The organism is Pseudomonas sp. MF08875, from assembly GCF_059862525.1.
Genome location: NZ_JCBCUW010000022.1, coordinates 1 through 57671, shown reverse-complemented (window position 1 = coordinate 57671; position 57671 = coordinate 1). Strand labels below are relative to the sequence as shown.

The following is a 57671-nucleotide window of genomic DNA, read 5'->3' as shown; positions in this document are numbered from 1 at the left end:
CGCTTGTTCTCTTCGGCCTGCACCCGGGCGGTCACGTCGCGGGACACGCTGACCACCTCGACCACCGCTCCGGTGTAGGTTTCACGGATCGCCCGGCAAGCGGTCTCGAACCACAGGTAATGCCCCTGCCGATGGCGGATGCGGTACGTCATCGTGTGGTAACCCTCCTGCTCCAACGCATCGCGGGCGCTGTGGACCAGGCTGGCCAGGTCCTGGCCATGGAACAAGCCCTGGGCCATTTGCCCGCGCAACTCTTCGGGCCAGTAGCCGAGCAACGTCCAGGAGGCCGGCGAAGCATCGAGAAAGCAGCCTTGGGGGGTGTGCCGGGAAATCAGGTCGGTGGTGTTCTCAATGATGAGCCGGTACAGCCGCCGCGCCTTGGCGGCTTCGCGTTCGGCCAACACTTGCGTGGTGGCGTCGCGGCAACGGGCAAGCACGCGGTTGTCTTGAGGGGCGGGGATGAACGTCCAGATCAGGATGCGGCCGTGGAACGGGGCTTCGACCTCTTCGATGGCCCGCTGCTGGTCCAGGCACGCATGCACCAGCATCCGATGGTTGATCGGTAGAAAGTCCAGCGCCTCGCTCAGCGGTTGCTCCGCCAGTAGCGCCAACAAGGCCGCATTGAACTCCTGGGGCCGACCTTGCGCGTCGAGCAGCAGGCTCGGCTGCGGGTCGTGCCCCAGCAGCGGCGACCCGCGCAGCATGTCGTTGACGCTGTGGAGCAAGGTCGCCAGCCAGTCCTGCACCCCGCCCAGCCAGGCGCCATCGACGCCTTCGCGCAAGTGCACCAGCAGCAACCCGTCCTGGCCCGGTTGCAAGGCCAAGTCCATGACCTGGCCATGGCTGATGGCGGCGCGGCGCAAGCGGCCGGCCAACCAGCAATCGAGTTGCCGGACTTGGTCCAGGTCCAAACGCCCGGCCTCAAGCAAGCGCTCGAACAACACGTGGTCGCTGGCCTGCGAGGGATCACCCTGGCCCGGCGGAAAATGCTGGGCGGCGCCTTCATGGCTGTAGATCCCGGCCTGGGGTTGCCAGCTCAAATACACCGCGCGGCGCACTTGCGGGCAATCCTGCAACGCACGGCACAAGGCATCGGCCCGCGCAGCCAACGGCACGCCCTCACGCTGCAGGCGCAACCAGCTGTGCAATCGAACGGGGGTCAGGGTCATTACGGGTCCGCTTCGTGGGGGGCGCCAAGGATATATCGGCCCTGGCGCGCTGGCTGCAAGCATTTGGCCTCAGACGAGCCGCATATAGCACATATACTATACGCCATAGGTTGTACTTCCATATCAAGAGGCGCTTGTTATATAAAGCACCCCGGATATCAACGGTGGCCACGGCAACGATGCTCAAGCGCCACCGAATAGAGCTAACAATCAGCCATCGAGTACCCGCATATGTCCATCTATGAACAAGGGCTAAGCCCTTCGGTTGTCAATCATATCGCCTTGTCTCCGCTCAGCTTCCTGGAGCGTACCGCCAGCGTTTATCCCAACTACCCCGCCGTGATCCACGGTTCGATCCGCCGCTCCTGGGCACAAACCTACGAGCGCTGCCGCCGCCTCGCATCGGCGTTGGCCGGGCGCGGCATCGGCAAGAACGACACCGTGGCCTTGATGCTGCCCAACATTCCCGAAATGCTTGAAGCTCATTTTGGCGTGCCGATGATCGGTGCCGTGCTCAACCCACTCAACGTGCGCCTGGATGCCGAAGCCATCGCCTTCATGCTGCAGCACGGCGAAGCCAAGGTGCTTATCACCGACCGGGAATTCCACGACGTGATCCACGCCGCCATTGGCATGCTCGATCACCCGCCGCTGGTCATCGACGTCAACGACCCGGAGTACGGTGAGGGCCAGGCTGTCAGTGACCTGGACTACGAAGCGCTGCTGGCAGAAGGCGACCCGGCGTTCGCCTGGCAATGGCCACTCGACGAGTGGCAAGCCATCTCGCTGAACTACACCTCGGGCACCACCGGCAACCCCAAAGGCGTGGTCTATCACCACCGCGGCGCCTACCTCAATGCCCTGGGCAACCAGATGACCTGGGCCATGGGTAATCACCCGGTGTACCTCTGGACCCTGCCGATGTTCCACTGCAACGGCTGGTGCTACCCCTGGACAATCACCGCTCTGGCCGGGGTGCATGTGTTCCTGCGGCGGGTCGACCCGCAAAAAATTCTTACCCTGATCCGCGAACACCAGGTCACGCACCTGTGTGGTGCCCCGATCGTGCTCAATGCCCTGGTGAACATGCCGGAATCGGCAAAAGCGGCCATCGACCACCCAGTCAGCGCCATGGTGGCCGGCGCGGCGCCACCAGCCAAGGTCATTGGCGCCGTGGAAGAGATGGGCATCAAGGTCACCCACGTCTATGGCCTGACCGAGACGTATGGCCCCGTGACCCTCTGTGCCTGGCATGCCGAATGGGATGCGCTGCCGCTGCACGAGCGCGCCCAGATCAAATCCCGCCAGGGGGTGCGCTACCCCACGCTGGAAGGCGTGATGGTCGGCGACTCCAAGACCCTGGAGCCAACCCCTCGCGACGGCCAGACCATCGGCGAAGTGTTCATGCGCGGCAATACGGTGATGAAGGGCTACCTCAAGAACCCCACGGCCACCGCCGAGGCTTTCGAGGGTGGCTGGTTCCACACCGGCGACCTGGCGGTGTGCCACCCCGATGGCTATGTCGAGATCAAGGATCGCCTCAAAGACATCATCATTTCCGGTGGCGAGAACATTTCCACCATCGAGCTCGAAGGCGTGCTTTACCGCCACCCCGGCGTGATGGAAGCCGCCGTGGTCGCCCGCCCTGATGAAAAGTGGGGCGAAACGCCGTGCGCCTTCATCACCCTCAAGGCCGATCATCAGGATGTTCGCGAAGCCGACATCCTCCATTTCTGCCGCGAGCACCTGGCGGGTTTCAAAGTCCCGCGCACGGTGGTGTTCACCCAGTTGCCCAAAACCTCCACCGGCAAGATCCAGAAGTACATGCTGCGCGACTGGGCCAAGGCCCTGTAACCCGCCCCCTCTGTCAACTGGCCGGCGGCGGCATCTGCCCCGCCGCTGCCACCGCACAACCGTTCTGTCGAGGTTCACCTATGCCCCCGTTCAACGCCCCTCTGCGCGACCTGCGCTTCGTCCTCCATGAAGTCTTCGACGCCCCGGCCCTGTGGGCGCGCCTGCCGGCCCTGGCCGAGAACATCGATGCGGGTATCGCCGACGCCATCCTGGAAGAGGCGGGTAAAGTCACTTCGCACCTGATCGCGCCCCTGAACCGTAGCGGCGACGAAGAAGGCGCCCAATGGCAGGAAGGCCAAGTCACCACCCCCATCGGTTTCAAGCAAGCCTATGCCACGTACATCGAAGGTGGCTGGGTGGGCCTGTCGGGGAACACCCAATACGGCGGCATGGGCATGCCCAAGATGCTTGCCGTGCAGTTTGAAGAAATGCTCTACGCCGCCAACTCCAGCTTCGCGCTGTACTCGGCCTTGAGCTCAGGTGCCTGCCTGGCCCTGGACGCCCACGCCAGCGAGACGTTGAAAAACCTCTACCTGCCGCCCATGTACGAAGGCCGCTGGGCCGGTTCCATGTGCCTGACCGAAGCCCATGCCGGCACCGACCTGGGGCTTATCCGCAGCCGCGCCGAGCCCCGCGCCGACGGCAGTTTCAGCATCACCGGCAGCAAGATCTTCATCACCGGCGGCGATCATGACCTGACGGAAAACATCGTGCACCTGGTGCTGGCCAAGCTGCCCGACGCCCCGCCCGGGCCCAAAGGCATCTCGCTGTTCGTGGTGCCCAAGGTTCTGGTCAATACCGACGGAACCCTGGGCCAGCCCAACGCGGTGAGCTGCGGTTCCATCGAGCACAAGATGGGTATCAAGGCGTCCGCCACCTGTGTGATGAACTTCGACGGCGCCAGTGGCTGGCTGGTGGGCGAAGCCAACAAAGGCTTGGCGGCGATGTTCACCATGATGAACTACGAACGCCTGTCCATCGGCATTCAAGGCATTGGCTGCGCCGAAGCCTCCTATCAAAGCGCCGTGGCCTACGCCCGCGAGCGCCTGCAAAGCCGCGCGCCGAGCGGCGCCGTCGCGGCCGATAAGGTGGCCGACCCGATCATCGTGCACCCCGATGTTCGGCGCATGTTGCTCACCATGAAGGCCATGACCGAGGGCGGGCGCGCCTTCGCCAGCTATGTCGGGCAACAACTGGACCTGGCGAAATTCTCCGACGATGCCCAGGAGCGCGATATCGCCCAGGGCCAGGTCGCGCTGCTGACACCCATCGCCAAGGCGTTTTTCACCGACACCGGCCTGGACAGCTGCATCCACGGCCAGCAAGTGTTCGGTGGCCATGGCTACATCCGCGAATGGGGCCAGGAACAATTGGTGCGCGACGTGCGCATCGCGCAAATCTACGAAGGCACCAACGGCATCCAGGCGCTGGACCTGCTGGGGCGCAAGGTGCTGCCTGACAACGGCGCCGCGTTGCGCCAGTTCACCGCGCAAATCCGTCAGTTCGCCCAGCAACCCAACGCCCCCTATGCCGCGCAGTTGCTCGACGCGGTACAGCGCCTGGAGGACCTGAGCGACTGGTTGCACACCCAGGCCGCGAGCAACCGCAACGAAGTCGGCGCGGCGTCGGTGGAGTACCTGCACCTGTTCGGGTATGTCGCTTACGCCTGGCTGTGGGCGCGCATGGCGCAGGTCGCCGAGCAGAAGCTGGCCCAAGACCCAGGCTTTTATGGCGCCAAAGTCGCCACCGCGAACTTCTACATCCAGCGCCTGCTGCCGCGCATCTTGAGCCTGGAGCAATCCATTCGTGCCGGCAGCGCCTCACTGTTCGGCCTGGACGCCGCGCAGTTTTGAGAGCGCAGCCGCAGGCGGGCTACGTCAATCGTAGCCCTAGGCCGCGTGATGACCGCGCAAAAATAGGCGTCAAAGCGCGGATCACAATCGTTCAGTGTCGTTACATCCGGTAGTGACACTGGCCTAAGCCAGGCTTTTGGCTGTGCTAGCGTGCCCGCGTTATCACTCAGACAGAGGCCCGACCATGCCCCATTCCACTGAAAAAGGCGCCGCCGTTTATTCCCCTTTGATGCTCAAACTCTATGACGCATGGGTACTGGGCCTGTCCAACCGGTTTGCCTGGCGCTGCCCTACACCCACGGTGCTCCTACCTTTCTTCAGGCAGCACATGGGCCCGCGGCATCTGGACGTGGGCGTCGGCACCGGTTACTACCTGCGCCACGCCGCATCCAGCGCGCAGGGGCCTCTCACTTTGCTGGACCTGAACGCCAACAGCCTGCACGCCGCCAGTCATCGACTGGGGCGCGCAGACACGCGGTTGATTCAGCACGATGTAATGACGCCATTGCCTCCCCAGCCCGAGGGGGCCTTCGATTCGATTTCCCTCTTTTACCTGCTGCATTGCTTGCCCGGCACCCTGATGGACAAGGGGGTGGTGTTCCAACACCTCAAGACGCACCTTGCGCCTGACGGCGTGATCTATGGTGCGACCATCTTGGGCGACAGCACGAACCATAACGCCCTGGGCCGAAAACTGATGGCGCTGTACAACCGCAAGGGCATCTTCGGCAATCGCAATGACACCCAGCAGGCGCTTGAGCAGCAACTGTGCTTGCACTTTCGTGAGGTGCAGGTCGTGCTTTGCGGCAAGGTGGCGTTGTTTCAGGCGCGCGGTGCGCAGGGGGGAGCAGCCCTACCCCAACAACTGGCTGAGCACCGCGCGTAATTTGCCGGGCTTGACCGGTTTGTTGAGCAGCGGCGCACCAAGTTTTTTCAGGGCGCGGCGGCACGGGTCGCTGCGGTCGGCGGTGACGATGACCGCCGGGATGCGCAGGCCAAAGTGCTCGCGCAGGTGGCGCACCACGTCACAGCCGACGATGCCGTGGTCCAGGTGGAAATCGGCAAGGATCAGTTCCGGCGCCCGTTCGTTCAGGGCCAGCAGCGCCGCCACTTCATCGGTGGCGGTCACTACCTCGCAGCCCCATTGCTCCAGCAGCGCGCTCATGCTCTGCAGGATGCTGACTTCATTGTCCAACACCAGCAAACGCCGCCCCGGCAGTGGGTTGCCGGTGCCTGCCTGGGGCGTTGCCAGGTTTAGGGCCATGGGTACTTCGCGGGAGATGGGCACATCGATGCTGAACATCGAGCCGCGCCCCGGCCAGGAGCGCACCCGCACCCGGTAGTCGAGGATCTTGGCGATACGCTCGACGATGGCCAGGCCCAGGCCCACGCCCTTGCGGTCGGCGGCGCGGCCGACGTCGAGTTGGTTGAACTCCAGGAAGATCGACTGCAAACGCTCGGCCTCGATGCCGCGCCCGGTGTCCCAGACCTCCACCCGCAACACATCGCCCCGGCGCCGGGCGCCCAATAGGATGGTGCCGTGTTCGGTGTAACGGCAGGCATTGCTGAGAAAGTTGCGCAGGATGCGGGTCATCAGGCGCAGGTCGGTAAGGATGGCGAAGTCGCCGACCCGGCCACGCAGCTCCAGGCCCGAGGCCTGGGCCACGGACTGGAACTCCGAGAGCAGCGGCGCGAGCAGTTCATCGAGGCGATACAGGGCGATATCCGGCTTGACCGCCGCTTGATCGAGTTTGGAGATGTCCAGCAGATCGGTGAGCAGGTCTTCGGCACCTTCCAACGCCTGATGGGTGCGCTCCACCAGTGTGTGTTCCGCCTCCGGCAGCGCCCGTTCGCGCAAAGTGGCAATCAGCAAACGCGCGGCGTTGAGGGGTTGCAGCAGGTCGTGGCTGGCAGCGGCGAGGTATTTGTCCTTGCTGCGGTTGGCCGCTTGGGCGGCGTCGCGGGCATCGCGCAGGGCCCGTTCGATCTGCTCGCGGCGTTCGATCTGCTGTTGCAGGTTGCGGTTGGCTTCGAGCAACTCATCGGTGCGCGCCGTGACCCGTTGCTCCAGCTCATCGTTGAGCTGCTGCAAACGCTGCTGGGCCAGTTTGCGCTCGGTGATGTCGGTGACGAAGCCTTCCACCAGGCCATCCTGGTCGGGCTTGAGCAACAGGTTCATCAGCACGTCGAGCTGGCTACCGTCCTTGCGCCGCAACTGGGTTTCGTAGCCCAGCAGGCTGCGTTGCAGTTGCAGACGCGCGCCGATGGCCTGCAACTCCTCGGCACCGCCGACAAACAGGTGGCTAGCCAGGTCGGTCAGGGAAAACAGCACGTCCTGGGGCGTCTCGTAGCCGAGCATCCAGGCCAGGGCTGGGTTGGCGGCGCGCATGCCGTCTTGCAGGCTGGCCTGGAAGATCCCATGTACCGCATGCTCGAACAGCCATTTATAGCGGTTGCGTTCGGTTTCCAGGTCATCGAGGCGTGCCGCCAGTTCCGGGTAGTGGCTCTTGCGCGCCGAATGGCTGCCCAGGCCCAGCAGCCCGGCCAGGGCCCGTTGCTGTTCCTCAGAGGGCTTCGCCATAGACGACCTCGACGTCACGCTGGCTCGATTCGCGCGGGTTGGTGAGGATGCACGGGTCGTGCATGGCGTGCTGGGACAGGAACGGAATGTCAGCGGTGCGCACGCCATGCAGGCCGAGGGTTTCGTGAAAGCCAATGGAATGCTTGAGGGCAATCAGGTGCTCCACCAGGCGCGCGCAGACCTGCCGGTGGTTGAGGCCACGGCAGTCGATGCCGAAGGTCTGGGCAATGACCTTGAAACGATCCGGCGCCGAGTTGTAATTGAACGCCACCACATGCTCCACCAGCACCGCATTGCACAAGCCATGGGGCAGGTCCAGAAAGCCCCCCAGGCTATGGGACATGGCGTGCACTGCGCCAAGGATCGCATTGGAAAACGCCAACCCGGCCTGCATGCTGCCGAGCATGATCTTCTCGCGCAGTTCGATATCCGTGGGGTTGGCGATCATCTGCACCAAATTGCCGTTAATCAGGCGCATGGCCTCCAGCGCATGGGGGTCGGTGAGCGGGCCGTGGCCGGTGGAGACGAACGCCTCGATGGCGTGCACCAACGCATCGATGCCGGTACAGGCGGCCAGGAACGGGTCCATGCTCAGGGTGGTTTGCGGGTCGATCAGCGACACATCGGGCACCACGGCCTTGCTGACGATGGAGAACTTCATGCGTTCTTGCTGGTTGGAGATGATGACGAACTGCGAGACGTCCGCCGACGTGCCAGCGGTGGTCGGGATCAGGATCAGCGGCGGGCTCGGCACGCGGATGGTGTCCACGCCTTCGAACTCAAGGATGCTGCGCCCGTGGGCGACCACAATGCCGATGGCCTTGCCGCAATCCATCGGGCTGCCTCCGCCCACGGCGACGATCACGTCGCAATGGTTCTCGCGGTAGGTTTCGGCGCCCAGCATCACCTCCTCCACCCGTGGGTTGGGCGATACCGCGCTGTACAGGCAATAGTCGATGCCCTGGGCTTGCAGGCTGGCCTCGACATCCGCGACCCAGCCGGCGGCGATCACGCCCGGGTCGCTGACCACCAGCACCTTGCGTGCGCCGAAGGTTTTCGCGTAGTTGCCTACGTTATGCCGGCAACCGGCGCCGAAGATGATTTCAGGGGAAACGAACTTACGCAGTTGGCTGAGGTGCTGGCTCATGGAAAGCCTTTTTATTGTTTTGAAGATACCGGCCAGCCTAAAGCATCTTGTTACGAATGCAATCAGACCAAAGGGTTGGGCTGCGCGGCCCCGTGTGGCCGGTGTGGCTGCTCTGTGGGGGGGCCTGCTCACGATAGCTACATTGCAACCGCCATAGATGCGGTGGCTGTACCGGCCTCATCGCGGGCAAAGCCCGCGCCCACACAGGTTCGCCTCCACAGCCCTCTCCCGCCCACTACGGGGCTACAGGTGAATATCCATCCCATCGAACGCCACTTCGATACCGCGCTGGGTCAGCAGGGCGCGTTCGCTGGAGTCTTCGTCCAGGATCGGGTTGGTGTTGTTGATGTGGATCAGCACCTTGCGCTGCGCGCCGAAGCCTTCCAGCACCTCAAGCATGCCGCCGGGGCCGCTTTGCGGCAGGTGGCCCATGTCGCTGCCCAGTTTGTCGCCCACCCCGCAGCGGCGCATTTCGTCGTCGCGCCACAGGGTGCCGTCCAGCAGCAGGCAATCGGCCCGGCCCATCCAGCCCAGCAAGGCTTCATCCACCTGGCCCAGGCCCGGGGCGTAGAACAGGCTAGCGCCGCTGCGCAAGTCTTCGATAAACAGGCCGATGTTGTCACCCGGGTGCGGGTTGCCGCGATGGGGCGAGTACGGCGGCGCACTGCTGCGCAAGGGAATGGCGCGCAACTGCAGATGAACGCATGCGGGAACAGTGAACGGCGCGCCGTCCAAGGCGATAGGCTGCCACTGCAGGCCGCCGTTCCAGTGGCTGAGCATGGGGAACAGCGGGAAACCGCGGGTCAAGTCCTGATGCACCATCTCGGTACACCACACCGTGTGCGGGCAGCCCTCGCGCAGGCTCAGCAGGCCGGTGCAGTGATCGATCTGGCTGTCCAGCAGGATGATGCCGGCAATCGCGCTGTCGCGCAGGCGGCGGGCCGGTTGCAGGGCCGGGAACGAGGCCAGTTGCACACGAATGTCCGGCGAGGCGTTGCACAAAATCCAATCGACGCCGTTGTCGCTCAGGGCAATCGAGGACTGGGTGCGCGGCTGCGCGCGCAGGCTGCCATTGCGTACCCCGGCGCAGTTGCGGCAATTGCAGTTCCACTGCGGAAAACCGCCACCGGCGGCAGAACCGAGAATCCTGATATGCATGGTTGCAGGCTCCGCGAAACAAGCCCGACCAAGCCCACGGCTGGCCGGGCGGTCCCTTAGCGATTGGCGAAATACATGGTTACTTCAAAGCCAATGCGCAGGTCGGTAAACGCGGGTTTAGTCCACATGGGGCAGTCCTCTTCTTGTGCCGGGCGATTCCGGTAGAGGCATTAACACACGGGCCGCGGCGGGGCCGAATGCTACTTTGGAAGGAGCTTGGGCGGTGCGTTGGTAGGAGATACCAAAAGGCGGGGCTAACAGGGTACGGCGTAGCAAGCGGGCTCGCCCGCGCGGGGGCGCGCAGCGGCCCTGGTCGGTGGCAAGGCAGGCCCACCCCAGGGGAGCGCTTCGCACTCCAGCGCGGGCGAGCCCGCTGCTACACCCGTTGGCACCCCGAGGTGGGGTGACTCAGAAGAACCCCAGCGGGTTGATGTCGTAGCTCACCAGCAGGTTTTTGGTCTGCTGATAGTGGTCGAGCATCATCTTGTGGTTTTCCCGGCCGACGCCAGACTTCTTGTAGCCACCGAACGCGGCGTGGGCCGGGTACAGGTGGTAGCAGTTGGTCCACACGCGCCCGGCCTTGATCGCCCGGCCCATGCGGTAGGCGCGGTTGATGTCGCGGGTCCACAGGCCGGCGCCCAGGCCGAACTCACTGTCGTTGGCAATGGCCAGGGCTTCGGCTTCGTCCTTGAACGTGGTGACACCCACCACCGGGCCGAAGATTTCTTCCTGGAACACGCGCATTTTGTTGTGGCCCTTGAGCAGCGTGGGCTGGATGTAGTAACCGCTGGCCAGGTCGCCTTCCAGGCGTTCCGCCGCGCCGCCGGTGAGCAGTTCGGCGCCCTCTTCCTGGGCGATTTTCAGGTACGAGAGGATCTTGTCGTACTGCTGCTCAGAGGCTTGGGCGCCGACCATGGTGTCGGTGTCCAGCGGGTTGCCACGCTTGATCTTGACGATCTTCTTCATCACCTCGGCCATGAACGGCTCGTAGATGGATTCCTGCACCAGGGCGCGGGACGGGCAGGTGCACACTTCACCCTGGTTGAAGAACGCCAGCACCAGGCCTTCGGCGGCTTTTTCGATGAACGCGGGCTCAGCGTTCATGATGTCTTCGAAGAAGATGTTCGGCGATTTGCCGCCCAGCTCCACGGTGCTGGGAATGATGTTCTCGGCGGCGCAATGCATGATGTGCGCGCCCACTGGGGTGGAACCGGTGAAGGCGATCTTGGCGATGCGTTTGCTGGTGGCCAGGGCCTCGCCCGCCTCGCGGCCAAAGCCCTGGACGATGTTGAGCACGCCCGGTGGCAGCAGGTCGGCGATCAATTCGGCGAACACCATGATCGACAGCGGCGTCTGTTCGGCGGGTTTGAGCACGATGCAGTTACCCGCGGCCAGGGCCGGGGCGAGTTTCCATGCGGCCATCAGCAGCGGGAAGTTCCACGGGATGATCTGCCCCACCACGCCCAGCGGCTCGTGGAAGTGGTAGGCGGTGGTCAGTTCGTTGATTTCGGCGGCGCCGCCCTCTTGGGCGCGGATGCACCCGGCAAAGTAGCGGAAATGGTCGGCGGCCAGGGGCACGTCGGCATTGAGGGTTTCGCGCACGGCTTTGCCGTTGTCCCAGGTTTCGCTGACGGCGAGGATTTCCAGGTTTTGCTCGATCCGGTCGGCGATTTTCAGCAGCACCAGGGAGCGGTCCTGGGCGCTGGTCTTGCCCCAGGCATCGGCGGCGGCATGGGCGGCGTCCAGGGCTTTTTCGACATCGGCGGCACTGGAACGGGGGAACTCGGCGATCACCTCGCCGTTGACCGGTGAAGTGTTGGTGAAGTATTCGCCGTTGACAGGGGCGACAAACTCACCGCCGATGAAGTTGCCGTAGCGTGGCTTGAAGGTCACAACGGCGCCAGGTGTTCCAGGTTGGGCGTAGATCATGTAGGGCCTCGGTTGGGTCGATGCCTGCCGGGTGGGCAAGCGATGAATCGATGGTAGAGAGCCCCGCCCTCCAGACGAATGCGCCGTTGGCAGGGGGGCTCCTCGTTATTTAGTAGTAAGCGGGCAAGCCCGCTTACTACAGGCGATGGCTGTGCAACATCCAACCTAAATGTCGGCCGCTCGATCGCCAGCGCCGGATCGCCACCCGGGCGAACTGCGCGGCCACCGTCCTCACGGCCGCTGGTCGTCCACCCGCTGCATTCGCTCGCGCTCGTAGCGCGGGTACAGGTGGCTGACACTGCGGATCAGTTCGTAGCGGCTCAGGCTGATGGCGGCGAAGCGTTCGGGGATGGGGCTGCGGATCATCTCGGCCATGTCGCTGCCCTGGGCGGCGCCGTCGCGCATGAGGCGGTCGAGCCAGCTCAGGTAGTCGTCCATCTGCACGAACGGCTTGGAGTCTGTGGCCAGCGGGCCGTGGCCGGGGACGATGGTTTTCCAGGGCAGTGCCTGCAAGGTGGCGATGTCCGCCCGCCACACCTCCAGGCCCGGTGTGTTGGGGGTGGTCAGGGCGCGTTCGTAGAACACCAGGTCGCCGGCGAACAGCACGCCGGTGCGCTCGTCCAGGATCGCCAGGTCCGCGCCGGTATGCCCATGCAGCCCCAGCAGGCGCAGGCGATGGCCGCCCACCGTGCGCACGCCAGGTTCCACCGAGCGGTTGGGCAGCACCACTTCGGTGCCGCGCATCCAATCGCCCACCATGCGGTACAGGTTCTCGGCCATAGCATCGCCTTGTTGCTGCAACAGCTCGGCGGTGCCCGGCAAGGCACTGATGGGCACGCCGGCGAAGGCCTGGTTGCCCAATACGTGGTCCGGGTGGTGGTGGGTCAGCAGCACTTCGACCACCGGTTTGTCGGTGACCGTCGCGATCGCCGCGCGCAGGGCTTCGCCGTAGCGCTTGGAGGGCCCGGTGTCGATCACCACCACGCCCGCCTCGGTGACGATAAACCCGGTGTTGACGATATTGCCGCCGTTGTCCTTGGCGAAGTTGGCGGTGCTGCCCTCCAGCAGCCAGGTGTGCTCGGCGATCTGCCGGGGTTTGAGGTGGTAGTCCAGGTCCGCCGTGGCCGCACAACTGACGGCCAGGCACAACAGCAGCATCCAGCGCATGGCGCGCTCCTTATATCGTCAGGGAATCGCCGCATCGAATTGATTGCCGCTGTTATCGCGCAGGACCAGCCGCGTCTGCCCGGCCCCCTCCACGTCAAAGCCCAGGCTGGGGTTTTCGCTCACCGCCGGGTACAGCGTGAGGTTGGCCAGGACCTTGCCGGCGCTGTCCTGCAACTGGGCCTGGTTGAGGAAGAATTCCGGGATGCCGCCGACCATGCCGTTGTCCATCGGGTGCGCCACTTGCAGGCGCAAGCGGCTGAACTCGCCGCGCGGATAACGCCCGCCCAGCACTTCGCCGATGTGGTCTTCCCAGCCGGGCTGGCTGCGCACCACGCTGGGCGCGGTGCAACCGCCACCGGCGGCGTCGATCAGGGTCGAACCCACGTGCCACAGGCCATCGCGGGTCAGCACGGCAGCACGCAAGGGCGTGGCCTGCTCGATGCGGATACGGATCGACAACCAGGGCAACACGCCCTCCCCGGGCTCGAAATCGACGATCCGGGGCAAAGGGTTGAGTTCGGCCCAGGCGAGGATCTTCACCACTTCCCCCTGCAAGGCCCGAGCGTCGATTTCCAGGGGCACTTGCCGCGCGTCTTCAGCGAAGGGCGGCGCCAACAACTTGACCCGCTCATCGAAAACGAAGGGCGCGTCATTGAGAATCTGCTTGTGATAGAAGGCCCACATCACCGAGGGCACCGGGTCCTTGCCCGGCGTCACGGGTTCGGCCACGGCCGCCAAAGGCAGCCAGCAGGCCAACAGGCAATACGCTCGCCAGTTCATCGACCACTCCTGTGGGTTCGTGCAGCGTTTAAGACGGCGAGCGGGTTCAGGGTTTATTCCTCGACGTGCACGCTGTCCAGGTAGGTGCGCACTGCCCACAAGGCTTCCTGGCTCAAGTAGTCGGCCATCTTGGGCATGTACACGCGGCCATCACGCACCGCGCCGTGGCGCACCCGTTCGACGAACCACTCATCCCCGACCTCGCCGGCGTCGAGCATGCGCAGGTCTGGGGCGATACCGCCGGATTTGGCTTCCAGGCCATGGCACGCGGCGCAGTTCTGGTTGTAGGCCGAGGAGCCGATTTCCACGGCTTTCTCGCGCTCGCCTGTGGTGCGGTAAGGGTTGACCGCCGCCCAACCGTCGCCATCGAGCGCCACACCGGCATCCTTGATCGGCGTAAGGCCTTTGGTTTCTACCGCCTGGGGCACCACATTGCCGTGGGCCATCACCGAACCTGCGCCCATCAGGCCGGCCAACAGGCTGGCGAGGAGCAAGGCATTACGTGGGGTTGTTGTCATTATTAGGTCCTCAAGAGTGCACGCTACCCCTGGCTACAGAGGTCGTGGCTCATCTTAGGAACCGCTTGCGCAGGCCCGTATGCTGCTTTGGTGGCCGCGTTCTACTCCCTTGGTAGCAGGCCTTGTGGCGAGGGCCTAAATCAGGTCCCGCCCGGGAAGTTTTCCCGGCAAGGGCGGGACTTTTTCCGTATCTGCCCAGGCGTTGGCGTTCCATCTTAGTCGGGCCAAAACCTCCACTGGGAACCGCAACCATGACAATAAGATCGTTACCCGCCCTCTCCCCGCTGACCCTCGCCGTGCAGGCCTTCCTGCTAGTGAGCAGTCTGTCGCTGTCGGCCGGTGCCACTGCCGCCACTACCGCTGCCCCTGCCACCAAGAACGTCACCTGGGAAGACATCGCCAACGACCACCTGACCACCAAGGATGTGCTGCAGTACGGCATGGGCACCAACGCCCAGCGCTGGAGCCCCCTGGCCCAGGTCAACGACAAGAACGTGTTCAAGCTGACCCCCGCCTGGTCGTACTCCTTCGGTGATGAAAAGCAGCGCGGCCAGGAGTCCCAGGCCATCGTCAACGACGGCGTGGTGTACGTCACCGGTTCCTACTCGCGGGTATTTGCCCTTGACGCCAAAACCGGCAAACGCCTGTGGACCTACAACCATCGCCTGCCGGACAACATTCGCCCCTGCTGTGACGTGGTCAACCGGGGCGCGGCGATCTTTGGCGACAAAATCTACTTCGGCACCCTGGATGCGCGCCTGATCGCCCTGGACAAAAACACCGGCAAAGTGGTGTGGAACAAGAAATTCGGCGACCACGCCGCCGGCTACACCATGACCGGCGCCCCGGTGCTGATTAAAGACAAGACCAGCGGCAAGGAGCTGCTGATCCACGGCAGCTCCGGCGATGAATTCGGCGTGGTCGGCCAGCTCTACGCCCGCGACCCGGACACCGGCGAAGAAGTGTGGATGCGGCCCTTCGTCGAAGGCCACATGGGCCGCCTCAACGGCAAGGACAGCACCCCCACCGGCGACGTGAAGGCGCCATCCTGGCCGAACGACCCGACCACCGAAACCGGCAAGGTCGAAGCCTGGAGCCACGGTGGCGGTGCCCCTTGGCAGAGCGCCAGCTTCGACCCCGAAACCAACACCATCATCGTTGGCGCGGGCAACCCAGGGCCGTGGAACACCTGGGCGCGCACCGCCAAGGACGGCAACCCCCACGACTACGACAGCCTCTACACCTCCGGCCAGGTCGGCGTCGACCCAAGCACCGGCGAAGTGAAGTGGTTCTACCAGCACACCCCCAACGATGCCTGGGACTTCTCCGGCAACAACGAACTGGTGCTGTTCGACTACAAGGACAAGGACGGCAAGGTCGTCAAGGCCACCGGCCACGCCGACCGCAACGGCTTCTTCTATGTGGTGGACCGCAACAACGGCAAATTGCAGAACGCCTTCCCGTTCGTGGACAACATCACCTGGGCCAGCCACATCGACCTGAAAACCGGCCGCCCCGTAGAGAACGAAGGCCAGCGCCCGGCCAAACCATTGCCTGGTGAAACCAAGGGCAAACCGGTCGAGGTCTCGCCACCGTTCCTGGGCGGCAAGAACTGGAACCCTATGGCCTACAGCCAGGACACCGGCCTGTTCTACATCCCGGGCAACCAGTGGAAAGAGGAATACTGGACCGAAGAGGTCAACTACAAAAAAGGCTCGGCCTACCTGGGCATGGGGTTCCGCATCAAACGCATGTACGACGACCACGTCGGCACCCTGCGCGCCATGAACCCCACCACCGGCAAGGTGGTCTGGGAGCATAAAGAGCAACTGCCACTGTGGGCTGGCGTACTGGCCACCAAGGGCAACCTGGTGTTCACCGGCACCGGCGACGGCTTCTTCAAGGCCTTCGACGCGAAAACCGGCAAGGAACTGTGGAAGTTCCAGACCGGCAGCGGCATCGTCTCCCCGCCGATCACCTGGGAACAGGATGGCGAGCAGTACATCGGTGTCACCGTTGGCTACGGCGGCGCGGTACCGCTGTGGGGCGGCGACATGGCCGAGCTGACCAAACCGGTGGCACAGGGTGGCTCGTTCTGGGTCTTCAAGATCCCGAGCTGGGACAGCAAGGTCGCCCAGAAGTAAGCCGATACCCACGGCCGCCACGAGGTGGCCGTGGGTCTGTTTCACTTATGGGAGCGGGCTTGCCCGCCCCCATACAGGCACAGCCCAACGGCCCCAAGCCTTCACCCCAGGAGTCCTGCGTCATGAACTACCTGCCTCTGATCCTCGCCCTCACCGCCCCCCTGGCCCTCGCCGCCACGGACGATGACGGTGGCGACAGCGCACTGACCATCAACGGTTGCGTGATCGCCGAATCCAGCCAATGCCCTGGCGCCGACCTGCGCAACGCCAAACTGAGCAACCAGGACCTGCGCAAAATGAACCTCAGCGGCGCCGACCTGCGCGGTGCCGACCTGCGCCACGCGCGCCTGGACCTGGCCAACCTGGAAAAAGCCCAATTGCAAGGCGCCAACCTGACCCGCGCCAGCCTGCAACAGACCAACCTGCGCCTGGCCGACTTCAGCGGCGCCAAGCTGCTGGCCGTGCAGGGCTGGGGCATGTTTGCCCAGGGCGCCCAATTCAAGGACGCCAACCTCACCGGCGCCTACCTGGAATTCGCCCGCCTCTCCGGGGCGAAAATGCACAACGCCAACCTGCAAGCCGCCGACCTGGAAATGACCTGGCTGAGCAAAGCCGACCTCAAAGGCGCCAACCTCAGCGACGCCAACCTGCAAGAAGCCAAGTTCGGCGAAAGCAACCTGGAACACGCCACCCTCACCGGCACCCGCCAGCACTACGCCAACTTCCAGGACAGCAACATGCAAGGCTGTACCGATTGCCCGGCCACCTGGGACAAATAATAGGCATCAGCGCCCAAGTAAGCCTGTTTGTGTAGCACGCCGATTTCGCTAGGCGCATTGTGCGATGCGAAGCAGTGCCATTAATATGGCATCACTCTTCGAATAGCCAATGGAAATGCTATGAGCATCATGCAGTTACGGTCGTCGCGGTTGCTTCGGGCCAGCGCGGCGATCACCCTGTGCAGTTTTCTCGTCGGCTGTTTGCCCGGCAACCTCAAATCCAACGACACCACACCCGGTTCCGCCAGCGACCTGAGCAATGCCTCCGGTTCGCTGTTGGCTTCGCTGTCTTCTGTCACCGGCATGGCCAACGACACCGCCGCCAGCCTGGGCCTGAGCAGCAACGGGCGCACAGGCATGGACTTTCGCAGCTGGAGCGAGCAGGACCAGCAGCGCGCCCTGGCCGCCAAGAAACTGATCGAGCACCAACCCCTGGACGACTTGCCAGTGTACGACCCGACCAAACCCGGCGAAGTGCAGCGCTACGGCGACCAGGTCAAGGCCCTGTTGGCCAAGTACGGGCAAAAGACCGAACTGAGCGCCGACGAACTGCGCGAAGTCAGCCGTACCGTGGTGCCGATGGTGCGCTACATCGCTAAAAGCCGCGCCTACCGCGAAGGCAAGCAAGCCGCGCTGAAAATGACCCGCAACAAGAACGGCATGGACAGCATCGTCATCCCGCCCGGTATGACTGTCGGCGCGGCGATCCTCACCTACTGCAACGACCACGGTTTGGCCGCCCCGTGGCGTGGCTCGAAAATGAGCCTGCGCCCGGCCGCCAACTACATGCCGCCGGCGCTGCTACCCCTGTCCCAGGACCTGCACAAGTACGCCGCGGTCAACCCGCAGGCCCACTACGCCATGCAAGGGCTGGTCTGGTGGCTGCGCGACACCCCGTGCGAGCCGGACCGCTTGAGCGACACCCAGAGAAAACTCATCGAAGCCGCCCACCCCGGTGGCCTGGCCGAGCTGTCGTCGTTCTGCGTGGGCGACAAGTTCAAGAAGCAGGCCCTGGAGCACGCCAAGAACTACCTGCCTGGCAACGCCGCCTCGATGCTGAGCAAGGCCAACAGCGTGATGGCCCAGGCCAACGGCCTGCAGCAGAAAGCCGAAGCCTTCCTTGAAGCCGACCTGAGCGACCCACGCAGCGCTCTGGAGCTGGCCCAGACCGCCGGGCTGAAGCTGGGTGGCGGCAAATCCGACCTGCTCAACAACCCGTACTTCAAGTCCGCGGTGCCGCTGCTCAAGGACTCCAACATCAGCCGTGCGCTGATTCCGGCCAGCATCGACGACAAAGCGGTGGACGCCTCCCTGGCGGCGATGAACGCCCTGGGCGAGCGCATGGCTGCCGAGGCGGGCGACAACAGCCAGAGCCTGGCCGACTACAGCCTGACCGAGAACGGTTTGGCGGTGAAAAACAATCACGACGGCGGCGCCAGCAACTCCCAGGTGGTGATCCACAACCCCACCGGCCAGCCCTTGGAGTTCGTCGGCCGCGACTACGTGCTCAGCACCGTGGACGATGGCAAATCCAGCAAAGGCTACCGGCCGAGCCAGCGCCTGAGTATCGGCCCATTGGTGCCGACCACGATTTATCCAGACCCGGACGCCAGCAAATACAGCGAGAAACTCGAAGACGCCACCAAAAAAGCCCTCGAGCCCCTGAGCACGCTGCCCGATACCGCATGGGGCCTGGCCAGCGAGGCCAAGGGCGAAAAACTGCCCTGTGAACCCAAGGGCGGTTTCGACTGGAAAGTCATTGGCCTGAGCGCTCTCAAGGACGTGGTGGAAACCATCCCGGTGATCTCCAACATCGTCAACGGCTACAGCGCCCTCACCGGCCGCGACTGGATGACCGGCAAGGAACTCGACGGCAAGGAGCGCATGCTGGCGATCCTCAGCGCGGCCCTGCCGGCCTCCGGGGCGATCGTCAACATCGTCGGCAAGCGCGGGCGCTCGATCTTCAACTTTGCGAAAAAGGGTTGGGAGTACGGCGACCGCGCGCAAAGCACCGCGAGCACGGTCAACACCTCGGGCGAATTGATCGCCGCCGCCTACGACGACAACAAGTGCAAGGTGTTCAGCAGCGCCATGAAACTGGCCGCCACCCACGTCTGCAAAGGCGCGCAGCGGGCCAGTTGCATGAAGTCCACCGCCGCCCTGTCGGTGGCGGCCAACACCGCCGACCAGACCGAAATCGGCAAGGTCAAGTACGAGGAAAACATCCTCTCCGCACCGGGCAAGGTCGGTGATGCGGTCAAAGGCATGGGCGACGCCCTGGGCAATGGCTTCAACAGCCTGACCAAGGGCATGGGCGGGTTGCTCAACTAACCCGCCCGTTCCACCCCCCATTGCTGTGGGAGCTTGCTCGCGATGGCGGTCTCAAGGCCGCCATCACCGGCAAGCCAGGCGCCCCCAGGCGTTTGTGCGCTAGCGGCTAACAGGCCACGCGCATGATCCCGGTATCGATGGCCAGGTGCACCAGCTCGGCGTGGGAGCTGACCGACAATTTGCTCTTGAGCAAGGTCAGGTGGTTGGACACCGTCTTGGCGCTAATACACAACTGCTCGGCAATCGAGCGGGTGGGCGTGCCCTTGGCCAACATCACAAAAATCTCGAATTCGCGCTGGGTCATGCTTTGCAGGCGTGGGTCCTGGGCGTTGTGGGCTTGCGGGTTACAGGCCAACTGTGTGGCCAAGGGCTGCTCGATGTACGCGTGCCCGGCGAGGATGCGCCGCACCGCCTCGATCAGCACTTCGGGGTCGGCGTTTTTCGTCAGGTAGCCCGAGGCACCGGCATCCAGGGCCTGGCGCACCAGCGGCAACTCATCGTGCAGGCTGAAAAACAGCACCCGCAATTGCGGCAAGCGCTGGCGCAGGCGCCGGGTGGTTTCCAGGCCGCTGATCCCCGGCAGGCCGAAATCCATAATCACCAGGTGCGGGATCTCCTCCTGCACCCGCGCCAGCGCCTCTTCGCCGTTGGCTGCTTCGCGCACCTGCATCGTCGGCAGCACCGCCCGCAGCAGGCTGGCGTAGCCTTGGCGCACCACCGCGTGGTCATCCACCAGCAAAATATTCATCGGCCCTCCCCCGCAATACTCAAAATCAGCGCCCAACCGCCGCCCGCGGGGCTGACAATGCGCAACCCGCCGCCGAGGCTGTGTGCCCGTTGCGCCAACGAACGCAGCCCTACGCCTGGGGATTGTGGCCGTGCCGCGCCCCGGCCGTTATCGCGGATCAACAAGCGCAACCCAGTGCCTCGGGTTTGCAGGCGTACACGCACGCCGGTGGCGCAAGCATGGCGTGCCACGTTGGTCAGGGCTTCCTGGATGAACCGGTAGAGGTGGGTTTGGCTGGCCACGGGCAACACCGGCAGCCGTGGGCTGACCTGTAGGCGGCAGTCGATGCCGTGGGTGCCTTGCCACTGGCCAACCAGCGACGCCAACGCCTGGGGCAAGGGCTGCGGCACCTCGGGATACAAGTCGCGCACCAAGGCGCGAAAGCCTTGCTGCAACTGCTGGCAATTGTGCTCCAGGGCCAGGGCCGTTTGCGTCACGGTTTCGGGCTGCCCTGCCACCACCCGCAGCAGGCACACCTGGGCGCGGATGCCCGCCAGGTATTGGCCCAGGTCGTCGTGCAGGGCCTGGCCCAGGCGCGTACGTTCTTGCTCACGGGCGGCCAGCAGGCTGTGGCGCAACTGGCGGTTTTCGGCGCGCAGTTGCTCAAGGGCCGCATCGCGGCAAACTCGGCGCCGCCACGCCGTGGCCCAGAGGTGCAGCGGCCATCCGGCAAACACGGCTCAATGCCCCGCCAGCGTAGGCAACGGCAAGCTCACCGGGGTGTGCAGCTTGTCCACACCCACCAGGCTCAGGATCAACAGCAAGGGCAACAACAAGGCTTTGAGAATACGCATGGCTGGGTTTCTCTTTTTTATAGGTAGGCCGAGCGTCCATCCTAAGACCGCTGCCCACCGCGCGGTTTACTACCTTGGTACTGGCTGATCGGTACTTTGTGCTGGGTTTACCGACCCCATTGGCCCAAGGGGGGCGGTTTGTGTGGGAACGGGCTCGCCCCATCGCGGGCAAGGCCCACACCCACCGTTGAACGGTGGCGTGGGTGGGGTTTTCATTTTCCTCTGTGGGAGCGAGCCTGCTCGCGATGGCGGTGACCAATGGCAGGGGGTAAGACCGTTGCTCCCATAGGGGGAATGGCTTTTAGCCCTTGAAACTACGACTTTAGTAGCGGTTTTGCTGTCTATCGTCGCATTCACAAAGCAGCGCCCCTGGCATGTAATGGGCTTATAACAAGAAGGATTGCCCCCTATGCCCCTTGCACCGCGCCACCTGCCGCTGCCCTTTGCTGCTGCCTTGTGCCTGAGCCTCTGGCTGGGCGCGGCGCAGGCCCAGGAGCCACTGTTCTCCGCCGAAGGCTACCGCATCAGCCTGTACCGCAGCCCGACACCGGCCCAGGTGGAGGGCGGCAGGATCGTCGATACCGCGCAATTGCAGCAGCTACTGGCCCAATCGCCCGCGCCGGTACTGGTGGACGTTTACCGCCGCCAGTGGCTGCACGGGCGTTTCATCGAAGACCAGCCCCACGCCAACCTGCCCGGCAGCTTGTGGCTGGCCAACACTGGCGATGGCGACCTGACGCCACCCTGGCAAACCTATTTCGCCCGCCACCTAAGCGCTGCCAGCGCCGGCCAAGCTGTGCGCCCACTGGTGTTCTACTGCCGTTCCGATTGCTGGTTGAGCTGGAACGCGGTAAAACGCGCCACGGCGCTAGGCTATACCCAGGTGTACTGGTATCGCGATGGCCTGGACGCCTGGGAAGCGGCGCACCTGCCCCTGGCGCCGGCACAGCCCGAACCCTTTCCCTAACCGCGACACCCTGCGTGCCACCGCCCACCCAACCCATAAAAACCGAGGTGAAAGGCCATGTACAAGATTCTGATTGCCGACGATCACCCCCTGTTTCGCGAAGCGATCTGCAACGTCATCAGCGACGGTTTTGCCGGTAGCCAAGTGCTGGAAACCGCCGACCTGGACAGCGCCATGGCCCTGACTCAGGAACACGACGACCTGGACCTGATCCTGCTGGACCTGAACATGCCCGGCATGCACGGCCTCAATGGCTTGATAAACCTGCGCAACGAGGCGCCCACCATCCCGGTGGTGATCGTCTCCGCCGAGCAGGACAAGCAGATCGTGCTGCAAGCCATCACCTATGGCGCGGTGGGCTTTATCACCAAATCCTCGCCCCGGGCACAAATGACCGAGGCCATCCAGCAGATCCTCAACGGCAACGTGTACTTGCCTTCGGACATCATCCGCACGCAAAAAACCGGCACCCGCCGAACGATGAACGACACTCCCAACTTCCCGCCCGAACTGCTCCAGGCCCTGACCCGCAAGCAATTGCTGGTGCTCGAACGCATGACCAAGGGCGAATCCAACAAGCAGATCGCCTACACCCTGGAAATCGCCGAAACCACGGTCAAGGCCCACGTTTCCGCGATCCTGCGCAAGCTCAACGTGCACAACCGGGTGCAGGCGATCCTCAGTGCCGGGGATATTGATTTCGCGGCGTACCTGCGCCGCTGACTGGCGGGCCCACTGTGGGAGCGGGCCGGGCGGCGCTCCGCTCGCCCGCCATTGCCTCTAGAGGCTGCAAGCCCGCTTACAGCGCGCGCTGCCTAACCCTGCACTTGCCCAAGCAAATGGCTGATGGCCGTCTTCAGTTTCATCGGCCGCACCGGTTTGTGCATCAGGGTGTGGCCCAGTTCGCGCATTTGCAGTTTCAGTTCATTGCTGTAGTTGGCGGTAATCATCAGCGCCGGCAAGGCACTGGCGCGGCGGGCGTTGATCTGGGCCACGGCGTCCACGCCATTCTTGCCCTGGTCCAGGTGATAGTCGGCGATCAGCAGGTCAGCCTCGCTGTGGTAGTTGTCCACCTGGCGCGCCAGGTCTTCTTCCGACAGTGCGGTGACCACTTGGCAGCCCCAACTCTCGAGCAAGGTGCGCATGCCGGCGCAGATCGCCGCGTCGTTATCGAGTACCCAGATCCGCGCCCCGCGCAAGCGTTCCACCAGCAGTTCACTCAGGGCCAGGCGCGGCGCCGGTTTCGGCGCCGTGGCCGACAGCGGCACCTCCACGGCGAACACCGAACCCTTGCCCGGCCATGAGCGCACGCTGATGCGATGGCCAAGAATGCCGGCGATTTTTTCCACGATGGCCAGGCCCAAACCCAGGCCACGGTCCTGGTTGGGCCGCTGCACGTCGCCGCGTTTGAACTCCTGGAAAATCTCTTGCAGCTTGTGGGCCTCGATGCCCATGCCGCTGTCCCAGACCTCGATGGACAAGCGCTGGCGATGGCGTCGGCAACCCAGCATCACACGGCCGCTGGGGGTGTAGCGGATGGCATTGCTGAGCAGGTTGCGCAGGATCCGCGCCAGCAGCTGCGCGTCACTGCGCACCAGCGCCGAGCAGGCGACAAAGTGCAGTTGCAGGCCTTCGCTGCGGGCCACGTGGGCGTACTCGGCGGCCAGGTTTTCCAATAATTCGCTGAGGGCGAATGGCGCGATATCGGCCTTTATCACCCCGGCATCGAGCTTGGAAATGTCCACCAGGGTGCCCAGCAGGTTTTCCACGTCTTCCAGGGAGTTGCTGACGTTGCGCACCAGCACCGCGTTGGCCAGCGGCTCGCGGCGCTCCAGCAGGGCGCTGGTGAACAGCCGCGCGGCGTTGAGCGGTTGCAGCAGGTCATGGCTGACCGCCGCGAGGAACTTGGTCTTGGACAGGTTGGCCTGTTCGGCCTCCAGCTTGGCTTCGCGCAAGCGCGATTCGACGCGGCTGCGTTCGTCGATCTCGCGCAGCAACTGGTCGTTGAGGCTGGTCAGCTCGGCCGTGCGCTCGCGCACCCGCAGTTCCAGGTTCTGGTAGGCCTGGTGCAGGGCTTCGGCGGTGCGCCGCCGTTCGGTGATGTCGCGGATCAGCACGAAAATCCCCACCACCTCGCCGCTGGCCAGGCGATTGGGCACATAGGAGCGCAGCATGTAGCGCTCCTGGCCATTGATATTGGTTTCGGGGAACTCGAACGTCACGCTCTCGCCGTCCAGCGCCCGCGCCACGTAGGCCTCCAGGCGCCGGTAGTGTTCTTCGCTGTGCACCTGGCGCAGGCTTTGGCCGAGCATCACGCCCCGGGGCCAGCAGTACCATTCTTCGTAGACCTTGTTGGTGAACTCATACACCAGGTCAGCGTTGAGGTAGGCGATCAGCGCGGGCACGTGGTCGGTAATCAGGCGGATCCAGCGTTCGCTTTCGCTCAGGGCTTCGGCGTGCTGGTAGCGCTCGGTGATGTCGGTGAAGGTGTTGACGAACCCACCCGTGGGCAACGGATGGGTGCGGATCTCCAGCACCCGGCCATCGTACAGGCGTTGCTCGCACTCACGCACCACACGGCCATTGAGGTCGCGGCTGGCCGGGGTGAGCAGGCTCAGTTCGCTGTCGCCGATGACCTCGGCGAACGGCCGGTGGGCCGCCACCGGCGCCAGGCCACTGAGTTCCAGGAAGCGCCGGTTCCACAGCTCCAGGATGCCCTCGGCGTTGACCATGGCCACGCCCTGGGACAGGTTGTCCACGGCCCGTTGCAGCAGGTGCGATTTTTGCGCCACTGCTTGTTCGCGGCGCACGGTTTCGCTGAGCTTGACCTCGGTGATGTCGGTGAACAGGATCACCCGCCCGCCCTCTTGGGTCGGCCGCTCGCTGACCTGCAACCAGCGCCCGTCCTGTAAGCGGTACAGCAGGTGTTCGTCGGCGTGGCCGCGCGGCTCTTCGCTGAACAGCCCGGTGCCGGTCATTAGGCGTTTGACTTCGCTCAGGCGCATACCGGCGATGATGCGCACCCGGCTGTTGGCCCAGAACGCCTTGAAGCGGCTGTTGAACAACACGATGCGCTGTTCTTCGTCGAACAGCACGAAGGCGTCGGAAATACTCTCGATGGCGTCGATCAGGTGCCGGTGCGCGGTTTCGGCGCGCAGCCGCGCTTCGCTAAGCAAGTGGTTGCCGGCCTTGAGTTCGGCCATTGCCTGGTTCAACGCATCGGTGCGTTCGCGCACCTGTTCGGCCAGCACCACCGAGTGCTGGAACGCCGAGTAAGGGTCGTTGCCACGGGTGCCGCCGGATTCGATGCGCTCGATCAGCGCGCCATTGATGCGTTGCAGCTTGCGGTTCTGCTCGCGCAGGGCATCGACCTGCCCTTGCAGGTCAACGGCCGTGGCGGGTGCGGTTGCGGGCAATGGCGACGCCGGTGAAGGTCTGGTTGATGTGCATGCCATTGAACTGTTCTCCGTAGGTGTTGAAACCCAGCACCCGTTGTTCGCGCAAAAAAGCGCCGATCTGCTCCAGGCTGCCGTCGTCTTCCAGTTCCAGGCGCCGCAGGAAGCAGTCGCAGCCGATGGTCAGCAGCAACTCCCCCAGGCGCGCCTGCAAACCATCGAACAAGGTATGCAGGTTGGGCAGCAGCGGCCCGGGGGTCATGGCCGTAAGGACGATGCCGTTCTCCACCGCGCAGTAGAAACTCAGGCTCAAGTCCTCGTGCACCTGTTGGATAGCGCGCACGTAGTACTGCTCATTGATGCGCACGGCCAAGGGGTGGGCGGCGAACACCCGGTGGTCCAACTGGGCCACCGGCACGCCGATATGCCGCGCGTATTCTTGGGCGGCGGGCTCGGCGTTGAGCTCGTAAACCCGGCGCTGCGGGCTGTCGGCGTGGGTCACCACCAGTTTTTCCGCCCGCGGCAGGATGTGATGGGTGGTGAACACCTCGAAATCCAGCCAGGTATTGACCAGCACCACCACCGCCGCGCCGCTGTGGAATTCACCGTTGAAGTAGACGTGGGTATGGGTCAGGTAATTGTCGTCCCCGGCCGAACCGCCAAAGTGCGGGATATCGCCCAGGGCGGCACTCAAGGCGGCGAGGACCATTTCCTCGCGGCTGGACAAACCGTCGAGCAAGGTCAGGGCAAAACTGTTGCCCTTGATCGGCGCCAGGCTGTTGCTGCGGCAATCGCCGGCCAGGCGCTCGACCATCTGCTGGGCGTCGATCAGGCTGAAGTGCTCCATCTGGTCGATCAGTTCGAGGGCGATGGAAAAATGCCGATGGTCAAACCCCACCGCCGTGATGCAGCCGCGCCCGTAGCCGTTGGGGGTGATCTCGCCGGCGCTGGTGCAACCCGCCAGGCGAATACCGCCAAAACTCTGTGCCAGGGCACGGCCCAGGGCCTGCAAGTCGTACTCGGCGGAGCAGAAAAACAACACGAAGCCCAGATGCGGGTGCAACAACTGCCGCGCCAGATCCTGGGCCGCTTGCTCCGCATCGGTCGCTTGGGACATGGCACTGACGACACCTTCGGCCTGGCCTTGCTGCATGTTCGCCTCCCGCGGGTGCGCTGTCTTGAGCGCTGAGTGTACGAAGCCCCGGGGCGGCACCCTATGCTACTTGGGTACTGGGTGAGGGGTTCGATGGGAGGACATGGGCTGGCGGTCAGTACCGCCCTTTGCAGCGGACGTGCGAGAGGCTTGAGCCAATGACACCGCGACGTGCGAGGAGCCTGCTAAGACGCAGGGGCCAGCGCAGTGGCCTTCGGCCTTGTGTTCGACTAGCAAGCGGGCGACCCCGCTTGCTATCGACGAGAGGAAGGGTTTAACGGTCAGTGAACTGTGGCGCTCGCTTGGCGATGAAGGCGGCCATGCCTTCTTTCTGGTCCTGGGTGGCGAAGGCGGCATGGAACACACGACGCTCGAAGCGCACGCCCTCGGCCAGGTTCACTTCGAAGGCGCGGTTGACGCTTTCCTTGACCATCATCGACACCGGCAGCGACTTGGCGGCGATCACCGCGGCGACTTTCAGGGCTTCTTCCACCAATTCATCGGCGGGCACGATGCGCGCCACGATGCCAGCACGCTCGGCTTCCACCGCATCGATCAAGCGCCCGGTCAGGCACATTTCCATGGCCTTGGCCTTGCCCACGGCGCGGGTCAGGCGTTGGGTGCCACCCATGCCTGGCAGCACGCCGAGGTTGACTTCCGGTTGGCCGAACTTGGCGTTGTCGCCGGCCAGGATGAAGTCGCACATCAGCGCCAGTTCACAACCGCCGCCCAAAGCGAAGCCGGCCACCGCCGCGATGATCGGCTTGCGGCGGTTGGCGATGCGGTCGCTGTCGCTGAATAGGTCGTCGAGGTAGATCTGCGGGTAGGTCAGCTCGGCCATTTCCTTGATGTCAGCACCGGCGGCGAAGGCTTTCTTCGAGCCGGTGATGACGATGCAGCCGATGCGCGGGTCGGCTTCCAGGCTGTCGAGGGCCTGGTTTACTTCGCTGACGATTTGCGCGTTCAGCGCATTGAGCGCCTGCGGGCGGTTGAGGGTGATAAGGCCGACGCGGTCGTGAATGTCCAACACAATGGTTTCGTAGCTCACAGATAAACTCCTGTTCAAAGATTGCGCGAAATGACCATGCGCTGAATGTCGCTGGTGCCTTCGTAGATCTGGCACACCCGCACATCGCGGTAGATGCGCTCCAGCGGGAAGTCGTTCAAATAGCCATAACCGCCCAGGGTTTGCAACGCTTGCGAGCAAACCTTCTCGGCCATTTCCGAGGCGAACAGCTTGGCCATCGAGGCCTCCACCAGGGCTGGTTTGCCGCTGTCGCGCAGGGCGGCGGCGTAATGCACCATCTGCCGTGCCACGGCGATCTGGGTGGCCATGTCCGCCAGGCGAAAAGCCACGGCTTGATGCTCGATGATCGCCTTGCCGAAGCTCTGCCGCTCGCGGGCGTAGTCCCGGGCAGCCTCGAATGCGGCGCGGGCCATGCCCACCGATTGCGAGGCGATGCCCACCCGCCCGCCTTCGAGGTTGGCCAGGGCGATGCGGTAGCCTTCGCCCTCCTCGCCCAAGCGGTTGGCCACCGGTACTTGGACGTCCTCGAAAAGGATCTGGCAGGTGTCGGAGGCGTGCTGGCCGAGCTTGTCTTCCACCCGCGCCACGCTGTAGCCCGGGGCGTCGGTGGGCACGATAAAGGCACTGATGCCGCGCTTGCCGGCGCTGGGGTCGGTGACGGCGAAGACGATCACCACCCCGGCGTTCTTGCCCGAGGTGATGAATTGCTTGCAGCCGTTGAGCACGTAGTGGTCGCCCTCACGGCGCGCGCGGGTTGTCAGGCCGCTGGCGTCAGAGCCGGCCTGGGGTTCGGTAAGCGCAAAGGCACCGAGCATCGCGCCGCTGGCCAGGGGCTTGAGGAAGCGTTCTTTCTGCTCGTCGCTGCCGTAGTTGAGGATCGGTACGCAACCCACCGAGTTGTGCACGCTCATGATGGTCGAGCAGGCACCGTCGCCGGCGGCGATTTCTTCCAAGGCCATGGCGTAGGCCAGGTAACCGGTGTCGCAACCGCCCCACTGCTCCGGCACCAGCATGCCGAAAAAACCCAGCTCGGCCATTTCGCCCACGGCCTCATGGGGGAAGCGGTGTTCCCGGTCCCACTCGGCAGCGAAGGGCTTGAGCCGCTCCTGGGCGAATTGCCGGGCGGCGTCGCTGATTTGTCGTTGTTCGTCATTGGGCAGCATGGGGGTTTCCTCAGTACAACACTTCAACGGCCATGGCCGTGGCTTCACCGCCGCCGATGCAGATGGCCGCGACACCGCGTTTCAGGCCTTTCTGGCGCAGGGCCCAGAGCAGGGTCACCAGGATCCGCGCCCCAGAGGCACCGATCGGATGGCCCAGGGCACAGGCGCCGCCGTGGACGTTGATTTTTTCGTGGGGGATGTGCAGTTGGCTCATGGTCACCAGGCTGACCACCGCAAACGCTTCGTTGACCTCGAACAGTTCGACCTCGTCCAGGGCCCAACCGGTCTTGCTCATCAGCTTGCGGATCGCGCCCACCGGGGCCACCGGGAACAGGCTCGGCGTATCGGCAAACGCCGCGTGGCCGTGGATCACTGCCAGCGGCGTGAGGCCGCGCTTTTGCGCTTCACTGCGGCGCATCATCAGCAACGCCGCCGCGCCATCGGAGATGGAACTGGAGTTGGCCGCGGTAACGGTGCCGCCCTCGCGAAACGCCGGTTTGAGCCCGGCGATCTTGTCCAGCTTGGCCTTGGGCGGCTGTTCGTCGTCGCGGATGGTTTTTTGTTCTTTGCCCACGGTCACGTGCAGCGGCACGATTTCGGTGTGGAACAAACCGTCGGCGATGGCTTGCTGGGCGCGGGTGGTGGACGCGATGGCGAAGGCGTCCTGGGTTTCACGGCTGAAACCGTGTTCCTCGGCGCAGTCTTCGGCGAAGGTGCCCATCAGGCGGCCCTTGTCGTAGGCGTCTTCGAGGCCGTCGAGGAACATGTGATCGAGCACCCGGCCGTGGCCCATGCGGTAGCCGCTGCGGGCGCGGTCCAGCAGGTACGGCGCGTTGGACATGCTTTCCATGCCGCCGGCCACCACCGCGTCGGCGCTGCCGGCCAGGAGCATGTCGTGGGCCAGGATGGCCGCTTCCATGCCCGAGCCGCACATTTTGTTCAGGGTGGTGCAGCGAGTGCCCTTGTCCAGGCCGGCGCCGAGGGCGGCCTGGCGTGCCGGAGCCTGGCCCAGGCCCGCGGGCAGCACACAGCCGAACAACACTTCATCGACGCCATCGGCACCAACACCCGCCCGTTCCACGGCGGCGCGGATAGCTGCCGCGCCCAGTTGCGGCGCGGTCAGGCTTTTCAAATCGCCCTGGAAGCCGCCCATGGGCGTGCGTACAGCGCTGACAATCACAATCGGGTCGTGGGCAATAGTCATGGCAAATCCTCCTTATTTCGCGGCCATACGCAAGGCACCGTCGAGACGGATCACCTCGCCGTTGAGCATGCTGTTTTCAATGATATGCCGGGCCAGAGCGGCGTACTCGGCCGGTTTGCCCAGGCGCGGCGGGAACGGCACGCCAGCGGCCAGGGAGGCGCGCACTTCTTCGGTCATGCCGGCCATCATCGGCGTCTCGAAAATACCGGGGGCGATGGTCATTACGCGGATGCCAAAACGTGCCAGTTCGCGGGCCGCCGGCAGCGTCAGGCTGGCGATGGCGCCCTTGGACGCCGCGTAGGCAGCCTGGCCGATCTGGCCGTCGAATGCCGCCACCGACGCGGTGTTGATAATCACCCCGCGCTCGCCGTCGGCGTTGGCCTCGCCCTGGGCGATGACCTCGGCGGCCAGGCGCATCAGGTTGAAGCTGCCGATCAGGTTGACGTTGATGACCTGGCTGAAACTGGCCAGGGCATGGGGGCCGTTCTTGCCCAGGATCTTCTCGCCGCGTACCACACCGGCGCAGTTGACCAAGCCGTGCAAACCGCCAAACGCCGCCACTGTGGCCTCGACCGCTGCCTGCGCCGCCGCTTCCTGGCTGATGTCTGCCACCACGCTCTGCGCCTGCGGGCCGAGGGCCTCGGCCTGGGCGGCGACCGCCTCGGCGTTCAAATCCACCAGCATCACTTTGGCGCCGGCCTTGACCAGCATCTGTGCGGTGGCCGCGCCCAGGCCCGAGGCGCCGCCGCTGACCATAAATACCTTGTTTTCAATCTGCATCGTCGTGTCCTTGGGTTCAGACCTTGTGGGCCGCGGCCTCTTGAGCCTTGGCGATTTCCTGGTTGCGCAGGATGAAGCGCTGCAACTTGCCGCTCGGGGTTTTCGGCAGCTCGCTGACAAATTCGATTTCACGGGGGTAGGCATGGGCGGCCAGGCGTTTGCGCACGTGTTGGCGCAGTTCTTCGGCCAATTCCGGGTGGCCCTCGAAACGGGCGCCGAGCACGACGAAGGCCTTGACCAGTTCGGTGCGCTCCGGGTCGGGTTTGCCCACCACGGCGGCCTCGACCACGGCCGGGTGTTCGATCAGGGCACTTTCCACGTCGAAGGGGCCGACCCGGTAGCCGGAGGTGGTAATCACGTCGTCGCTGCGCCCGACGAAACTGATGCTGGCGTCGGGGTTGAGTTCCACGGTGTCGCCGCTCAGGTAGTAGTCGCCGACGAAGGCCTTGGTCGGCGCGCCTTGGTAACCGGCGAACCAGCACATCGGCGACTGGCGGCGGTCGATGGCCAGAATCCCCGGTTGCCCGGCCGCCAGTTCCTGATGGTTGTCGTCCAGCACCACGATGCGGTGCCCCGGCGAGGCGAAACCCGCCGCGCCCAGGTGCACCGGGTGCGCCAGGCCGTGGTGGTTGCACAGCACCATGCCCAGTTCGGTCTGGCCGTAGTGATCGTGGATCACCACCCCCAGGTTGTCGGCGAACCAGCGGATCACCTCTGGGTTCAAAGGCTCGCCGGCGCTGCTGACGATGCGCAAACGGCCCTTGATGGCGCGGGCGAACTCGTCGCCCCCGGCGATCAGCATGCGGTAGGCGGTGGGCGAACCGGTGAGGTTGCTGATGGCGTATTTGTTGATGACCCGGCAGGTGCTTTCCACGGTGAACGGGCCATCGTAGAAGGTGATCGGGTGGCCCATGGACAAGGGCCCCGCCACGCCGAAGTAAATGCCGTAGGCCCAGCCCGGGTCGGCGAGGTTCCAGAAGGCGTCTTCGGGGCGCAGGTCCACGGCATCGCGGGTGTAAGCCTGGAACGCCACCAGTGCCTTGAGTGGCACGGCCAGGGCCTTGGCCGGGCCGGTGGTGCCGGAGGTGAACATCATCAGGAACGGGTCTTCGCCGCTCAGCAACACCGGTTCGCAGTCGGCGCTGTGGTTGCCCAGTTCGGCCCAGAAACTCCAATCGCCGCGCACGATGCCCTGGCCCTTGGGGCCGCCGACGGTGACGATGGCTGGGCAATCCGCCACTTCGCTGAGTTTGGGCCGGTTCACCGCGTCAGTGACCACCACGGTGGCGCCGGAGCTGACGAGGCGATGTTCGATAGCCTTGGGCCCGAACGCGGTGAACAGCGGTTGGTACACCGCCCCCAGGCGCCAGGTGGCGAGCACGGTAATCAGCAACTCGACATTGCGCGGGAGCAGGCCTGCGACCCGGTCGCCCTGCTTGACCCCTTGGGCACGCAGAAAATTGGCGAAACGCGCGGCTTTGTCCTGCAAGTCGCTGAAGGTATAGGTCGCGCTGCTGGCGTCGCGGCCCTCCCAGAACAGCGCAATGCGCCCAGGTAAGGCATGCCGGTCGCAGCACTCCACGCAGGCATTAAGTGCCTGCAGATTGCCCGCCAGGGTGGCGTTTACAGTGTGGTGGTAATCGAATTGCGCCGCGGCCGTCAGGTAATCGCGCATCAGCAGAATCCCTCGCTGTTGTTATTAGGATGGGAGCTACACAAAAGCCTGCAAATACTGGCGCCCTGGGCCTGGGGGGACAATGGTCAAAGCCACCAAGTTACTTGACTGGTTTGGCCATGGTTGATCGACATCGCGTTTGTAGCCAGCAGGCTCGCCTGCGCAGCGCCCCTCGACGGGGTTGTGCCGTGGCGATGTTGCGGCCGCTGCACGCGCGAGCGCTTGCTACGGTTCGTCGAGGATCAGGCTGCGGTAGTGGCCGGGGTTGGAGCCCGACCACTTGCGAAAGGCCTTGTAGAACGAGCTGACGTCGGCAAAGCCCAGGCGCGTGGCGATCTCGGCGAAGCTGATCTGCGGTTCGGCCAACCAGACAATCGCCAGCTCCTTGCGCACGCTGTCCTTGAGGCCCTGGTAGGTCTGGCCCTCCTGCGCCAGGCGCCGGCGCAGGGTCGAGGCGGACATGCACAGGCGCTGGGCCTGGGCTTGGGTTTCCGGCCAGTGGGCAGCGGGGAGTTGGCGCAGCTCGTGCTTGATGCGGCTGGCCAGGCTTTGCGGGTCGCGGTACTTGACCAGGATGTTGGCCGGGGCCTGGGCCAGAAAACGCTTGAGTTCATCGAGGCTGCGCTTGATCGGCAGGTCCAGGTATTCGGCCGAGATAATCATCCGCGTGCGCGGGCGATCAAAGCGCAGGTTGTCGGAAAACATCACCTGGTAGTCGTGGCAAAAGTCCGGTGCCGCGCAGCGCAGTTCGATGGCCAGGATCGGGATGCGCCGCCCGGCCAGCCAACAGGCTACGCCATGGACGATCATCCAGTAGGTGAAATAGGTGAAGGCCCGGCGTGGTTCGGCGCTGTCCTCCAACAGCACGATCTCGGCCAGGCTTTGCTGGCGCACCAGTTGCGCCGGCAGGTGTTCGAGCATCAGCGACAGAAACTCCAGCCCCGTGGCCAGCCCCGCGGCCAGGCTGGGCTGGGCCATGGCGCTGCGGCAGAGGAACGCCAGGCTGCCGGACTTGAGCTTGCGTGGGTCCATGGCGAAGAACTCGTCGTCCAAACGCCGGGCCAGCAAGCGCCACAACCGCGCATAGGCAGTGGCGGGCACGCGGGCAGTGGGGTCGGCCAGCAGAAGCGGGTCGATGCCCACTTTGCCCAGCACCTCGGCAGCGCCATCGGGCTCGCAGCTCTGGAGCAGCGCTTCGCGGACCAGGTGGATGGAGATGCTGTCTTTTTCCGCCATTTGACCGAATTGAGCCTTGATCGGGTTGAGGTGACGGCCATCTTAGGCGGGGACGGCAAAAAAACCAGTAGCCATTGGTTGAAGGCTGGCGCTCAGAGGATGCGATAGAGCAGCCGCTCGATACGCACCCGGCTGACCCGGCGCAGGAACTTGCCGACGGCGGCCGGGTACTCGGCCAGGGTTTCCAGTTGCTGGTAGCGCTCGATGCGCTGGGTGTGGCGGAAAATCGCCTGCAACTCCTGCTCCCGTGGTGCCAACAACTCGCCCTTGGGGTCGTCCAGCAGCAAGGCGTTTTCCAGGTCCAGGCGAAACGCCCGGGGGTTGAGGTTGTTGCCGGTGAGCAAGGTGTAGCGCTGATCGACCCACATGCCCTTGAGGTGGTAGGTGTTGTCGCCGTCGCGCCACAGGTGCAGGTTGAGCTTGCCGCTGTCGATCATGTGCTGATGGCGCTTGGCAAAGCGGCGCAGGCTGATTTCGTAGAGGTACGGCAGCGCCGCGATCACACGAAACGGCTCGCAGGGCGGGATATAGAAATCGTTGGCGGTCTTGTCGCCGACCACGATATCGATCTTCACCCCGCGCGCCAGGGCGCGGTTGATCTCCCGGGTCACCGCCAGGGGCAGGTTGAAGTACGGCGTGCAGATGGTCAGTTGCTGCTGGGCACTGGCGATCAACTCGCAGATCACCCGGCTCAGCGGGTTGTTCTTGCCCACGCCGAGCAGCGGGCTGACCGACAATTCACCCATCACCACACGCCCGGCACTGGTGTCGTAGGCGGCGTGCTTGAGGCGGCTACGCAAATCGCCGATGTCGTTACGCAGGCTGCGGGTGGTGGGCAGGTTCGGCAGGTCGAGGCGATGCACCGCCCGCGACGCCACCAGGCCATGTTCCACCAGGTGCTGCATGGAGTCGGCCAGGGCCGGGCATTGCAGCAGGTGATAACGGTCGAAGCGGTACTTGTCGAATTTGTGCAGGTAGACGTTGTTCAGGCTCGCGCCGCTGTACAGCACGCAGTCGTCGATCACGAAACCCTTGAGGTGCAGCACACCGAACAGCTCGCGGGTCTGCACCGGCACGCCGTAGATCGGCACTTCGCTGCTGTGCAGGCGCGTCTGTTCCTGGTACCAGGCACTGTTGCCCGGTTGCTTGCCGGCGCCGATCAGGCCCCGTTGGGCGCGCAGCCAGTCGACCATGACCACGATATCCAGCTGCGGCCGGGCGGCCTTGGCGGCGTGTAGGGCGTCGAGGATTTCCTGGCCGGCCTCATCGTGTTGCAGGTACAGGGCGACGATGTAGATGCGCCGCGTGGCCTGGGCGATTTTCTCCAGCAGGCAACGCCGGTAGTCGGCGGCACTGTCGAGGATGGTCACGGCGTCGGCGGTCAGCGGGAAACCGCGCAGCTTGGGCAACAGGGAGCGTTTGAAAAGCGACGGCATAAGGCTCGCAAAAAGGTCTATTCCGAAGAGCGCAAGAGCTTACACCAAGGAAAGGTTTGGGTCTTGTGGCGCGAATGTCTATCGCCTGGCAGGAACGCCTGAGGGAGCGGGTTCCCACAGGTAGAGGGCTTATGGGTAAGATAGCGCCCTGCCCTTGCCCTCCTGCCCCGCCGAATAAGTCGATCCCATGCCTTTGGAACTCAGCGTAGACCTCACCACCCTCGCCATTCTTGCCCTCGTGGCCTTTGTCGCCGGTTTCATCGATGCCATTGCCGGAGGTGGTGGTTTGCTCACCACTCCCGCCCTGCTCACCGCCGGGTTGCCGCCGCATCTGGTGCTGGGCACCAACAAGTTGAGTTCCACCTTCGGCTCAGCCACCGCCAGCTTCACGTTCTACCGGCGCAAACTGTTCCACCCGCGCCAGTGGCTGCACGCGATTGTCGGCACCCTGGTGGGGGCGCTGACCGGCGCCATCGTCGCCCATTACCTGCCCGCCGAGTGGCTGAACAAGATGCTGCCGGTGATTGTCTTCGCCTGTGGCCTGTACCTGTTGTTCGGCGGCACGCCCAAGGCGCCGCTGGACGCCGACGCGCCGATCAAGAAAAAGTGGCAATCGACCCAAGGCTTCGGCCTGGGTTTCTACGACGGCGTGGCCGGCCCCGGCACCGGGGCGTTCTGGACCGTCAGCAGCCTGCTGCTCTACCCCATCGACCTGGTCAAGGCCAGCGGGGTGGCACGCAGCATGAACTTCGTCAGCAACATCGCGGCGCTGTCGGTGTTCATCTTTTCCGGGCAGGTGGACTGGATCATCGGCCTGAGCATGGGCCTGGCGGTGATGGTCGGCGCGTTCTTCGGGGCGCGCTCGGCCATCAGTGGTGGGGCGAAGTTCATTCGCCCGGTGTTCATTACCGTGGTGCTGGGCCTGACCGTGCGCCTAGCCTGGCAGCACTGGTTCGCTGTGGCCTAGGCGCCGCGCCACATACAGGTCGATCAGGTAGCGGGCGATCGAGCGTGACGCCGGCAATGGCGGCAGCGCATGGATGTTGAACCACTGGGCATCCTCGATCTCGTCTGCTTGCGGCACGATCTCACCGCCCGCGTACTCGGCGTGGAAACCCAACATCATCGAATGGGGAAACGGCCAGCACTGGCTGCCCACGTACTGGATGTTGCGCACCTGCACCTGCACTTCTTCGCGCACTTCGCGCACCAGGCAGTCTTCGGCCGATTCCCCTGGCTCGGCGAACCCAGCCAGGGTGCTGTAGACGCCGCTGACAAAACGTGGCGAACGGGCCAATAGCACCTCGTCGCCACGGGTAACCAGCACAATCATGCTCGGCGAGATGCGCGGGTAATGGCGCAGGTCACAGGGTTGGCAGTACATCGCCCGCTCCCAGTGGATCTGCGCCATCGCCTGGCCGCAGTTACCGCAGAAGCGGTGTTCGCGGGCCCAGGTGCCGATTTGCGCGGCGTAGCCCAGCACCTTGTAGAGGGTGTGGTCGCCGTCGAGCATGAAACCGCGCAGCCCCTGCCAACGGCAACCCGCCACGTCGGCGGGGGCATTGAGCTCCAGCAGGTACACCGGCTCGCCATCGAGGTGGCCGATGCCGTGCTCGCCCAGGATCGACAGATCCTGGCGCTTGAGCCATTCGCGCGGGAACAGCGCGCCATTGTCATCGAGCAAAAAGCCATCGCGGCTGCGGGCCACGGCCCAGCCTCCCGGCACATCGGTATCCAGTACGGCGGTGGTCCAGCGTGAAGTCATAGGTGCTCAGTCCGCGAATTCAGGTTTCTGCTTGCTCATATGGGCGGCCATGGCCACGCGCAGGTCGGCCGATTGCAACATCGCGGCGTTCCAGGTGGCTACGTATTCCAGGCCATCGTTGATGCTGTGGTCACGCATGTAGCTAATCATTTGCTTGGTGCCGGCGACGGCGATCGGCGACTTGGCGGCGATTTCCCGGGCAATGCCCAGTACGCCGTCGAGCAGGCCGGCGGCATCGCTCCAGGTGCGGTTGACCAGGCCGATGCGCAGCGCTTCTTCGGCGCCAAAGGTGCGCCCAGTGTAAGCCAGTTCGCGCAGCATGCCGTCACCGATGATGCGCGGCAGGCGTTGCAGGGTGCCAACGTCGGCGGCCATGCCGATGTCGATTTCCTTGATGGAGAACTGCGCGTCATCAGCGGCGTAGCGCATGTCGCAGGCCGAAATCAGGTCGATGGCGCCCCCCAGGCAATAGCCCTGAATTGCCGCCAGCACCGGTTTGCGGCATTGGTCCACGGCGTTGAAGGAGGCTTGCAGTTGCAGGATCTTGCGCCGCAGCAAGCGCGCGTTGCGGCCCACGTCCTTGCCGAACTCGTTGGCCACGCTGGCCAGCATCATCAGGTCGATGCCCGAAGAAAAATGCTTGCCGGCGCCACTGAGTACCACCACGCGCACGGCGTCGGTGTCCTCGACCCACTGGAAGATCTCGATGATCTCGGTCCAGAACGCGGCGTTCATGGCGTTGATTTTTTCCGGGCGGTTTATCTGCACATGGGCGATGTTGTCTGTCAGTTCGACGCTGAACGCTTGGTATTGCGACATGGCAGTGATCCTTTACCGGAGAAAAAAGAAGGCCGAACTATAACGCGCCATCCCCCGGCGGAGTAAGGCAGCGCATCGGCCAAAAGCGGGACTGCCCAGCAAACCCCAGTGGGGCGGGCCTGACCGCGCCGTGCTCACTCCTGCACCGGCAGCCACAGCACAAACCGCGCGCCGCCCAGGGGCGAGGCTTCTACGGTGAGGCTGCCGCCCTGCACTTGCAGGGCCCGGCGGCTGAGGGCCAGGCCCAGGCCGAAGCCTCCGGTGGCACGGTCGCGGCTGCGGTCCAGGCGATAGAACGGCTCGAATATCCGTTCGCGTTCGTCGTCCGGGATGCCAATGCCGTCGTCGTCCACCCATACCTCGCAACCGTCGGCCAGCACCTGGACGCTGACCTGGATGCGCTTTTCGCAGTAGCGCATGGCATTGCGCAGCAGGTTTTGCAGGGCCCGGGCGGTGAGGCGCGGGTCGAGGGTGAAACGGTCGAGTTCGCCGTACAGGAGCACGTCGATCACCACTTCCGGGGAGATCTGCTCGTCGTCAACGCTACCCAGGATGCTGTCGATGAACTCGTCGAGGGACACCTGCACCCGTTCGGTCAACTGCGCCGGGTGCTGCAAACGGCTGTAGGACAGCAGTTCCAGGACCAACTCGTCCAATTCGCGGATGTGCGCCACCAGCCCTTGCAGGCGTTGGCGGCTGGCGGCGGGCATTTCGTCGGAGAGGGCCAGGGCCAGGCCGAAATCCAGGCGTGTGAGGGGCGTGCGCAGTTCGTGGGACACGGCATTGAGCAGGTCGCGCTGCTGGTTGAGCAGGTTTTCGATGTCATCGGCCATGGTGTCGAACACGTGGGCCAAGGCGCCGATGTTGGAGCTGGGCGGAATATGGGTGCGCTCGCTCAGGTGGCCCTTGCCCAGGCGTTCGGCGGTGCTGCGCAGGCGCTCCAGGTTGCGCCAGTGGGGGCGCAGCCACAGCAGCAGGCACGCCAACAGCGCGGCGCCGATCAGCACGTTGATGCTCCAGTACAGCAAGTTGACATCCAACGGGTCGGGCGGCACCACCAGCTTCACCGCCACCTGGTCGTCCAGCGGTGCCACCGCCAGGGTGCGCCACCCCCAGGCGCCCAGGCGCACGACCTTCTCGCCCCGTTGCAGGCGTTCGGTTTCATACAGGCTGAAGTCTGGGTCGTCGTTGCGCACCAGGGCGATTTGCAGTGGGTGGAACTCGCCGTCCATGCGGGCGGCCAGGGCCGGCCACTGCTCGGCGGGCAGCGTGCGAAACTGCTGCACGATGAGGTTTTGCAGGCCCCGGGACTGGTCCAGGTTGTAGCTCAGGAAACGCTCGTTGAAGACCTTTATCACCAGGTCCGGCACCAGGTAGAGCGCCGCGCTGAAGGTGACGATGGTTATCAGGTACAGGCGCACCAGAATCCGCAACATGGCTTCAGTATTCCCATTCCGAACGGCTGAACAGGTAGCCCTTGCCCCACACGGTCTTGATCTTGCGCGCCTCGCCGGCATGGTCGTCGAACTTGCGCCGCAGCTTGGAGATGGCCACGTCCACCGAGCGGTCGGTGCCGTTGAACTCGATGCCGCGCAGGCGTTGCAGGATCTGGTCGCGGCTCAACACTTCACCGGCATGGCGGGCGAGCACCACCAGCAGGTTATATTCGCCGCTGGACAGCTCCACCGGTTGCTCGCGCCAGGTCACCGTGCGTTCGGACAGGTCGATGCACAGGTTGCCCATCAGGATACGGTCGCTGGCCGACTGCGGTTCGCCCAGGCTGCTGCGGCGCAGCAAGGTGCGCACCCGCGCCAGCAATACCCGCGGCTCGCAGGGCTTGGTCACGTAATCGTCGGCGCCCATTTCCAGGCCTAGCACCTGGTCGTGGCTGTCGTCACGGGCAGTGAGCATGAGGATCGGCAGGCTCGCCGAGTCGGCGCGCAGCAAGCGGCACACTTGCAGGCCATCGAGGCCAGGCAGCATCAGGTCGAGGATCACCAGGTCCGGCGGCGTACTGCGGGCGCGCTCGCGTACCTGGTCGCCGCGGCTGATGACGTTGACGTGATAACCGTTGCGCTCCAGGTAACTGGCGATCAGCTCGGAGAGCGCGGGGTCGTCTTCGACCAGGAGAATGTTGGGCATGGGGGGCGTCCGGGCAGTGCGGTGGCGGTATCCGGTTGTGGCAGCGAGCCTGTTCGCGATGGTGTGACCCAAGCCAGCCTCTTATCGGCTGATAGGCCACTATCGCGAGCAGGCTCGCTCCCACGGGCCGAACACAAGGTTCAAGCCGCGCAGGATATACGCCTTGCGCCCTATGGGAATCCCGCCTTCACACTTTTTCACACAGGCACTACATAGCTTCACAGCAGCCCTTGACCGCTGCCCGTAGCATGCCGGGGTCATTATTGGGGTATCCGCATGTCGAGAAAACTGGTTGCGCCGCTGTGCCTGTTGGCCATGGCCTTGTTATTGAGCGCTTGCGAGAAAACGTCCACCGCCGAAGCTCCGCCCCCCCTGGCTAGCGTGCGGATCGAGACGGTGCAGGCCCGGCCGCTGTCCATCAGCAGTGAATTGAGTGGGCGCATTGCCGCGCCACGCATGGCCGAGGTGCGTGCCCGGGTCGCGGGCGTGGTGCTGCAACGCACCTTCGCAGAGGGCAGCGATGTGAAAAAAGGCGACGTACTGTTTCGCATCGACCCGGCGCCGTTCAAGGCTGACCTGGACAGTGCCGAGGCGAACCTGCGCAAGGCTCAGGCCAATGCGTTTCAGGCGCGCCTGCAAGAGCAGCGCTATAGCCAGTTGATCGAAGAAAAAGCCATCAGCGCCCAGGACTACGACAACGCCCGCGCCGCCGCCCGGCAAACCGCTGCCGACGTCGCCGGCAATGAGGCCGCGGTGCAGCGGGCGCGGTTGAACCTGGGCTATGCCACGGTGACGGCGCCGATTTCCGGGCGCATTGGCCGTGCGTTGGTCACCGAGGGTGCCCTGGTGGGCCAGAACGAAGCCACGCCCCTGGCACTGATCCAGCAACTGAACCCGATCCACGCCGACCTGACCCAGTCGACCCGTGAACTCAACGACCTGCGCCGCGCCCTGCGCGCCGGGCAGTTGCAGCAGGTCGGCCAGGGCCAGGCCAAGGCGACGCTGATCCAGGACGACGGCAGCCTCTACCCCTTGCCGGGCAAGTTGCTGTTCACCGACATCACCGTCGACCCCAGCACCGGGCAGATCATCCTGCGCAGCGAGTTCCCCAACCCGGACCTGGACCTGCTCCCGGGCAGTTTCGTGCGGGTGCGGGTCGAGCAAGCCGTCGATCGCCAGGGCATCAGCGTGCCGCAACGGGCGATCCTGCGGGACAGCGCCGGCCAGGCCCAGGTGTTGGTACTGGACGGCGAAGAGCGGGTCAGCCAGCGGAACGTGCAACTGGCCTCGGTGCAACAGGACCGCTGGATTGTGACCGAAGGCCTGAAGCCCGGTGACCGCATCGTCACTGAGGGCCTGCAACACGCACGCCCCGGCGAGAAAGTACAGATCGACAGCAGCCCTCTGCCACTTGCCCAGACGTCTGGCCAGTAATCGGGAAGCCTTTTCATGCCGCAATTCTTTATTGACCGCCCGATTTTCGCCTGGGTGGTCGCCCTGTTCATCCTGCTCGCCGGTGCCCTGGCCATCCCGCAGTTGCCGGTGGCCCAGTACCCCAACGTCGCGCCGCCCCAGGTGGAGATCTACGCCACCTACCCCGGCGCCTCGGCGCAAACGGTGGACGAGAGCGTGGTCAGCCTGATCGAACAGGAGCTCAACGGCGCCGATCACTTGCTGTACTTCTCTTCCCAGAGCAGCCTGGGCAGCGCCACCATCACCGCCACCTTCCAACCCGGCACCAATCCGGAAATGGCCCAGGTAGATGTGCAGAACCGCCTCAAAGCCGTGGAGCCGCGCCTGCCCCAGGCTGTGATCCAGCAAGGTTTGCAGGTAGAAAAGGTGTCGGCGGGCTTCCTCTTGCTCATCACCCTCACCTCCAGCGACGGCAAGCTCGACGACGTGGCCCTGAGCGACTACCTGGCGCGCAACGTGATGAACGAGATCCGCCGCCTCGATGGCGTCGGCAAGGCCCAGTTGTACGGCGCCGAGCGCGCGATGCGGGTGTGGATCGACCCCCAGAAGCTACAGGGCTTCAACCTCACCCCAGCGGACGTGAATGCCGCCATCGCCGCGCAGAACGCCCAGGTTTCGGCGGGCAGCATCGGCGATTTGCCGAGCCGCCCGGGCCAGGAAATCACTGCCACTGTGCTGGTCAAGGGCCAACTGTCCACACCTGAAGAGTTCGCCGACATCGTCCTGCGGGCCAACCCGGACGGCTCCACCGTGCGCCTGGCGGACGTGGCGCGGGTGGAAGTGGGCAGCCAGGAATACCAGTTCGGCACACGCCTGAACGGCAAGCCGTCCACCGCTGTGGGCGTGCAACTGTCGCCGGGGGCCAACGCCCTGAGCACCGCCAACGCGGTACGGGCGAAGATGGACGACTTGGCGCGCTATTTCCCGGCCGGCGTGGAGTACAAGATCCCCTACGACACCTCGCCCTTCGTCAAAGTCTCGATTACCAAGGTGGTGTACACCCTGGTGGAGGCGATGGTGCTGGTATTCGCAGTGATGTTTCTGTTCCTGCAGAACATCCGCTACACCCTGATCCCCACACTGGTGGTGCCGGTGGCGCTGATGGGCACCTTTGCGGTGATGCTGACCCTGGGTTTTTCGGTGAACGTGCTGACCATGTTCGGCATGGTGCTGGCCATCGGCATCCTGGTGGACGACGCCATTGTGGTGGTGGAGAACGTCGAGCGGATCATGGTCAACGAGGGTCTCTCGCCACGGGAGGCCACGCGCAAGGCGATGACCCAGATCACCGGGGCGATCATCGGCATCACCCTGGTGCTGGTGGCGGTGTTTATCCCCATGGCATTCATGCAGGGCTCGGTGGGGGTGATCTACCAGCAGTTCTCGCTGTCGATGGCCACGTCGATCCTGTTCTCGGCATTCCTGGCGTTGTCCCTGACCCCTGCCCTGTGCGCGACCCTGCTCAAGCCGATTGCCAAGGGCGAACACCACGCCAAGGGCGGGTTCTTCGGCTGGTTCAACCGCCGTTTCGAGCAGTTGAGCGACGGCTACGAGCGCTCGGTGGCCTATGCGCTCAAGCGCACCGGGCGCTACTTGCTGATCTACGGCGTGCTGCTGGTGGGCCTGGGGCTGTTGTTCAGCCGCCTGCCCTCCTCCTTCCTGCCGGTGGAAGACCAGGGCTACACCATCACCGATATCCAGTTGCCGCCAGGCGCCAGCCAGCCGCGCACCATCGAGGTGGCCAAGCAGATCGAGGCGCACAACGCCGGCGAGCCGGGCGTGGGCGACACCACGATGATCCTGGGCTTCAGCTTTTCCGGCAGCGGGCAGAATGCGGCGCTGGCCTTCACCACGCTCAAGGATTGGGCCGACCGTGGCAGCGACGACTCGGCGGCCTCGATTGCCGACCGCGCCAACGCCGCCCTGAGCCAGATCAAGGACGCCGTGGCCTACGCCATCCTGCCGCCGCCCGTGGATGGCCTCGGCACCTCCAGCGGTTTCGAGTTCCGCTTGCAGGACCGTGGCGGCCTCGGCCACGCAGCGCTGATGGCGGCGCGCACCGAACTGCTGGCCGCCGCGGAAAAGAGCCCGGTGCTGGTCAACGTGCGTGAAAGCGCGTTGGCCGAAGCGCCACAGGTGCAGTTGGAGGTAGACCGCAAGCAGGCCAACGCCTTGGGCGTGTCCTTTGCCGAGATCGGCAACATCCTGTCCACGGCGGTGGGTTCGGCCTACATCAACGATTTCCCCAACCAGGGCCGCATGCAGCGGGTGATCGTGCAGGCCGAAGGCGATCAGCGCAGCCAGGTGGCGGATTTGCTCAACATCCACGTGCGTAACAGCAGCGGCAAAATGGTGCCACTGTCGGCGTTCGTCCAGGCCAAGTGGATCCAGGGCCCGGCGCAGTTGACCCGCTACAACGGCTACCCGGCCATCGCCATTTCCGGCGAACCGGCGCCGGGCCACAGCACCGGTGAAGCCATGGCGGAAGTCGAACGCCTGGTGGCACTGCTGCCCACCGGGCTGGGCCAGGAATGGACCGGGTTGTCGTTGCAGGAACGCTTGTCCGGCGCCCAGGCGCCGATCCTGCTGGGGCTGTCGTTGCTGGTGGTGTTCCTCTGTTTGGCGGCACTGTACGAGAGTTGGTCGATCCCCACTTCGGTGTTGCTGGTGGTGCCGCTGGGCGTGCTGGGCGCGGTGCTGGCGGTGACGTTGCGGGGCATGCCCAACGATGTGTTCTTCAAAGTGGGCCTGATTACCATCATTGGCCTGTCGGCGAAGAACGCGATCCTCATCATCGAGTTCGCCAAGAGCCTCTACGACGAAGGCCACGACCTGCTGGACGCCACGGTGCAAGCCGCGCGCCTGCGCTTGCGGCCGATCGTAATGACCTCCCTGGCCTTCATCCTCGGCGTGGTGCCCCTGGCGCTGGCCACCGGCGCCAGTTCCGCGAGCCAGCAAGCCATCGGCACGGGTGTGATTGGCGGGATGATAACTGCCACCCTGGCCGTGCTGTTCGTACCGGTGTTCTTTGTGGTGGTGATGAAACTGGTGCGTAAGCGCCCGGGCAAGGATTGACCGATGGCAGGGGGCAAAACCCTGTGGGAGTGGGCTCGCCCGCGATGGCAGCGTGACTGCTCATAGGCCTGTGTCGGCGGTACGGGCCTCATCGCGGGCAAAGCCCGCTCCCACGCAAGCCCGCGCCCGTAGCGCGGGAGCGTACATTTGCAGCAATCTCCCTTCCAACTGGGCTATGGTGTTTTGACATCAATGCCGTCGAGCCACCATGCCCCATCTCATCCGCACCCACCCTCGCCTCACCGCCGCCGCCCTGTTGGGTGTGGCGGTGGGGGTGTTGGCACCCGCCGACACCCTGCTCAATAAAATCCTCATCGGCTGGAACAGCGGTGTCTGGACCTACTTGGTACTGATGCTGTGGCTGACCCTGCGGGCCAACGCCGACCGGGTGCGGCGCATTGCCGAGGTGGAGGACGAAAACGCCGCCCTGGTGCTGTTTATCGTGTGCCTGGCGGCGATTGCCAGCCTGGCCACCATCGGCCTGGAACTGAGCGGCAGCCGCGAACTGGCCAGCGCCGAGCGCTGGCAGCACTACGGGTTTACCGGGTTGACGGTGGTCGGCTCGTGGCTGTTGATCGGCATGATCTTCAGCGTGCATTACGCCCGGCTGTACTACACCTGGGACGGCAAAGGCCCGGCCCTGCGCTTTGCCGAAGGCGAGGTCACGCCGGATTATTGGGACTTCCTTTATTTCTCCTTCACCATCGGCGTCGCCGTGCAGACCTCCGATGTCGGCGTTGCCACCCGGGGCATGCGCAAGGTGGTGCTGGCACAGTCGCTGATCGGGTTCCTGTTCAACACCGCCATCCTGGGGTTTTCCATCAACATCGCCGCCGGTTTGATTAACTGACCGGCACCGCCAACAACTGCGCGGCACAGCGCGTGATCCGCCGGCATGCCTCAGCCAGCCGCGCCTGATCCACCACCAACCCTATGCGGATATGCCCCGCGGCGCTGGGCCCGAACGCTTCGCCAGCCAGCACCGCGACGCCGTGATCTTCCAGCAACCGTTCGGCAAACGCCTGGGCACCCAGGCCGGTGGCACGAACATCGACCATCACGAACAGGCCGCCGTCGGGCTTGACCGGGTTAAGCCCCGGGCAGCCGAGCAGCGCGGCACATACCAGGTCGCGGCGTTGGCGGTATTCCTCGTGCATGCGCCCCAACTCCGGCAAATCGGCCTCCAACGCGACCTGGGCGGCTTTTTGCACAAACTCCGGGGTGCCGAACAGCATGCACAGCGACAGATGCTCCAGATGATTGGCCAGGGCCGGCGGGCCAATCACCCAGCCCAGGCGCCAGCCGCTCATGGCGTGGGACTTGGACAGGCTGTTGATGGTCGCGGTGCGCCCAGCCATGCCCGGCAGGCTCGCAGGGCTGACGTGCTCGCCCTCGTAGAGCAAGTCGCTGTACACCTCATCGCTGATAAGCCACAGGTCGTGGGCAATGCACAGGTGCGCCAGGGCCTGCCAGGTCGCAAGGGACAGGCTGGCGCCGGACGGGTTGTTGGGGCTATTGAGCAACAGCGCGCGAGTGTTGCCGGTGATGCGCGCGGCGACGTCGGCGGGGTCGATATGGAAACCGTTGGCCGAACGCACCGGCACCGGCACCACCGTGGCGGCGCAGGCGCCGAATACGCCTTCATAGGTCACGTACATGGGCTCGGCGACAAGCACCTCATCCCCTGGGTCCAGCAGGCAGCGTGCCACCGCGTACACCGCGCATTGCGCCCCGGGCAGCACAAGCACTTGGTCGATACCCACCGCTTGGCCGCTGCGTTGCTGCTGGCGGCGCGCAATGGCGGCGCGTAGCCCAGGCCTGCCGCGAGTGTCCGAGTAATGGGTATCGCCTGCGCGCAGGCTATTGATGGCTGCTTGGACAATGGGCGCCGGGGTGTCGAAATCCGGGTCACCCACCGACAGCAGCAGGACGTCCACGCCCTGCCCTATCAGTTCTATAGCGCGGTAATGAATCCGCCAGGCTGCCGCTCCCTCGCCGGCGATTCGTTGAGTCAGGGCCGAATAGCGCATGCACTTCTCCTTGAGTGGCGCGAATGGGACCCTGAACCTTAGATCACAAAACGCGCCACCATCGCATTCAAATCCACCGCCAAGCGCGACAGTTCGTGGCTGGCGGCGCTGGTCTGGTTGGCGCCCGCCGCCGACTGGGTGGCCAGGTCGCGGATGTTGACCAGGTTGCGGTCCACTTCGCGGGACACTTGCGCCTGTTCTTCCGAGGCGCTGGCGATCACCAGGTTGCGCTCGTTAATCATGTGGATCGAGCTGGTGATCTGTTCCAGGGCCACGCCTGCGGCACGGGCCATTTCCAGGGTGGTCTGGGTGCGCTGGTTGCTCTGCTGCATGGAGTTGACCGCTTCGCCGGTGCCGTTCTGGATACCGGCGACCATTTTTTCGATTTCCTGGGTCGATTGCGCCGTGCGGTGGGCCAAGGCCCGCACTTCATCGGCCACCACCGCAAAGCCACGGCCCGCTTCACCGGCGCGCGCCGCTTCGATGGCCGCGTTGAGGGCCAGCAGGTTGGTCTGCTCGGCAATGGCGCGGATCACGTCCAGCACCTTGCCGATATCCCGGCCCTGGGCCGCCAGGCCTTCGATCATCACCGAGGTGTTTTGCACGTCCTGGGTCATGGTCTGGATCGCGCCGACGGTTTCCACCACACGGTCGCGGCCTTCACGGGCCGCCTGGGTCGATTGGTTGGACGCCTCGGAGGTGGACACCGCGTTGCGCGCCACTTCTTCTACCGCAGCGGTCATTTCGTTGACGGCGGTGGCGGCCTGTTCGATTTCGTTGTTTTGCTGTTGCAGACCACGGGAGGCTTCTTCAGTGACGGCACTGAGCTCCTCGGCGGCTGAGCCCAACTGCGTGGCCGAACCGGCGATCTGCTCGATGGTGCGGCGCAGGCTGCTTTGCATGTCGGAAAGGGCCTTGAGCAGTTGGGCCGGTTCGTCTTTGCCGTCCACTTCGATGGCTTTGGTCAGATCGCCCCCGGCGATGGTTTGCGCGGCGTACAGCGCCTTGTTCAGCGGCGCGACGATGCTGCGGGTGAGCAGCCAGGCCAGCAGCACGGTAAGCAGCGCAGCGATCACCGCGACACCGACGATCCCGCTGATGGCTTCGCTGTAATGCTCGCCAGCCACTGCCGAGGCAGCCTTGGCACCTGCATTGTTGATGTTCACCAACTGGCTGAGCTGCTCGCCCATTTTGTCGGTGCCGTCCTTGATTCGGGTGTTAATCAGGGCCTGCATCTCGTCGAGCTTGTTCTGGCGCGAGAGCGCTAGCATCTGCTCCTGGGCTTGCAGGTAGTTGTCCAGGGTAGCGACGAAGGTTTTGTACAACGCGGCCTCGTCCACTTCGGCCGGCAGCGCGGCATAACTGTTTTGCGCCTGTTTGAGTTTGCCTACCAAATCACCGACGCGAGTCTGGGCCTCTTGCAGCGCCGCGGGGTCGCGGTTGACCAGGATACGGAACGACATAATGCGCAAGCGCAACACGTTATCGGTGATGTTGCCCAGGTAAGCGACGCTGGGCAGTTGTACCTGTTCCATATCGATTGAAGCCTGGCGGATCACCGCCATGCGGTTCACCGCAAATACCCCCAGGATGACGACGAGCAATGCGATGAACGCAAAACCCAGGAAAGCTCTTGGCGCAATGTTCAGTTGACGAAGGGACATAGGACGACTCTCGGTGATGTAGGGCGGCGAGCTTCCGTGCCGTTCACACTGTCAGGCCGGGAATGTTCCCCCTCACAGGCTGGCGCCACTGTTGTAGTTAGTGTGTGGGCCTGATTGGGATATCGGCCAGGCTTGAGGCTTTATGTAGGGGATTTCGGAAAAATATTTCTAATTGTGACTATCGTGCCAGATTGGGTTGTTGACCCAGGGCAACGGGCCACAAACCTTACCCGGCCTTGGCGCAATGCATGGGGCTTGGTGGGAGCGAGCCTTGCTCGCGATGACAGTGCTACATCCAGTACTGAGGTAGGGGATAGATCGCTATCGCGAGCAGGCTTGTCCCCACATAAGGCCTACCCCTGCCGCGCTATCAAGCCAACGGCACATCCAGGCTGACCTTGACCCGGTCCATCACCACGATGCTGCGAAACCACTTGATGTTGCGATTTTCGTAGAACAGTTGGCGGGCGAGGATTTCATAGGCCTTCATCGTCTCCACCACAATCACCAGCATGAAATCGGCTTCGCCGGTGACGTAGTAGCACTGCTGGACTTGCGGCACCGACATTTGCGCCTTGAGCACGTCGAGGTCTTCGATGTGGGTGCGTTCGGCGTGCACTTCCACCAGCAAGGTGATGGGTTTGCCCACCGATTGCGGGTCGATCACTGCGGTATTGGCGGTGATGACCCCTTTGTTTTGCAGGCGTTTGATGCGCCGCTGTACCGCTGCCGTGGACAGGCTGACCTGCTCGCCGATGATGCGCAGCGCCATGCTGTTGTCGCGCTGCAAGTGCTCAAGGATCGCCAGGTCGAAGGCGTCGAGGTCGGGGTAGGACATGGCCAAATCCAGATGCGAGAAAATTTCCCATATTAAGCCCGGAAACAGAGTAAACGTCTCACAGCAAAAGCAATATATTCCCACCCCAGAACAACCACCCTTCATCTGCGTAAAACGCCAAGGTCTCGCGAGGACACTGTGTCTAAAGGTATTGCTTTATCGGTTCTGGCCTCGGTGTTGTTCGCCGTCATGTACTTCTACACCACGTTGCTGGGGCCACTGGACGGGATGGAGATTTTCGGCTGGCGCATGCTGCTGACGGTGCCGTGCATGACCCTGTTCATGTTGGCCCTGGGCGAACTCAAGCAGGTTACGCAACTGCTGAGGCGGGTGTTGGACGCTCCGCGGCTGATCCCGGTGCTGCTGCTGTCATCGGCGATGGTGGGGGTGCAGTTGTGGTTGTTTTTGTGGGCGCCGGTCAATGGCCACGGCTTGGACGTGTCCCTGGGCTATTTCCTGCTGCCACTGACCATGGTGCTGACCGGGCGCGTGGTGTACGGCGAGCGCCTGTCGCGCCCACAGAAAATCGCCGCGGTGCTGGCCCTGCTCGGGGTGGCCAATGCGCTGTACCAAGTGGGCAGCGTGAACTGGACCACCTTGCTGGTGGCCCTGGGCTACCCCGGTTACTTCGTGCTGCGCCGGCGCATCGGCACCGACAACATGGGCGGCCTGTGGCTGGATATGACGCTGCTGCTGCCCATTGCCTGGTGGTTTGTGCACAGCGGCGCCCAGGGTTTTGCCGTGGGCACCACCCGCCCGGCCATGTACGGGTTGATTCCACTGCTGGGGCTGCTCAGTGCTTCGGCGTTGGCGTGCTATGTGATCGCCAGCCGCTTGTTGGCCTTTGGCTTGTTCGGTTTGCTCAGCTATGTCGAGCCGGTATTGCTGCTGGCCGTGGCGCTGATGCTGGGCGACGGCATCAAGCCCGAGGAATGGCTGACCTACCTCCCGATCTGGCTCGCGGTGCTGGTGCTGGCGGGCGAAGGCGCCAAGCACGTGATGCGCCAGCGGCGCTGACGGGCAGGCGAAAAAAATCCCGGACGGCATCGCAGCCGCCCGGGATTTTTTATGGCCTTATTCGGCGCTCAACACACCACGGCGCACCTGGTCGCGCTCGATGGACTCGAACAATGCCTTGAAGTTGCCCTCGCCGAAACCATCGTCGCCCTTGCGCTGGATGAACTCGAAGAACACCGGGCCCATCAGGGTTTCCGAGAAAATCTGCAGCAGCAGGCGTTTGTCTCCGGATTCCGAGGCGCCGTCAAGCAGGATGCCCCGCGATTGCAGTTGGTCTACCGGCTCGCCGTGGTTGGGCAAGCGGCCTTCGAGCATTTCGTAGTAGGTGTCGGGCGGCGCGGTCATAAAGCGCATGCCGATGCTTTTCAGTTGATCCCAGGTCTTGACCAGGTCATCGGTGAGGAAGGCCACGTGTTGGATGCCTTCGCCGTTGAACTGCATCAGGAACTCTTCGATCTGCCCCGCGCCCTTGGACGACTCTTCATTGAGGGGGATGCGGATCATGCCATCGGGGGCGGTCATGGCCTTGGAGGCCAGGCCGGTGTATTCGCCCTTGATGTCGAAGTAGCGGAGCTCGCGGAAGTTGAACAGCTTCTCGTAGAACCCGGCCCAGTAGGCCATGCGGCCGCGGTACACGTTGTGGGTCAGGTGGTCGATGATCTTCAGGCCCGCACCCGGTGGGTTGCGATCGACGCCCTCGAGGTAGACGAAGTCGATGTCGTAGATGGAGCTGCCTTCGCCGTAACGGTCGATCAGGTACAGCGGCGCGCCGCCGATGCCCTTGATGGCCGGCAGGTTCAGCTCCATCGGGCCGGTGGCGATGTGGATCGGCTGGGCGCCGAGTTCCAGTGCGCGGGAGTAGGCCAGTTGGGCATTCTTGACGCGAAACGCCATGCCACACACCGACGGGCCGTGCTCGGCGGCAAAATACGAGGCCACGCTGTTGGGCTCGTTATTGAGAATCAGGTTGATACTGCCCTGGCGGTACAGATGCACGGCTTTGGAGCGATGGGTCGCGACTTTGGTGAAACCCATGATCTCGAAGATCGGTTCCAGGGTGTTGGGCACAGGCGATGCGAATTCAATGAATTCAAAGCCCATCAGGCCCATTGGGTTTTCGTATAAATCTGCCATGGTTGGCGCCTCATCATTATTAGAGTTAACGGAACGTTAGTTGCTCAATAACCGATGGGCGCGGGTGGCGCGCAGGAGATGCCACGCACGCTGCGGGCAAGAAAATCACCGTAGATCAGTTGGAACCCGAGTAGCTTCATTGTCGACCCACTCTCGTACGGGCGAGGCCTCTGCACAGGAGGCTTTATTATTGTATGCGTAACCCGATTCTACACAGCGTAAATGGCTTTGTCCGCATTCTGTATCAAATCCCTTTCTCTGCCCTAGAGACAAGGGGTTTGTTGCACCTGTAGAGCCCCCAGCAGAACCAACGCATCGGGGCACGCCGGGTGTTTACCGCCTTATAGAGTGGCCTCGTGTTGTTGGGTGTTGCCGTAATCGTCCAGGGTGCTAAAGCGCAACTTGACGTTGGGCGGCCATGTGTCGGGCAAGCCATCAAGCGGGAGGGTCGCCGAGGCCCCCGGGGCGATCATCGGCGGGTCTTCATTGCGATACTCCACCCCACCCAGGCTCACGACCACCGAAGACAAGGTGACGTGATAGCTGCCAGGGTTGCGCACCTGCACCACCGTGCCCTCCCCTCGACGCCACTGCAGCTGAGCAGGGGCGTCGCGGGCCTGCCCCTGCAGATCAACGGGGCGCAAAAACAACTTGATGCGGCTGCGGAAGGCAAACTGCAGGCTGCTGGCCTGTTCGTCGGCCTGGGCAGGTTTGGGCCGGATACCCAGCACATTGAGCCAGTACACCGACTCTTTGTCCGTCGGCACCCCTAGCCCTTGCGCTGCCTGGTAAGCCACGCGCAGGGCCGCGCTCTTGCCGGCCTCCATGCGCAGGATCGGCGGGCTGATGGTGAACGGCACATCGCTGTATTCGGCTTGCACCTGGGGGTCGCCTTCATCGATCCAGACTTGCACCAGCCGTGGATCCGGGGCTTCGTTTTTCAACTTGAGGGTGACCTCGCGCCGCTCCATGGGGAAGATCACCCGGGTGCTGTCGATCACGATTTCCCCCCGGGCACTGCCCACCAGCAACGCCGCCACCCACCCCCAGAGCAAACGGCGCTTCATCGGTAGCTCATCGTGAATGTGACCAGGCCATTGGCGCTGCCAGGCTTGACCACCGCTTCGGTCTGGATGTAGCGCACCGCCAGGGGAATGTTGAATACACCATTTCCGGCAGCGCCGGCCTGCCACTGATTGGGGTTGCCCTCGGCCGCGGAGTCCGGGCCATAGCGCAGCAGTGTTCCGTTGTGGAGCAATTGCAGGGCGATGCCTTGGGCGGTGGAGGTTGGGGTCAGGGACAGTTGATCGCCACGGTTGGCGGTGTTGGTCTGGTCGGTCAGGGTCACCCATACGTCCCGGGTCGGTCCTTCGCCGCCGCTGCATTGCAGTGCAATAGTGTCGCTGGCCGAGCCGGCGACGCTGCCCACCCCGGTAAACTCCCGCGCCGCGACTTTGCCCAGGTTGATCGCTATCGCCGGGGTGGATACCGAGCACGTGGGTTTGCGCGGAGGGTTAACGATAATGTTGCCGAAGTGGAACTGGTGATGCTGGTAGTAGCCGGCGCTCAGGTGTGCGTAGTAACGCGACGGTATCGCGCCACCCTGGATAGGCCCCGTGGCGATGAAGATCACCCGCCCCTCCATTCCCCAGACCGGCAGCCCCGGCCTCTCGGGCCCGCGCAGAATGGTCACCCCGGTAGTAACACGTTTCATAGGCCCCATGTCGCGATCCTTAGCCATCATCACAAAGCCAACGCCGGGCAAGCCCGTTGCATAGACCGGCAAGGCCAGGCCGGAATGACCGAACTCCAAGCCTGTCCATGGTGTGTTGGCCGGCATGCCCATATGCGAGTAACGGTCAATCACAACGGTGGGGTCGTAAGTGCAGCGCAAGCCGTTGGGGGCGTTGATGACATAACCGTCGGGCTCGCCAATCGGGCGCCCCACAACCGGGTTGGCCGGCACGCTGATTGGCGGCACCGACAGTACGGTTGGCGGGTTTCCGTCACAGCTAATGCCCAAGCCGTGGGCCACAGGGATGTTCAAGACGGCGCAGGCGAACAGCCCTGCTGCGCCCAGGAGTGTTTTCGCAGTGCACTGCTTCATCGGGTACTCACTTCTTGACGTACGGGCGTGGAGACACAACGGCTGTGCAGCAGGTCGGCGCTCTGCTGCCGTTGCCCGCGCGGTTGCAGCGGCAGTTGATAGTGGATGTAGCAGCGGCCATCGGCGCCGTCCCTCCATTTCACGGTGAGGGTGCCCTGCTCGGCGATCCCCCGCACAAACGCCTTGCTGGCCTGGCCGATCACCCCCACTTCAGTGCCCTGTTCATTGAACACCTGGGCGGCAAATGGCAGGGGTTGGCCGTTTTCCTGCGCGGCCTTGACCACCACGGCGCGGCCGCTGACTGTCTCGAACTTGAGCAACGCCACCGCGCCCAAGGTCGGCACCACGGTTTGGGTCGCTTCCTTGAGTTCCACATCCTGGGCCGTGCCATGGGGGTCGATGCCCACATTGTTGGTCTGATAGGCCCGCAGGGATGACACCACCGCATAGCCAGCCTTGTTCACCTTGACGTTGTAGCTATTGCTCAACAACGCCCCTTCGGCGTTGGGCACATGCACCAGGGCCGAAGCTTCGCCCAGGTATTGAGAGAAGGTCAGGCCCCCCGCGTGGGCAATCAGCCCACCGTTAGCGCTAAAGGACACCTGGCTGTCGTCGTTGGCATGGCTGTAGCCAGCGCGCATGTTGGCCATGCCGCCGTTGTAGTTGCCATACGCATTGAAGTTGCCCTGGGGGTTGCCGGCGCCCGTGGCCCGGCTGCCCGAGAGGCCGTAGCTGAGGGACGCCTCGTCATCGAGGATTCCGTCGATGCCCACTTGCTCTTGCAGGGTGCTGCCCGTTTGCCCGGTATTGCGTACCAGGGTGGTGCTGATGTTCGGAGCGCGCGCACCGCCGCCCAGAGGCATGGACAGGGTCAACATCAATCGGTTGTCGACCCTGCCGAGAGCGCTGGTGCGGCTGAAGAAAACGTCATCACTCAATTGTTGTTGGCTGGGCTCGCCACTGTCTTCGACGCGCGAGCGTTGGGCCGAGAGGTTCCAATTGATGCGGCGCCAGGCTGCGCCGTAGCTAATGCTGTAGGACGTTTCGCGACCCTGCTGGCGGCCCCAGTAATCGGACGAACTGGCATAGAAACTCAGCGAACCACTGCCGACTTTCTGGCTAACCGTCAGGTCGATACGGCTTTTGCGCCGGGCATAGGTGTCGATATCCCTGCCCAGGCTGTTCAACTGCCGCACGCTGACCGCGTCGCTCAGGCTCAAGTAGCCCGGCGTGGAGAAACGGTAGGCACCCAGCACGAAATTGGTCCCCGACTGGGGCAGGTTCTTGTTGTAGCTGATACCCAGGTTGCGCCCCGACACCACGCCATCGCCATACCCCGGTACTTGGGTGCGCGAATCGGTGGCATCGAGGGAAAACGCCCCCAGCGGCGTGTTCACCGCCACGCCCACCTTGCCCTGCAGGTAACCCTCGGAATAGGTGGTGCCGCCATACAGTGTCAGGTCATCGAGCAGGCCATATTGCAACGTGCCCTGGAAGGTGATCGGGTTAGCGCCCTTGAAACCGCTCTGGCGTACCTGGCCGAAGGTGGCGCTGTAGCGGCTGGTACCGGAGCGCAGCAACTGCGGCGCCACCGAGTAAGGAATGATGTTGCTGGTGATGCGCCCGTTGGCCTCGGTCACACGGACGGTCAGGTCACCGCCATACCCGGTCGGGAACAGGTCGTCGATTACAAAGGGGCCAGGGGCTACTGTGGTTTCGTAAATGGTGTAGCCATTCTGGCTGACAGTCACGGTGGCATTGCTATCGGCGACACCGCGTACCACCGGCGCATAGCCCTGCTGCGACTGCGGCAACATGCGATCGTCGGTGGCCAGGCTGATACCGCGCATCCGCGTGCTTTCCAGCACCTGGCCGCTGCTGAAACTGTCGCCGATGGTCAGGCGCGACTGCCAGGTATTGAAGTTGCGTTGCAGGTAAGTGGCCGTGTTCTGGTAGGTCTGTATGCCGGTTTTCGAGTTCCAGGCCTGCGCGCCCTGGTGGCGCAAGCGCCAGCTGCCCAGGTTCAGGCCGCTGTTGACCCCCAGATAGGCCCGGTCGTCACCCTCACCGCGGGTGGCGCTGGAGGCGGCGAAGTGATAACTCGCCAGCCCCGCATCAATGCCGTCATCCCACAGCGAGGGATCGACATAACCGCGTACCGAACTCTTCATGTACACCTGGGGCACGCTGAGGGACAACTCCAGGGCTCCGGCGTCGAAGTTGGCGACGGCTTGGGGGATCCATTGGCCAATATCCCCGCACATCGCAGTGGGTGCCGGGGCGGCTGGGGGCTGGGCATTGTCTTTGGGCTTTTCGGCGTCGATCTTTTCCTCGGAGATGCCCAGGCGCGTGAGCAGCGCCCAATCCAGGCACGGCACAGCGCCGGTTTCGCCGGGCAATCTGCTAAACGGCAACTCATGGCGCCCGGCCTGATGGCCATTGACCAGGATATCGATGCGGTACTTACCCGGACTCAGGTTATTACCCTGGTTGAACCGGGTAATGTCTACCGCTGAGGCAACACCACTGCTAAAGGCGTCCAGGTCGAACAGCAAAGGCGCCGCCAGCGCATCGGTGCGGGCGAAGGCGGCACACATCAAACCGCCGGTCATGACACCGGCCAGGCGCAAGGTCGACGGGCCCAAATGGCGGCCCGCCCGTATAGGTCGTTGAAATGGCATAGTCATGGCTTCAGCTAACGCGTAAAGAGTCGACCCCTGTGGCTCGATGGGGCGCATCAGGGGTTCAGGGGGGCCTGCTGCATGGCAGAGAACCCACCAAAATCGTCGATGTACTTGAACTGCACCCGCGCCTGGGCAGGTGGCGCACCTAATGCACTGGTCAGGGCAAATTCCAGGCTGGTGAAGGGAGCGACCATGCCCTGCTGGGCGGTGTAGGTTCACAAAATAGTTGCTTCAAGACCTCCAGCAAACGCTGGTAGACAATCATTTATCTAGTGAGTCCGCTGGCCGGAATTCACTGAATAAATGAGAAAAGCACACATGTTTCACACAATAGTTGGTTCCACGGCGAACAGGGCGCGGCAAGTGATGCTGCGAGAGGCGCCTGGCGCCTGCTAGGCTGTTCTGTCAATCAGAGTTGTGCGCAATGGCTGGGCCAACCTCCAAATCCCCGTGGCTACCGTCGCTCCATTCCCTCCCTTTTTCTTTCTGTAGGTAACCTACAGAAAGTTATTGCGGTTTGTGCAGAGGCCGGTTATAAATGCCTCTCCTTAGGTAACCTGCCTACACACAGAGAGCGCAGCGAGATGAACACCCACTACGATCCAAAAGCAGTTGGCGATGCCATCGATAACATCACCTCAGGTTTAGAGCGCGTGATGACCGGATTTGCCAACCTGAAAACGCTCTTGGCGCCTGTCCCCGATGCTTCCGATATCCCTGAGCTCGATCCTCGCGATCCTGCCAATAAGTTCGAGAGCGGCAAGCTGACCGATCGGGGCATTGAGGTGTGCTACCGGCTTTTTGATGCTGGAAAAAGTCGGTATGCCGTTGGTGCGGAAATGGAGATCAGCTTCGGCGCAGCAACCCATCGCTTTGAAGCGTGGAAGAAGGCAGGTGGCCTCGATCGCGAGAAGCTTCCACTGAACTGAGTAATGACGAAATGACCAGCGCTGCCTCCCAGGGCCAACTGGTCATTGTTTCCAGAGAGGTTAGATGCGATGCCAGTCCAGAGGACTCACCTGCCTTCAAGGAGTGAATCGCCCCTAGTTTCGTAGACACCTCTTTGCCTTAAACTGAGGCCAATTAGGAGGTGCCATGAGCAACCCGCGTTACCCCGAAGAATTCAAAATACAAGCGGTCAATCAAGTGACCGAAAAGAAGCTGCCTGTCGCTGATGTGGCGGCCCGTCTCGGCGTGTCGACGCATAGCCTCTATGCCTGGATAAAACGTTACAGCAAACCTCAAGAAGAACGGCAGCAAGACGAAGATCAGCACGCTGAGTTGCGTCGTCTGCGAGCCGAACTAAAGCGTGTTACTGAAGAGCGAGACATCTTAAAAAAGGCCGCCGCGTACTTTGCCAAGGAGTGCGGTTGAAGTACGCCTTTATCAAGCAGCGAGCCGGCGACTACTCCATTCGACGGCTTTGCCTGACGCTGAAAGTCCATCCCAGCGGCTATTACGCCTGGTTGTCTGAGCCGCAATCTGCACGTGCTAAAGACGACCAGCGACTGCTGGGTTTGATCAAGCATTCCTGGCTGGAGAGCGGCGGCGTTTATGGCTATCGCAAAATCCATGACGATCTGCGCGAGGTCGGTGAAGTTTGCGGGCGCCATCGTGTGGCAAGGCTGATGCGTCTTGAAGGGCTGCGCTCTCAGACAGGTTATCGACGCCGCCCTGGAAAGTACGGCGGTAAGCCAGCGGTCGCCTCACCCAATTTACTGAAACGCCAGTTCGATGTCGTAGAACCCAACAAGGTTTGGGTCACCGACATCACCTACAGTGTGCCCGGAGTTCAGGGTGAGCATGGATGCTCAAATGAACCACGAGTCTATCTGGAATGTTGAACTGGGAACTCATGATGAGGAACCAAACACCCCATCGACTGTGACGGTGGTG

Annotated in this window: 45 protein-coding genes and 2 pseudogenes (1 of these 47 running past the window's edge); 15 read left to right on the top strand and 32 right to left on the bottom strand. The window is 63.8% G+C overall.

All coding sequences use genetic code 11. From position 1 onward, the window contains the following. On the bottom strand, positions 1–1169 hold the 5' portion of the coding sequence (locus tag AC19YT_RS14755) for a PAS domain-containing sensor histidine kinase (protein WP_500610510.1). 1108 nt of this gene lie to the left of the window's left edge; only the first 1169 of its 2277 coding nucleotides appear in the window; it begins with the start codon at positions 1167–1169; its stop codon lies off the left edge, out of view. A 231-nt stretch (positions 1170–1400) separates the two neighbouring features. Between AC19YT_RS14755 and AC19YT_RS14750 the strand changes: the two genes are divergently transcribed. From AC19YT_RS14750 to AC19YT_RS14740, 3 genes are all read left to right on the top strand, one after another. Beyond that, a complete protein-coding gene (locus AC19YT_RS14750) occupies positions 1401–3023 on the top strand; it encodes an acyl-CoA synthetase (protein WP_095108404.1) in 1623 nt (540 codons plus the stop codon). An 80-nt stretch (positions 3024–3103) separates the two neighbouring features. Next, on the top strand, positions 3104–4876 hold the full coding sequence (locus tag AC19YT_RS14745; RefSeq protein WP_500610509.1) for an acyl-CoA dehydrogenase C-terminal domain-containing protein: 1773 nt from the start codon (positions 3104–3106) through the stop codon (positions 4874–4876). 184 nt (positions 4877–5060) lie between these two features. Next, on the top strand, positions 5061–5762 hold the full coding sequence (locus tag AC19YT_RS14740) for a class I SAM-dependent methyltransferase (RefSeq protein WP_500610508.1): 702 nt from the start codon (positions 5061–5063) through the stop codon (positions 5760–5762). Here the strand turns inward: AC19YT_RS14740 and AC19YT_RS14735 are convergent. From AC19YT_RS14735 to pedF, 8 genes are all read right to left on the bottom strand, one after another. Beyond that, positions 5730–7457 (bottom strand): PAS domain-containing hybrid sensor histidine kinase/response regulator, encoded by a 1728-nt coding sequence (locus AC19YT_RS14735; RefSeq protein ID WP_500610507.1) that lies wholly within the window; start codon positions 7455–7457, stop codon positions 5730–5732. The two genes, AC19YT_RS14740 and AC19YT_RS14735, sit on opposite strands and share 33 nt — an antisense overlap. Next, positions 7441–8604 carry an alcohol dehydrogenase-like regulatory protein ErcA gene (gene ercA, locus AC19YT_RS14730; RefSeq protein ID WP_095108408.1) on the bottom strand — a complete coding sequence of 388 codons (1164 nt, stop codon included), beginning with the start codon at positions 8602–8604 and terminating at the stop codon, positions 7441–7443. The genes AC19YT_RS14735 and ercA overlap by 17 nt, the downstream gene beginning before the upstream one ends. 243 nt (positions 8605–8847) lie before the next feature. Further along, a complete protein-coding gene (gene pqqB, locus AC19YT_RS14725; RefSeq protein ID WP_500610506.1) occupies positions 8848–9762 on the bottom strand; it encodes a pyrroloquinoline quinone biosynthesis protein PqqB in 915 nt (304 codons plus the stop codon). A 56-nt stretch (positions 9763–9818) separates the two neighbouring features. Then, the gene (gene pqqA, locus AC19YT_RS14720; RefSeq protein WP_003253598.1) at positions 9819–9890 is read right to left on the bottom strand and encodes a pyrroloquinoline quinone precursor peptide PqqA; all 72 of its coding nucleotides are present in this window, start codon (positions 9888–9890) and stop codon (positions 9819–9821) included. A 280-nt stretch (positions 9891–10170) separates the two neighbouring features. Then, positions 10171–11691 (bottom strand): acetaldehyde dehydrogenase ExaC, encoded by a 1521-nt coding sequence (gene exaC, locus AC19YT_RS14715; protein WP_095108410.1) that lies wholly within the window; start codon positions 11689–11691, stop codon positions 10171–10173. Between the two features lie 231 nt (positions 11692–11922). After that, a complete protein-coding gene (locus AC19YT_RS14710; protein WP_095108411.1) occupies positions 11923–12858 on the bottom strand; it encodes a quinoprotein relay system zinc metallohydrolase 1 in 936 nt (311 codons plus the stop codon). 18 nt (positions 12859–12876) lie between these two features. Further along, a complete protein-coding gene (locus AC19YT_RS14705) occupies positions 12877–13638 on the bottom strand; it encodes a quinoprotein dehydrogenase-associated SoxYZ-like carrier (protein ID WP_500610505.1) in 762 nt (253 codons plus the stop codon). 53 nt (positions 13639–13691) lie between these two features. Continuing rightward, positions 13692–14156 (bottom strand): cytochrome c-550 PedF, encoded by a 465-nt coding sequence (gene pedF, locus AC19YT_RS14700; protein ID WP_095108413.1) that lies wholly within the window; start codon positions 14154–14156, stop codon positions 13692–13694. 251 nt (positions 14157–14407) lie between these two features. On the opposite strand from pedF, the gene exaA reads away from it, so the two are divergent. The 3 genes from exaA (at position 14408) to AC19YT_RS14685 (ending at position 19410) form a co-directional block, all read left to right on the top strand. Next, a complete protein-coding gene (exaA, locus tag AC19YT_RS14695) occupies positions 14408–16300 on the top strand; it encodes a quinoprotein ethanol dehydrogenase (RefSeq protein WP_500610504.1) in 1893 nt (630 codons plus the stop codon). 122 nt (positions 16301–16422) lie between these two features. Then, the gene (locus AC19YT_RS14690) at positions 16423–17079 is read left to right on the top strand and encodes a pentapeptide repeat-containing protein (protein ID WP_095108415.1); all 657 of its coding nucleotides are present in this window, start codon (positions 16423–16425) and stop codon (positions 17077–17079) included. A gap of 120 nt (positions 17080–17199) precedes the next feature. Beyond that, entirely contained in the window at positions 17200–19410 is a 2211-nt protein-coding gene (locus tag AC19YT_RS14685) for a pre-toxin TG domain-containing protein (protein WP_500610503.1), read from the top strand. A 106-nt stretch (positions 19411–19516) separates the two neighbouring features. On the opposite strand, the gene AC19YT_RS14680 is transcribed toward AC19YT_RS14685, so the two are convergent. Next, on the bottom strand, positions 19517–20158 hold the full coding sequence (locus AC19YT_RS14680; RefSeq protein WP_095108417.1) for a response regulator: 642 nt from the start codon (positions 20156–20158) through the stop codon (positions 19517–19519). Beyond that, positions 20155–20811, bottom strand: a pseudogene (locus AC19YT_RS14675) (sensor histidine kinase); the annotation flags it as partial. The pseudogene AC19YT_RS14675 and the gene AC19YT_RS14680, both read right to left, overlap by 4 nt. A gap of 589 nt (positions 20812–21400) precedes the next feature. On the opposite strand from AC19YT_RS14675, the gene AC19YT_RS14670 reads away from it, so the two are divergent. Both AC19YT_RS14670 and AC19YT_RS14665 read left to right on the top strand, forming a co-directional pair. Continuing rightward, positions 21401–21958, top strand: coding sequence for a PQQ-dependent catabolism-associated CXXCW motif protein (locus tag AC19YT_RS14670; RefSeq protein ID WP_095108419.1), 558 nt, complete (start codon positions 21401–21403; stop codon positions 21956–21958). A 57-nt stretch (positions 21959–22015) separates the two neighbouring features. Then, positions 22016–22681, top strand: a complete 666-nt coding sequence (locus tag AC19YT_RS14665) for a response regulator transcription factor (RefSeq protein WP_095108420.1) — start codon at positions 22016–22018, stop codon at positions 22679–22681. 92 nt (positions 22682–22773) lie between these two features. Here AC19YT_RS14665 and nahK read toward each other — a convergent pair whose 3' ends face one another. The 9 genes from nahK to pssA form a co-directional block, all read right to left on the bottom strand. Then, on the bottom strand, positions 22774–25413 hold the full coding sequence (gene nahK / locus AC19YT_RS14660) for a hybrid sensor histidine kinase/response regulator NahK/ErcS' (protein WP_500610502.1): 2640 nt from the start codon (positions 25411–25413) through the stop codon (positions 22774–22776). Next, entirely contained in the window at positions 25343–26506 is a 1164-nt protein-coding gene (nosP, locus tag AC19YT_RS14655) for a nitric oxide-sensing protein NosP (protein WP_095108422.1), read from the bottom strand. Before nosP ends, nahK begins: the two co-directional genes overlap by 71 nt. Positions 26507–26780: 274 nt before the next feature. Then, positions 26781–27554, bottom strand: a complete 774-nt coding sequence (locus AC19YT_RS14650; protein ID WP_095108423.1) for an enoyl-CoA hydratase — start codon at positions 27552–27554, stop codon at positions 26781–26783. A gap of 14 nt (positions 27555–27568) precedes the next feature. Further along, on the bottom strand, positions 27569–28696 hold the full coding sequence (locus AC19YT_RS14645) for an acyl-CoA dehydrogenase (RefSeq protein ID WP_095108424.1): 1128 nt from the start codon (positions 28694–28696) through the stop codon (positions 27569–27571). Positions 28697–28706: 10 nt separating this feature from the next. After that, positions 28707–29900: an acetyl-CoA C-acyltransferase gene (locus tag AC19YT_RS14640; protein WP_095108425.1), complete on the bottom strand. Its 1194-nt coding sequence runs from the start codon at positions 29898–29900 to the stop codon at positions 28707–28709. Positions 29901–29912: 12 nt separating this feature from the next. Further along, entirely contained in the window at positions 29913–30680 is a 768-nt protein-coding gene (locus AC19YT_RS14635) for an SDR family NAD(P)-dependent oxidoreductase (protein WP_095108426.1), read from the bottom strand. 16 nt (positions 30681–30696) lie between these two features. Continuing rightward, the gene (locus AC19YT_RS14630) at positions 30697–32355 is read right to left on the bottom strand and encodes an AMP-binding protein (protein WP_500598041.1); all 1659 of its coding nucleotides are present in this window, start codon (positions 32353–32355) and stop codon (positions 30697–30699) included. A 225-nt stretch (positions 32356–32580) separates the two neighbouring features. Beyond that, entirely contained in the window at positions 32581–33591 is a 1011-nt protein-coding gene (locus tag AC19YT_RS14625; protein ID WP_095108428.1) for an AraC family transcriptional regulator, read from the bottom strand. A 92-nt stretch (positions 33592–33683) separates the two neighbouring features. After that, on the bottom strand, positions 33684–35027 hold the full coding sequence (pssA, locus tag AC19YT_RS14620; protein WP_500598044.1) for a CDP-diacylglycerol--serine O-phosphatidyltransferase: 1344 nt from the start codon (positions 35025–35027) through the stop codon (positions 33684–33686). A gap of 187 nt (positions 35028–35214) precedes the next feature. On the opposite strand from pssA, the gene AC19YT_RS14615 reads away from it, so the two are divergent. Continuing rightward, the gene (locus AC19YT_RS14615) at positions 35215–35994 is read left to right on the top strand and encodes a TSUP family transporter (RefSeq protein WP_500610501.1); all 780 of its coding nucleotides are present in this window, start codon (positions 35215–35217) and stop codon (positions 35992–35994) included. On the opposite strand, the gene nudC is transcribed toward AC19YT_RS14615, so the two are convergent. From nudC to AC19YT_RS14595, 4 genes are all read right to left on the bottom strand, one after another. Continuing rightward, positions 35962–36792 carry an NAD(+) diphosphatase gene (gene nudC, locus AC19YT_RS14610; protein WP_095108431.1) on the bottom strand — a complete coding sequence of 277 codons (831 nt, stop codon included), beginning with the start codon at positions 36790–36792 and terminating at the stop codon, positions 35962–35964. The genes AC19YT_RS14615 and nudC overlap by 33 nt on opposite strands. Positions 36793–36798: 6 nt before the next feature. Further along, positions 36799–37611 (bottom strand): crotonase/enoyl-CoA hydratase family protein, encoded by an 813-nt coding sequence (locus AC19YT_RS14605; RefSeq protein WP_095108432.1) that lies wholly within the window; start codon positions 37609–37611, stop codon positions 36799–36801. 134 nt (positions 37612–37745) lie between these two features. Continuing rightward, positions 37746–39047 carry an ATP-binding protein gene (locus tag AC19YT_RS14600; protein ID WP_500610500.1) on the bottom strand — a complete coding sequence of 434 codons (1302 nt, stop codon included), beginning with the start codon at positions 39045–39047 and terminating at the stop codon, positions 37746–37748. A gap of 4 nt (positions 39048–39051) precedes the next feature. Next, positions 39052–39753, bottom strand: coding sequence for a response regulator (locus AC19YT_RS14595; RefSeq protein WP_095108434.1), 702 nt, complete (start codon positions 39751–39753; stop codon positions 39052–39054). A 276-nt stretch (positions 39754–40029) separates the two neighbouring features. Between AC19YT_RS14595 and AC19YT_RS14590 the strand changes: the two genes are divergently transcribed. From AC19YT_RS14590 to AC19YT_RS14580, 3 genes are all read left to right on the top strand, one after another. Beyond that, a complete protein-coding gene (locus AC19YT_RS14590) occupies positions 40030–41187 on the top strand; it encodes an efflux RND transporter periplasmic adaptor subunit (protein WP_095108435.1) in 1158 nt (385 codons plus the stop codon). 15 nt (positions 41188–41202) lie between these two features. Then, positions 41203–44301 carry a multidrug efflux RND transporter permease subunit gene (locus AC19YT_RS14585; RefSeq protein WP_095108436.1) on the top strand — a complete coding sequence of 1033 codons (3099 nt, stop codon included), beginning with the start codon at positions 41203–41205 and terminating at the stop codon, positions 44299–44301. Positions 44302–44509: 208 nt separating this feature from the next. Next, positions 44510–45151: a DUF1345 domain-containing protein gene (locus tag AC19YT_RS14580; RefSeq protein ID WP_095108437.1), complete on the top strand. Its 642-nt coding sequence runs from the start codon at positions 44510–44512 to the stop codon at positions 45149–45151. On the opposite strand, the gene AC19YT_RS14575 is transcribed toward AC19YT_RS14580, so the two are convergent. The 3 genes from AC19YT_RS14575 to AC19YT_RS14565 all read right to left on the bottom strand — a co-directional run bounded on the left by AC19YT_RS14575 (position 45144) and on the right by AC19YT_RS14565 (position 48833). Further along, positions 45144–46331: a pyridoxal phosphate-dependent aminotransferase gene (locus AC19YT_RS14575; RefSeq protein ID WP_500610499.1), complete on the bottom strand. Its 1188-nt coding sequence runs from the start codon at positions 46329–46331 to the stop codon at positions 45144–45146. The two genes, AC19YT_RS14580 and AC19YT_RS14575, sit on opposite strands and share 8 nt — an antisense overlap. A 38-nt stretch (positions 46332–46369) precedes the next feature. Continuing rightward, positions 46370–47995, bottom strand: coding sequence for a methyl-accepting chemotaxis protein (locus AC19YT_RS14570; protein ID WP_095108439.1), 1626 nt, complete (start codon positions 47993–47995; stop codon positions 46370–46372). 370 nt (positions 47996–48365) lie between these two features. Further along, positions 48366–48833, bottom strand: a complete 468-nt coding sequence (locus AC19YT_RS14565) for an Lrp/AsnC family transcriptional regulator (RefSeq protein WP_095108440.1) — start codon at positions 48831–48833, stop codon at positions 48366–48368. Positions 48834–48971: 138 nt separating this feature from the next. Here AC19YT_RS14565 and rarD point away from each other — a divergent pair, with 138 nt between their 5' ends. Next, positions 48972–49850 carry an EamA family transporter RarD gene (gene rarD / locus AC19YT_RS14560; protein ID WP_500610498.1) on the top strand — a complete coding sequence of 293 codons (879 nt, stop codon included), beginning with the start codon at positions 48972–48974 and terminating at the stop codon, positions 49848–49850. A 57-nt stretch (positions 49851–49907) separates the two neighbouring features. On the opposite strand, the gene hppD is transcribed toward rarD, so the two are convergent. The 5 genes from hppD to AC19YT_RS14535 form a co-directional block, all read right to left on the bottom strand. Continuing rightward, positions 49908–50984 (bottom strand): 4-hydroxyphenylpyruvate dioxygenase, encoded by a 1077-nt coding sequence (gene hppD / locus AC19YT_RS14555; protein ID WP_500610497.1) that lies wholly within the window; start codon positions 50982–50984, stop codon positions 49908–49910. 341 nt (positions 50985–51325) lie between these two features. Further along, entirely contained in the window at positions 51326–52051 is a 726-nt protein-coding gene (locus AC19YT_RS14550) for a fimbrial biogenesis chaperone (RefSeq protein WP_500610496.1), read from the bottom strand. Continuing rightward, positions 52048–53091, bottom strand: coding sequence for a fimbrial protein (locus tag AC19YT_RS14545; RefSeq protein WP_176465087.1), 1044 nt, complete (start codon positions 53089–53091; stop codon positions 52048–52050). Before AC19YT_RS14545 ends, AC19YT_RS14550 begins: the two co-directional genes overlap by 4 nt. Next, positions 53088–55778, bottom strand: coding sequence for a fimbria/pilus outer membrane usher protein (locus AC19YT_RS14540; protein ID WP_500610495.1), 2691 nt, complete (start codon positions 55776–55778; stop codon positions 53088–53090). The genes AC19YT_RS14545 and AC19YT_RS14540 overlap by 4 nt, the downstream gene beginning before the upstream one ends. A 50-nt stretch (positions 55779–55828) precedes the next feature. Then, positions 55829–55969: a fimbrial biogenesis chaperone gene (locus tag AC19YT_RS14535; protein WP_500610494.1), complete on the bottom strand. Its 141-nt coding sequence runs from the start codon at positions 55967–55969 to the stop codon at positions 55829–55831. A gap of 390 nt (positions 55970–56359) precedes the next feature. Between AC19YT_RS14535 and AC19YT_RS14530 the strand changes: the two genes are divergently transcribed. Together AC19YT_RS14530 and AC19YT_RS14525 are read left to right on the top strand one after the other, a co-directional pair. Further along, positions 56360–56704, top strand: coding sequence for a hypothetical protein (locus tag AC19YT_RS14530; protein WP_181077509.1), 345 nt, complete (start codon positions 56360–56362; stop codon positions 56702–56704). A 166-nt stretch (positions 56705–56870) separates the two neighbouring features. Beyond that, positions 56871–57553 (top strand): annotated as a pseudogene (locus AC19YT_RS14525) (IS3 family transposase); the annotation flags it as partial. Positions 57554–57671 lie beyond the last annotated feature (118 nt).

Bases quoted from the DNA above. Each gene is read 5' to 3' on its own strand.
- AC19YT_RS14750 (WP_095108404.1), top strand. From the start codon at position 1,401: ATGTCCATCTATGAACAAGGGCTAAGCCCTTCGGTTGTCAATCATATC.
- AC19YT_RS14745 (WP_500610509.1), top strand. From the start codon at position 3,104: ATGCCCCCGTTCAACGCCCCTCTGCGCGACCTGCGCTTCGTCCTCCAT.
- AC19YT_RS14740 (WP_500610508.1), top strand. From the start codon at position 5,061: ATGCCCCATTCCACTGAAAAAGGCGCCGCCGTTTATTCCCCTTTGATG.
- AC19YT_RS14735 (WP_500610507.1), bottom strand. From the start codon at position 7,457: ATGGCGAAGCCCTCTGAGGAACAGCAACGGGCCCTGGCCGGGCTGCTG.
- ercA (WP_095108408.1), bottom strand. From the start codon at position 8,604: ATGAGCCAGCACCTCAGCCAACTGCGTAAGTTCGTTTCCCCTGAAATC.
- pqqB (WP_500610506.1), bottom strand. From the start codon at position 9,762: ATGCATATCAGGATTCTCGGTTCTGCCGCCGGTGGCGGTTTTCCGCAG.
- exaC (WP_095108410.1), bottom strand. From the start codon at position 11,691: ATGATCTACGCCCAACCTGGAACACCTGGCGCCGTTGTGACCTTCAAG.
- AC19YT_RS14710 (WP_095108411.1), bottom strand. From the start codon at position 12,858: ATGCGCTGGATGCTGCTGTTGTGCCTGGCCGTCAGTTGTGCGGCCACG.
- AC19YT_RS14705 (WP_500610505.1), bottom strand. From the start codon at position 13,638: ATGAACTGGCGAGCGTATTGCCTGTTGGCCTGCTGGCTGCCTTTGGCG.
- pedF (WP_095108413.1), bottom strand. From the start codon at position 14,156: ATGACAACAACCCCACGTAATGCCTTGCTCCTCGCCAGCCTGTTGGCC.
- exaA (WP_500610504.1), top strand. From the start codon at position 14,408: ATGACAATAAGATCGTTACCCGCCCTCTCCCCGCTGACCCTCGCCGTG.
- AC19YT_RS14690 (WP_095108415.1), top strand. From the start codon at position 16,423: ATGAACTACCTGCCTCTGATCCTCGCCCTCACCGCCCCCCTGGCCCTC.
- AC19YT_RS14685 (WP_500610503.1), top strand. From the start codon at position 17,200: ATGAGCATCATGCAGTTACGGTCGTCGCGGTTGCTTCGGGCCAGCGCG.
- AC19YT_RS14680 (WP_095108417.1), bottom strand. From the start codon at position 20,158: ATGAATATTTTGCTGGTGGATGACCACGCGGTGGTGCGCCAAGGCTAC.
- AC19YT_RS14670 (WP_095108419.1), top strand. From the start codon at position 21,401: ATGCCCCTTGCACCGCGCCACCTGCCGCTGCCCTTTGCTGCTGCCTTG.
- AC19YT_RS14665 (WP_095108420.1), top strand. From the start codon at position 22,016: ATGTACAAGATTCTGATTGCCGACGATCACCCCCTGTTTCGCGAAGCG.
- nahK (WP_500610502.1), bottom strand. From the start codon at position 25,413: ATGGCATGCACATCAACCAGACCTTCACCGGCGTCGCCATTGCCCGCA.
- nosP (WP_095108422.1), bottom strand. From the start codon at position 26,506: ATGCAGCAAGGCCAGGCCGAAGGTGTCGTCAGTGCCATGTCCCAAGCG.
- AC19YT_RS14645 (WP_095108424.1), bottom strand. From the start codon at position 28,696: ATGCTGCCCAATGACGAACAACGACAAATCAGCGACGCCGCCCGGCAA.
- AC19YT_RS14640 (WP_095108425.1), bottom strand. From the start codon at position 29,900: ATGACTATTGCCCACGACCCGATTGTGATTGTCAGCGCTGTACGCACG.
- AC19YT_RS14635 (WP_095108426.1), bottom strand. From the start codon at position 30,680: ATGCAGATTGAAAACAAGGTATTTATGGTCAGCGGCGGCGCCTCGGGC.
- AC19YT_RS14630 (WP_500598041.1), bottom strand. From the start codon at position 32,355: ATGCGCGATTACCTGACGGCCGCGGCGCAATTCGATTACCACCACACT.
- AC19YT_RS14625 (WP_095108428.1), bottom strand. From the start codon at position 33,591: ATGGCGGAAAAAGACAGCATCTCCATCCACCTGGTCCGCGAAGCGCTG.
- pssA (WP_500598044.1), bottom strand. From the start codon at position 35,027: ATGCCGTCGCTTTTCAAACGCTCCCTGTTGCCCAAGCTGCGCGGTTTC.
- AC19YT_RS14615 (WP_500610501.1), top strand. From the start codon at position 35,215: ATGCCTTTGGAACTCAGCGTAGACCTCACCACCCTCGCCATTCTTGCC.
- nudC (WP_095108431.1), bottom strand. From the start codon at position 36,792: ATGACTTCACGCTGGACCACCGCCGTACTGGATACCGATGTGCCGGGA.
- AC19YT_RS14605 (WP_095108432.1), bottom strand. From the start codon at position 37,611: ATGTCGCAATACCAAGCGTTCAGCGTCGAACTGACAGACAACATCGCC.
- AC19YT_RS14600 (WP_500610500.1), bottom strand. From the start codon at position 39,047: ATGTTGCGGATTCTGGTGCGCCTGTACCTGATAACCATCGTCACCTTC.
- AC19YT_RS14595 (WP_095108434.1), bottom strand. From the start codon at position 39,753: ATGCCCAACATTCTCCTGGTCGAAGACGACCCCGCGCTCTCCGAGCTG.
- AC19YT_RS14590 (WP_095108435.1), top strand. From the start codon at position 40,030: ATGTCGAGAAAACTGGTTGCGCCGCTGTGCCTGTTGGCCATGGCCTTG.
- AC19YT_RS14585 (WP_095108436.1), top strand. From the start codon at position 41,203: ATGCCGCAATTCTTTATTGACCGCCCGATTTTCGCCTGGGTGGTCGCC.
- AC19YT_RS14580 (WP_095108437.1), top strand. From the start codon at position 44,510: ATGCCCCATCTCATCCGCACCCACCCTCGCCTCACCGCCGCCGCCCTG.
- AC19YT_RS14575 (WP_500610499.1), bottom strand. From the start codon at position 46,331: ATGCGCTATTCGGCCCTGACTCAACGAATCGCCGGCGAGGGAGCGGCA.
- AC19YT_RS14570 (WP_095108439.1), bottom strand. From the start codon at position 47,995: ATGTCCCTTCGTCAACTGAACATTGCGCCAAGAGCTTTCCTGGGTTTT.
- AC19YT_RS14565 (WP_095108440.1), bottom strand. From the start codon at position 48,833: ATGTCCTACCCCGACCTCGACGCCTTCGACCTGGCGATCCTTGAGCAC.
- hppD (WP_500610497.1), bottom strand. From the start codon at position 50,984: ATGGCAGATTTATACGAAAACCCAATGGGCCTGATGGGCTTTGAATTC.
- AC19YT_RS14550 (WP_500610496.1), bottom strand. From the start codon at position 52,051: ATGAAGCGCCGTTTGCTCTGGGGGTGGGTGGCGGCGTTGCTGGTGGGC.
- AC19YT_RS14545 (WP_176465087.1), bottom strand. From the start codon at position 53,091: ATGAAGCAGTGCACTGCGAAAACACTCCTGGGCGCAGCAGGGCTGTTC.
- AC19YT_RS14540 (WP_500610495.1), bottom strand. From the start codon at position 55,778: ATGACTATGCCATTTCAACGACCTATACGGGCGGGCCGCCATTTGGGC.
- AC19YT_RS14535 (WP_500610494.1), bottom strand. From the start codon at position 55,969: ATGGTCGCTCCCTTCACCAGCCTGGAATTTGCCCTGACCAGTGCATTA.
- AC19YT_RS14530 (WP_181077509.1), top strand. From the start codon at position 56,360: ATGAACACCCACTACGATCCAAAAGCAGTTGGCGATGCCATCGATAAC.